A 57,671-nucleotide genomic window follows, 5' to 3' on the forward strand; every position below is an offset into this window, starting at 1 on the left:
CTCGGGAGCGACGGTGTAGTTGCTGAAGGTTGATGTGCCCATGTAGTGGAAGATGGGCTGGCCATCCAGGCTGAAGCGGCTGGTGGCATCGGGCATCAGGCCCTTGCCTTGCGTGCCGCGGATCAGCTGGCACAAATTGGTTTTGCGGCTCAGGCAGAACTTGCACTGGCGGCATTCGGGGGTGTAGAGGGGGATGACGTGGTCGCCCTTTTGCAAGGTGGTCACGCCCGGGCCGACATCCACCACGATGCCCGCGCCTTCGTGGCCGAGGATGGCGGGGAAGATGCCTTCGGGGTCGGCACCGGATAGCGTGTAGTAGTCGGTGTGGCAGATGCCGGTGGCCTTGATTTCGACCAGCACTTCACCGAATTTGGGGCCTTGCAGGTCCACGGTTTCGATGGTCAGAGGCTGGCCTGCTTTCCAGGCGACGGCGGCTTTGGTTTTCATGGGCATCCTTGCAGCGGGCAAAACCAGCACTATAAGCGGCCCACGAATACCCATTCACCCCACCCACATATTTTTAAACAAAAAGTGCCTCCAGCGCATATATAACCTGCGCAAGTAGCTATCAACAAAGTAGCAGCCGCCCATAAAAAAAGCCCCAAGGTGCAAACACCAAGGGACTCTCAAACTAGCAAAGGCAAGCGCAGCGACGCCCCTTCCAGAACAGCGCAGGACTGGCTCTGCCAGACTGCTGCTGTTGCCCCCTGCAAGGGGGTAGGAGCAGCCACACGCAGTGGGCAAGCCTGGGGGTGTGCTAGGTCAGGCGAAGAATTTTTTCAGCTTGTCCGTCCAGCTGTCGCCCGTGGGCGAATGCTTGCCGCCGCCCTTTTTGAACGAATCGTCGAGCTCGCGCATCAACTTGCGCTGGTGCTCGGTGAGCTTGACGGGCGTTTCCACCGTGATGTGGCAGTACAAATCGCCGGGGGCGCTGTCGCGTACACCCTTGATACCCTTGCCACGCAGGCGGAACTGTTTGCCCGCTTGCGTACCTTCGGGGATGTCGATGGCGGCTTTGCCCGCCAGGGTGGGCACTTCGATCTCGCCACCCAGGGCGGCGGTGATGAAGCTCACCGGCACCGAGCAGTGCAGGTCGCCGCCGTCGCGCTCGAAGATGTCGTGCTTTTTGGTGCGGATCTCGATGTACAGGTCGCCCGAGGGGCCGCCGTTGGAGCCCGGTTCGCCATTGCCCACGCTGCGGATGCGCATGCCGTCGTCGATACCGGCCGGGATTTTGACTTCCAGGGTTTTTTGCTTCTTGACCTTGCCCTGGCCGCTGCACACGGTGCAGGGGTCGGGAATGACCTTGCCCGTGCCACGGCAGGTGGGGCAGGTTTGCTGCACGCTGAAGAAGCCTTGGCGCATTTGCACCGTGCCCTGGCCTGCGCAGGTGCCGCAGGTTTTGGCCTGGGTGCCGGGTTTGGCACCGCTGCCGTGGCAGGTGTCGCAGGCTTCCCAGGTGGGGATGCGGATCTGTGCTTCCTTGCCGCGTGCGGCTTCTTCGAGTGTGACTTCCATCGCGTAGCTGAGGTCGGCCCCCCGAAACACCTGGCGGCCACCACCGGCGCGTCCGCCCCGGCTTTGGCCGAACATGTCGCCAAAAATATCGCCAAAGGCTTCGGCAAAGCCGCCGCCCGCAAAGCCTTCGGCTCCGGGGCCACCGCGCATATTGGGGTCAACCCCGGCAAAGCCATGCTGGTCGTAGGCGGCGCGTTTTTGCGCGTCGCTCAGCATTTCGTAGGCTTCCTTGATTTCTTTGAACTTTTCTTCGGCACCCTTGGCCGAATCGCCCTGGTTGCGGTCCGGGTGGTGCTTCATCGCCAGTTTGCGATAGGCTTTTTTAATTTCTTCCTCGGAGGCGTTTTTGGGAACGCCGAGGGCTTCGTAATAATCTCGTTTGCTCATGCTGCAATCACTTTCTCACTACGGAGATCGGGGGGGAGCCGGATAGCTCGGTACGCAAAAAGCCGCGCCGGAAGTCCCAAACGGGACTATCCAGGCGCGGCGCGGGTCTGATTCAGCCAGCGGCTTCTCAGTTAGCCCTTTTTGACTTCTTTCACTTCGGCATCAACGACGTTGTCGTCGGAAGCTTTGGCGGCTTCGGCTTCCGGGGCGGCCGCACCAGCTTCGTCGGCGGCTTGCTTGGCTTGCATGTCGGCGTACATCTTTTCGCCCAGCTTCTGGCTGACGGTCATCAAGGCGGTGTTCTTCTCGTCAATAGCGACTTTGTCTTCGCCCTTCAACACTTCTTCCAGCGACTTGATGGCAGCTTCGATGCTTTCTTTTTCGGCCGCTTCGATCTTGTCGCCGTACTCGGTCAGGCTCTTCTTGACGCTGTGCACGCTGGCTTCGCCCTGGTTACGGGCTTGCACCAGTTCCAGCTTCTTCTTGTCGTCGGCAGCGTTGAGCTCGGCGTCTTTCACCATTTGCTGGATTTCGGCTTCCGACAGGCCCGAGTTGGCCTTGATGGTGACCTTGTTTTCCTTGCCGGTGCCCTTGTCTTTGGCGCCGACGTGCAAGATGCCGTTGGAGTCAATGTCGAACGACACTTCGATTTGCGGCGTACCACGCGCTGCCGGTGGGATGCCCTCCAAGTTGAACTCACCCAGCAGCTTGTTGACGTTGGCGATTTCGCGCTCGCCCTGGAACACCTTGATGGTCACGGCGGGCTGGTTGTCGTCCGCGGTGGAGAAGGTTTGTGCAAACTTGGTCGGGATGGTGGTGTTCTTGACGATCATCTTGGTCATCACGCCGCCCAGGGTTTCGATGCCCAGCGACAGAGGGGTCACGTCCAGCAGCAGCACGTCCTTGCGGTCGCCGCTCAACACCTGGCCCTGGATGGCTGCGCCAACCGCCACGGCTTCGTCGGGGTTCACGTCCTTGCGGGGTTCCTGGCCGAAGAATTCCTTCACCTTTTCTTGCACCTTGGGCATGCGGGTCATGCCGCCGACCAAAATCACGTCATGGATGTCGCTGACTTTTACGCCCGCATCCTTGATGGCGGTGCGGCAAGGGGCGATGGTGCGCTCGATCAGCTCTTCGACCAGGGCTTCCAGCTTGGCACGGCTGAGCTTGATGTTCAGGTGCTTGGGGCCGGATGCATCGGCGGTCACGTAGGGCAGGTTGATGTCGGTCGATGCGCTGTTGGACAGCTCGATCTTGGCCTTTTCAGCGGCTTCTTTCAGGCGTTGCAGGGCCAGCACGTCTTTGGACAGATCAACGCCGGATTCTTTCTTGAACTCGGTAATGATGAAGTCGATGATGCGCTGGTCGAAGTCTTCGCCGCCCAGGAAGGTGTCTCCGTTGGTGGACAGCACTTCGAATTGCTTTTCGCCATCGACATCGGCGATTTCAATAATGGACACGTCGAACGTGCCGCCGCCCAAGTCGTACACGGCAATCTTGCGGTCGCCCTTTTCGTGCTTGTCCAGGCCAAAGGCCAGGGCGGCTGCGGTGGGCTCGTTGATGATGCGCTTCACGTCCAAACCGGCAATGCGGCCTGCGTCTTTGGTGGCTTGGCGCTGTGCGTCGTTGAAGTACGCGGGCACGGTGATCACGGCTTCGGTGACGGCTTCGCCCAGGTAGTCTTCAGCGGTTTTCTTCATCTTGCGCAGAATGTCGGCGCTGACCTGCTGGGCCGAGATCTTGTTGCCGCGCACTTCCACCCAGGCATCACCGTTGTCGGCGGCCACGATGGAGTAAGGCATCAGGTCGATGTCTTTTTGGACTTCTTTTTCAGCGAACTTGCGGCCAATCAGACGCTTTACGGCGTACAGCGTGTTGCGCGGGTTGGTCACGGCCTGGCGCTTGGCGGATGCACCGACCAGCACTTCCCCGTCTTCCTGGTAGGCCACGATGGAGGGGGTGGTGCGCGCGCCTTCGGCGTTTTCAATCACGCGGGGCACATTGCCTTCCATGATGGATACGCAGCTGTTGGTGGTGCCCAAGTCAATACCAATGATTCTTCCCATGATTTTTTCCTTAGATTTGTGTAAGTGGTGTGGGCTTTAAGCAAAGCCCGGATGTGTCTAACGTGTGGATAACGGGTCGCCACTTCAAGAGTAGGGCGATTAAATTTCCAGAGGTTTATTTGGGGGCGGTGACCGTGACCAGGGCCGGGCGCAGCACGCGCTCCGATATCAAATAGCCTTTTTGCAGCACGCTGACCACGGTGTTGGCTTCTTGCTCGGCGGGCACAACGCTGATGGCCTGGTGCTGGTGCGGGTCAAACTTGGTGCCGGCAGCGGGGGCGATCTCGATAATTTTGTTGCGTTCCAGCGCGCTTTTGAGCTGGCGCAGGGTGGCCTCGGCACCTTCGCGGATCTGCGCAACGGTGCCGTCTTTGATCGCCAAACCGGCTTCCAGGCTGTCGGCTACGGGCAGCAGGCTTTCGGCAAAGCTTTCCAGGCTGAACTTGCGGGCCTTGGCGATGTCGTCTTCGGCGCGGCGGCGGGCGTTTTCGGCATCGGCCTTGGCGCGCAGAAATTGGTCGGCCAAGTCAGCGCTTTTGGCTTTCAGTGCGGCCAGTTCGGCCTGCGCGATGGCCAGCGCTTCCACGTCGCTGGTGGCGTGGTCTTCAGCCGGGGACATGCCGTCCAGGGGCTGGTGGTCGGGGTTGGGGGTGTGTTCAGACATATTCTGGGGGATGGGTGGAGTGAACCAGTTCTGCAAACTGGGGCCCACCCACCTTTTTGCAAGGGGGTGGTTGGCAAAAAACTGCCTGGCACGGCGGGACACAGCGCCCCGCCCCAAGAAGTTTCAGCCCTTGATGGCCAGCAGTTCCACGTCAAATTTCAGGGTGGCGTTGGGCGGAATCGCGCCGCCTGCACCGCGTGCGCCATAGCCCAGGGCGGCGGGAATGATCAGCGTGCGAGCGCCACCAATTTGCATGCCGGCCACGCCTTCGTCCCAGCCTTTGATGACCATGCCTGCGCCCAGCGAGAACACGAAGGGGTCTTTGCGGTCCTTGCTGGAGTCGAACTTGGTGCCTTGCACGCCGTCGTTGTACAGCCAGCCGGTGTAGTGCACGGTGACGCTTTTGCCTTTGGTGGCCACGTCGCCCGAGCCCTGGATGGTGTCTTCAAATTGCAAGCCGGAGGCGGTGGTGGTGAAAGCCATGTGTGTTCCTTGGAGTGTCCACTATTAAAAATATAGCTACTGGTGCAATAAGAATGTGCGCCAGAGGCCTAAATGAGGCTGAATTATGCCAGCGCGCCGGGGTGGTCCAGGTCGGGCCGGTCCGCCGGGTCGATGTGGGTCATCAGCTCCAGCACCGCATGCTGTTGCAGCACCCGGCGGCGGGCTTCCACTGCAATGCCGTGGCCCGCTTCCACGGTGATGTCGGCGGCCACCACGATGTGCGCGTCGGCCACCAGCATGTCGCCCATGCGGCGGGTTTTGAGCCCGTGCACCCCCAGCACCCCGGGGGTGTCGGCGATGGTGCGGTGGATGGCTGCCACCTCTTCGGTACCGGCACCCCGGTCCATCAAATCATTCAGTGCATCCCAGCCAAACGATATGCCCATCTTGCCCACCATCAAGCCGACGATCAGCGCCGCAATCGGGTCCAGCAGCGGGTAGCCCAGCAGGTTGCCGACAATCCCGCAGGCCACCACCAGGGACGATGCCGCGTCGGAGCGGGCATGCCATGCGTTGGCCACCAGCATGCCCGATTTGACCGTCGTTGCCACCCGCAACATATAACGAAACAGGCATTCCTTGGCCACCAGCGCGGCCAGTGCCACCCACAGGGCCGACAGGTGCACGCTCGGGATCAGCGTGGGCTGTTCCAGTTTGATGACCGCCGACCAGACCATGCCCACGCCCACCGCCAGCAGCAGCAAGCCCAGCACCAGCGAGGCCCCGGTTTCAAAGCGCTGGTGGCCGTAAGGGTGTTCGGTATCGGCATCTTTGCGGCTGTGCTGGTTCGCCAGCAAAACGGCAAAGTCGGCCACCAGGTCGGACAGCGAATGCACCCCGTCTGCTATCAGGGCCTGGGACTTGGCCAGCACGCCCACCACGATCTGGACGCTGCTCAGGGCGATGTTGACGGCCACGCTGACCCAGGTGCTTTGGGATGCCGCAGCGGCTTTGATCGCCCTATGGGCAGCGCTGTCGTGTGCGTCTTCTGGGGGAAATGGATGCCGCATGTTTGCTCCTGATTGTGTAGCTATGTTACAAGCCTACGCCAGCGCCAACGCCCATTAAGGTCAATATTCCCATCGCCAGAAAGATAGCTGCGGCAATGCGGTGCACGACTTGGGTGGGCAGGCGTTCGGCTATTCTGTTGCCCAGCAGCACGGCGGGCACATTGGCCAGCATCATGCCCAGGGTGGTGCCCGCCACCACGGCCACAAAGTGGTCGTACTTGGCCGCCAGGGCGATGGTGGCAAACTGGGTTTTGTCGCCCATTTCGGCCAGAAAGAAGGCGATCAGCGTGGTGCCGAATACGCCGTAACGGGCCAGCTTGGCATCTTCTTCGTCAAATTTGTCGGGCACCAGGGTCCAGGCGGCCATGGCTATGAACGATACGCCCAGCACCCAGCGCAAGGTCTGCGGCCCCACCTGGGACGTGAGCCAGCTCCCCACGGCCCCGGCAAAGGCGTGGTTGGCAATGGTGGCCACCAAAATAGCGGCAATGATGGGCCAGGGTTTTTTGAATTTGGCCGCCAAAATGAAGGCCAGCAGCTGGGTTTTATCGCCAATTTCGGCGAGGGCGACGATGCCTGTGGAAAGGAGAAATGCTTCCATGGGTTTCTTTCTAGGCCAGTGCTGAGACGAATGACCACATCCCCTCCTGGCCAATCCGAGGGTATATGGTCAAAGGTCTTGCCAAGAAAAAACCGCTTGCACCATAGCCTGAATGGCTAAGTATGTTGACGCAAGCCCCACCGTTATTGCAACGGTGGGAGGCTACTCCCCAATGAACCCGCCGATGTTACCCGATGAACAAGGGTAAACACTCATACTTCTACCCAGTCGCAGCCCAACGCCGCATGGGCCACGCCCAGTGTGACATCGGCACAACCTTGCGACCCGGCCAGCGCGGCCAGCGCCAAGGCGGGTCGGTTGTTCTGTTCACTCAAGTGGGCCGCCATGATGCGGCGCAGACCACCCGGTGCCAAAGCTTGGGCAATTTCGGCTGCGGCGTGGTTGGCCAGGTGGCCGTACAGGCCGCCCACGCGCTGCTTCAAAAACGCCGGGTAGCGCGAAGCGGCCAGCAGGTCCGGGTCGTGGTTGCACTCCAGCAGCAGGGCCTGGCAGCCCATCAACTGCGCCAGCACGTGCGGCGTGGCGTGGCCCAGGTCGGTCAGGATGCCCAGGTGTGCGTCGCCCTGGCTACAGCGCAGTTGCAGCGGCTCGCGGGCATCGTGCGGCACGGTGAAGGGCGTGAGTTGCAATTTGCCCAGGTCTATGGTTTCGGTGTCGCGGGCGATGCGTAGCAGGCCGTCTAAATCTGGCAAATCGGGGGAGGCGATGGCGGCGTGTGTGCCGTGGCTCATCCACACCGGAATACGGTGGCGCACGGCCCACTGCGGCGCGCAGCCTACATGGTCGCCGTGCTCGTGGGTGATGAAGATGGCATCGATCTGCGCGGGCACCAGCCCTGCCTGCGCCAGCCGCTGGTCGAGTTGCTTGTGGCCAAAGCCGCAATCGACCAGCAGGCGGGTGGTGTGGGCCCCGCTGCGGGCTTCAACGACCGTGCCGTTACCGGCACTGCCGCTGCCCAGGCTCTTGAACCGAAGGGTGCTTATTTCAGGTCGTCCGCAATGATCTGGACGATCTTCTTGGCGTTCTCGGAGGCTTCTGGCACGCCGGCGGCGTTCAGCACCGAGACGGTGGTGGTCGAGCCTTCTGTGACCACGGCAATGCGGTATTGCAGCGGTGCCGACACGCTGTCTTTGCTGAACAGCTTGGTGAAGAATCCGGGCTGGATTTTGGTGGCGTTCGGGGCCACATAGCGCACAAAGTAGGTACCTTTGCTGCGGTCGCGGTCTTCTACGGTGAAGCCGGTGCGGTCTAGTGTCAGGCCCACGCGGCGCCAGGCGCGGTCAAAACCGTCGTCCATTTGCACCACGGGCTGGTTGTTGATCGTGGCAATGCGGGCGTTGGCCTTGGCGAGTTCGGGTTGCAGAGCGGTTTTGATTTGCTCGTTGCTGGCACCCAGCTGGAGCATCAGGCGGCGCAGAAACTCGACTTCCAGCTCGGGGTCGATCGGGCGGGGCTGCCAGGTGGTCTGGTCTTTGGCCTGGCTGGTGTAGACCTCGATCATGCCCCGGTGGCTGATGTAGATTTCGGTGCCGCCGGTGGCGGTGCGTTCCAGGCGGGTGCGGTATTTGTCGCGTTCGCCGGTGGAGTACAGCGACTCGAATACCTTGCCGATGGTGCTGCGGATGATGTCCTGCGGCAGCTTGGCGCGGTTTTCGGCCCAGTCGGTTTCCATGATGCCCAGGCCGGCGTTGTCTTCGGTCAGCAAGAAGCCGTTTTGTAGCCAGAAGTCGCGCACCGGGCCCCACAGCCTGTCCGCAGGGCGGTTGACCACCAGCCAACGCTGCGAGCCAGCACGTTCGACGCGGATGTCGCCCAGCGAGGTGGCGGCGGTGGGCGCAGCGGATGCAACCTGGCCGACTTTGTAGTTGCTGGCGGTGATGGCCGCGCCGGGCACGACGTACTTGGAGTCGCGGGTGAGCTGCGACAGGTCGGGCGGCACGTCGAGCGCAGGGCCTACGGTGCCCGCGCTTTTGTAGTCGATTTTTTCGGTTTGCAGTACCGAGCAGGCACCCAGCGCCAAGGTCAGTCCCAGCACTCCAACTTTCAATCCAGCTTTTGCAATATGGTTCACGTAGCGTTCCTAAAGAGTTAGATCAGACCACTGCTGCGCAGCGCATCTTTGACCGTGGTGTGGAAAGAGGCGGATAACTGCGTCATGGGCAGGCGCAGCGTGGGGCCGCACAGGCCGAGCTCAGTCATTGCCCATTTCACCGGGATCGGGTTGGCTTCGACAAACAGGTACTTGTGTACCGGCATGAGCTGGCGCTGGATCTGCATGGCGCGCTGCACGTTGCCCGCGATGGCGGCCATACACAGTTCGTGCATCAGGCGCGGCGCGATATTGGCGGTGACGCTGATGTTGCCTTGGCCACCGCAGAGCATGAGCGCCACGGCGGTGGGGTCGTCGCCCGAGTACACGGCAAAGCCCTGGGGCACGTCGCGGATCAGCCACTGGGCGCGCTCGATGTTGCCAGTGGCTTCCTTGATGCCGACGATGCCAGGCACCTGGGCCAGACGCAGCACGGTCTCCAGCTGCATATCGGCCACGGTGCGGCCGGGCACGTTGTACAGCACCATCGGCAAGTCCACCGCTTCGGCGATGGCCTTGAAGTGCTGGTATTGGCCTTCTTGGGTGGGCTTGTTGTAGTAGGGCACGACCTGCAAATGGCAGTCGGCACCTACCTTTTTGGCGAAGCGGGTGAGCTCGATGGCCTCGGAGGTGGAGTTGGCGCCGCACCCCGCCATGATAGGCACCCGGCCCTTGGCCTGCTCGACCGCCACGCGGATGATCTCGCAGTGCTCTTCGATGCTGACGGTGGGCGATTCGCCGGTGGTGCCGACCACGCCGATGCAGTCTGTTCCCTCCGCAATATGCCAATCGATCAAGGTGCGCAGGGTGGGGTAGTCCACGCTGCCGTCTTCAAGCATCGGTGTCACCAGTGCCACGATGCTGCCAGTAATGGGTGTCATGTCCGCAGTCTCAAACGGGAAAATCGCCATTCTAACGAGGGCGCGTCAAGGAAATTTTTGGCATCTACACGCTATTTGCTATTGAAAATATAGCTTGTTGCGCAGGTGCAATATGCGCTAGAGGCTTATTTTGTTTAGAAACAGGCCCAGAGCTGGTCGGCCAAGGAGACTAGGAACTCGGGCCGGGTGTACAGCGCAAACACCCCCGCCAGCGCCGCCAAGGCGACACACCACCAGACAAGGGGTTTGGCCATGCCTTCAGACCCCCTGGGGCAGGGGTGCTGCCCGGCGGATCGGTGCCTCTTTGACCGGCAGATTCACCAGCCCGGCAAATACGCCTAAGCCGATGGCGATGTACCAGACCAGGTTGTAGTTGCCGTTGCGGTCGTACAAGAAACCGCCCAGCCACACCCCCATGAACGAGCCCACTTGGTGGCTTAAAAACACAAATCCACTCAGCATCGACATGTGCTGGATGCCAAAAATCTGCGCCAGCGCGGCGTTGGTGGGCGGTACGGTAGACAGCCACAGCAGGCCCATCACGGCGGCAAAAATATACACGCTGGTGGGTGACAGCGGGGCCAGCAAAAAGATGCTGATGACCACCGCCCGCGCAAAGTAGATGAACGACAAAATGGTTTTCTTCTGCATCCGCTGCCCCAGCGTGCCTGCCGCATAGGTGCCAAACACATTAAACAGGCCGATCAGTGCCAGTGCATAGCTGGCCACCTGGGGCGACAAGCCCTTGTCGCGCAAATAACTGGGCATGTGCACGCCGATAAACACCACCTGGAAGCCGCACACAAAGTAGCCCGCCATGAGCAGCTGGAAGCTGGGGTACTTGAAGGCTTCTTTGAGCGCCTCGCCAATCGTCTGGTCCCGTTTGACGGCCTGGGCACCGCCAAAGCCGGGTTCGCGCAGGCCCCAGGCCAGCGGCATGATCAGCAAGGCCGCTGCGCCCAGCACCACCAGCGCCTGCTGCCAGCCCAGCCCGCTGATCAGCAGCCCTTCGGTCGGCACCATCAAAAACTGCCCAAACGAGCCCGCCGCTGCGGCAATACCCATCGCCCACGAGCGCTTTTCGGCCGCCACATTGCGCCCAATTACCCCGTACACCACGGCGTAGGTGGTGCCCGCTTGCGCCATGCCCAGTTGTACGCCCGCGCTCAGGGTAAACAGCAGCGGCGTGGGCGCGTGCGCCATGCCGACCAGGCCCAGCGCGTACAGTAGCGCACCGGCCAGCATCACCTTGAAAGCGCCCAGTTTGTCGGCCAGCATGCCCGCAAACACGCCGCTGATGCCCCAAGTCAGGTTCTGGATGGCGATGGCAAAAGCAAAGGTTTCGCGGGTCCAGCCCTGCGCCTGGGTGATGGGCTGCAACCACAGGCCAAAGCCGTGGCGGATACCCATAGACAAGGTAACGATGGCACCGCCACAGATGAGCAACTGGGTCAGTGAAAGAGGAGTTTTGGAACTTTGCATGGCTTTACTGTACATAGTTTGGCACGCTGGCTTTGGAGTGCTGTGGTTGCATCCAGTGCTCTACAATCCCGAAAATATGGCCACCCAAAACCCCGCAATTCTCGCTACGCCCGCCTATTCTGAAAGCTCGATCCGCGTCCTCAAGGGGCTGGAGCCCGTCAAGCAGCGCCCGGGCATGTACACCCGCACCGACAATCCCCTGCATGTGATCCAGGAAGTGCTGGACAACGCGGCCGACGAAGCGCTGGCGGGCCACGGCAAGAAAATCCGCGTGACGCTGTTTGCCGATGGCTCGGTCGGCATTGAAGACGATGGGCGCGGCATTCCGTTTGGCATGCACCCGGAAGAAAACGCCCCGGTGATCGAGCTGGTGTTCACCCGCCTGCACGCGGGCGGCAAGTTCGACAAGGGCAAAGGCGGGGCCTACAGCTTCTCGGGCGGCCTGCACGGCGTGGGGGTCAGCGTAACCAATGCGTTGGCGCTGCGGCTAGAGGCCACTTCGTACCGCGAAGGCTCGGTGGCCCGGCTGGTGTTTGCCGATGGCGAAGTGGTTGAGCCCTTGCAGGTGCGCAAGGCCGAAGGCGGTGACCGCAAATCCGGCACCAGCGTGCGCGTCTGGCCTGATCCCAAATACTTTGAATCCTCGGCCCTGCCGATGGCCGAGCTAACCCATTTGCTGCGCAGCAAAGCCGTGTTGATGCCCGGCGTGACGGTGACGTTGGCGGTCGAGAAAACCAAGGACGTGCAAACCTGGCTCTACAAAGGCGGCCTGCGCGACTACCTCTCGCAAAACCTGCACGGTGAGCCGGTGATCCCTTTGTTTGAAGGCGAAGGCTTTGCCGACAGCGGCCACGACACCTTTGCCGAAGGCGAGGGCGCGCAGTGGTGCGTGGCCTTTACCGAAGACGGCGCGGCCCTGCGCGAGAGCTATGTCAACCTGATCCCCACCACCGTGGGCGGCACGCACGAATCCGGTCTGCGCGACGGCCTGTTCACGGCGGTCAAAAGCTTTATTGAGCTGCATTCGCTGTTGCCCAAGGGCGTAAAGCTACTGCCCGAAGACGTGTTTGCCCGCGCCAGCTTTGTGCTCAGCGCCAAGGTGTTGGACCCGCAGTTCCAGGGCCAGATCAAAGAGCGGCTGAATTCCCGCGATGCGGTGCGCCTGGTGTCCAGCTTTGTGCGGCCCACCCTGGAGCTGTGGCTGAACCAGCACGTGGACTACGGCAAAAAACTGGCCGAACTGGCGATTAAGGCCGCCCAGTCGCGCCAAAAAGCCGGGCAAAAGGTCGAAAAGCGCAAGGGTTCCGGCGTGGCCGTGCTGCCCGGCAAGCTGACCGATTGCGAAAGCAAAGATTTGGCGCAGAACGAAGTGTTTCTGGTCGAGGGCGACTCTGCCGGCGGCAGCGCCAAAATGGGCCGCGACAAAGCCAGCCAGGCCATCCTGCCCCTGCGCGGCAAGGTGCTGAACACCTGGGAGGTGGAGCGCGACCGGCTGTTTGCCAACACCGAAATCCACGACATCTCGGTGGCCATTGGTGTAGACCCGCACGGCCCCAACGACACGCCCGACCTGAGCGGCCTGCGCTACGGCAAGATTTGCATCCTCAGCGACGCGGACGTGGACGGCTCACACATCCAGGTGCTGCTACTGACCCTGTTCTTCCGCCACTTCCCCAAGCTGATCGAAACCGGCCACGTGTTTGTGGCCCGCCCGCCGCTGTACCGGGTGGACGCGCCTGCGCGGGGCAAAAAACCGGCCAGCAAAGCCTATGCGCTAGACGAAGGTGAACGCAGTGCCATTCTGGACAAACTGCGCAAGGAAGGCGTGCGCGAAGGCGCCTGGAGCATCAGCCGCTTCAAGGGCCTGGGCGAGATGAATGCCGAGCAGCTGTGGGACACCACCCTGAATCCCGACACCCGCCGCCTCTTGCCGGTGCAACTGGGCAGTGTTAACTTCGCCCAGACCGAAAACCTGATCACCAAGCTTATGGGCAAAGGCGAAGCTGCTTCCCGCCGGGAGCTGATGGAATTGCATGGCGACACTGTCGAGCTAGACGTGTAATTAATTTATGAACAAAAAAGGCCTCTGGCGCATATTCTGTATAGGTATTGCGCTATTCATAACGCAGCGTGTCGCCCTGGCCGATGTGTGGGGCTACATCGACCCGCAGGGCGTGGCGCACTTTGCCACCGAGCGCACGGACGAGCGCTATGAGCTGTTCTACCAAGGCTTTGAGAGCTTTGACACCACCCAAGGGCTGAAGGCAGCCAGCACCGACCGATCCGTGGCTGTGCCTACCGCGCCGCCCAAGCTGCTGGCTTTTTTTGATGTTTCGCCCAGTTACAAGCTGGTGAAACACCATCTGCGCGATGCCTCCACCAAGCTCAGCGTGGACTACGAGCTGCTGCAAGCGCTGATCGTGGCCGAGTCGGGCTTTAACAGCACGGCGGTGTCGCCCAAGGGCGCTGTCGGCCTGATGCAGGTCATGCCGGCCACGGCCGAGCGCTATGGGCTGGTGGGCGATGCCAAACTCAGCATCGAGCAAAAGCTGTTTGACCCCAAGACCAATATCCGCATCGGCGCACGCTACCTTAGCGACCTGATCCGCATGTTTCCCGGCCAACTGGACCTGGCCGTGGCCTCGTACAACGCTGGCGAGGGCGCGGTGCAACGGGCGGGCAACCGCATCCCTAATTACAAGGAAACCCAGGCCTACGTGAAAACCGTGCTCCAGCTCTACAACGGCCTCAAGCCACCCGCAGCCGTGGCCGAGCCGCGCCGCCAGCCTTCGCGCATCCGCATGGAGCTGTCGGGTGGTGCGGTGGGCCGGGGCAATATGCCGCCGGTGGCCGTACTACCCTGATACCTGTCGTCTCTGCGGCGCATCTTGTGTGCCACTAGCCGCTGTCTTTTCTTTCTTTTTTCACTCCCATGACCGACCAACCCGAACTGGACCTGCCCGAAGATCCGCCCGTGCCTGAACAGGCTATCGACGATGACGGCCTGAGCTTGGCCAGCTACGCCCAGCGTGCCTACCTGGAATACGCCCTGAGCGTGGTCAAGGGCCGGGCCATTCCCGACGTGACCGACGGCCAGAAGCCGGTGCAGCGGCGCATTTTGTATTCCATGTCGCGCATGGGCCTGGGCTTTGGCGGGGCCAATGGGGCCACCGGAGCCAAGCCGGTCAAATGTGCCCGCGTGGTCGGCGACGTGCTGGGCCGATTCCACCCGCACGGTGACCAGGCCGCCTACGACGCACTGGTGCGCATGGCGCAAGACTTCAGCCAGCGCTACCCGCTGATCGACGGCCAGGGTAACTTTGGCAGCCGCGACGGCGACGGTGCAGCGGCGATGCGCTACACCGAAGCCCGGCTGGCGCGCATTACCAGCCTGTTGCTGGACGAAATCGACGAAGGCACGGTGGACTTTGTGCCCAACTACGATGGCTCCACCCAAGAGCCGCAGCAGTTGCCCGCCCGCTTGCCGTTCAATTTGCTCAACGGGGCCAGCGGCATCGCTGTGGGCCTGGCCACCGAAATCCCCAGCCACAACCTGCGCGAGATTGCCGATGCCTGCGTGGCGCTGATCAAAACCCCGCAGCTCACGGAAGAAGAGCTGTTTGCCATCGTGCCCGGCCCCGATTATCCCGGCGGCGCACAGATCATCAGCAGCAGCACCGACATCGCCGATGCCTACCGCACGGGGCGCGGCTCGCTCAAGGTGCGGGCGCGCTGGAAGATCGAAGAACTGGCACGTGGCCAGTGGCAACTGGTGGTGAACGAGTTGCCCCCGGGTGTCAGCACCCAGCGCGTGCTGGAAGAAATTGAAGAACTCACCAACCCGCGCATCAAGGCCGGTAAAAAAGCCCTGAGCCTGGACCAAACCCAGCTGAAAGCCTCGGTGCTGTCGGTGCTGGACGTGGTGCGCGATGAATCGAACAAAGACGCTGCCGTGCGCCTGGTGTTCGAGCCCAAAACCAGCCGCATTGAGCAGCAGGAGCTGATCACCGCGCTGCTGGCGCACACCAGCCTGGAAACATCTTCGCCCATCAACCTGACCATGATCGGGCTGGACGGTCGGCCGATGCAGAAGTCGCTGCGCCAGATGCTGCAAGAGTGGATTGCTTTCCGCCAAACCACTTTGCAACGCCGCAGCCAGCACCGGCTGGACAAGGTGCTGGAGCGTATCCACATCCTGGAGGGGCGGCAGATTGTGCTGCTCAACATCGACGAGGTGATCGCCATCATCCGCCAGGCCGATGAGCCCAAGGCGGCGCTGATTGCGCGCTTCAACTTGAGCGACCGGCAGGCCGAAGACATCCTGGAAATCCGCCTGCGCCAACTGGCCCGGCTGGAAGCCATCAAGATCGAGCAGGAGCTGAAAACCCTGCGCGAAGAGCAGGCCCGGCTGGAAGAGCTGCTGGCCAACCCCAGCGTGCTGCGCCGTTTGATGGTGAAAGAGATCGAGGCCGACGCAAAGATTTTTGCCGACCCGCGCCGCACCCTGATCCAGGCCGAGAAGCGTGCCGTGGTCGAAGTCAAGGTGGTGGATGAGCCTGTGACCGTGGTGGTGTCGCAAAAAGGCTGGGTTCGGGCTCAAAAAGGCTGGGCCAAAGAGGGCGGGGCCGAATACAGCTTCAAATCTGGCGACGCGCTGTACGGCACATTTGAATGCCGCAGCGTCGATACCCTGCTGGTGTTTGGCACCGCCAAAGACAAAACGGGCCGGATCTACACCGTGCCGGTGGCCGCCTTGCCCGGTGCGCGTGGCGACGGCCAGCCGGTGACCACGCTGATCGAACTGGAAAGTGGCACCCAGGTGGCGCATTACTTTGCCGGGCCGGGCAGCGCCACGCTGCTGTTGTCCAGCTCGGGCGGCTATGGCTTTTTGGCCACGGTGGACGACATGCAAGCCCGCAACAAGAGCGGACGGGCCTTCATCACTGTGGGCGAGGGCGAGACGGTGAACCCACCGTCGCACGCCAGCGGCTCCAGTGGCAGCCAGCCGGTGGTGCCGGCCACCCACGTGGCCTGCGCCTCAGCGGGCGGGCGGATTCTGACCTTCGAGATCAGCGAGTTGAAGCTCCAGCCCAAGGGTGGACGCGGCCTGATGCTGATTGCGCTGGAAGACAAAGACACGTTGGCAGGGGCCGTGGCCTATACCCGCAGCATCCGCATCGACGGCATGGGGCGCGGTGCCAAGCCCCGCTCAGAAACGCTGGAAATCCGCAGTTTGAACAACGCGCGGGCGGTGCGCGGGCGTAAGGGTAAGCTGGCCGATCTGGGCTTTAAACCAGGTGTTATTTTTCGGATTGAGTAGTATTTTTTTTTGGTGTATACGTGTATTTCCAGAGTGATTTTTGTTGTTGATGTGTCACAATTTATTTGTGACGTGCATCACAAATTACAGGGGAAATCATGAACTTTAGTAATCTGCGCGTAGCCGCAAAATTATGGTTGGCCGTTGGAATCATTGTGGTTGCGCTGCTGGTTTTGGCGGGTGTTACGGGTTACCGCTCCTTGACACTACAGTCTCAAACCCAGTCCGCCCAGATGGCGATGGACCAGCGTGTGATCCAGTCCACTCGGTGGGCGGGCCTGACCAGCCTGAACGCGGTGCGGGCCGAGGCTTCGTTGCTCAGCTCCGATCCGGGCGTAGCGGCGGCTTTTAAAGAGCCGAGTACGGCGACCAGTGCGCAAATCACCGAGATCCAAAAGACCATTTCCGAAATGGACTTGAGCCCGGCGGACAAAGCACAGCTCGATACCATCGCCAGCGCCCGTACCAAGGTGCTCGACACCCGTAAGCAGGCGCAGCAGCTCAAAAAAGACGGCAAAGCCGAAGAAGCTATAGCGATGCTGCAAGGCGAGGTCAAGACCGCTGTAACTGCCTACTTGGGGGAGCAGCGCAAGTTTGTTGAAATGCAAGAGCAGGCTTTGCACCAGTCTGAGGCCGATGCCAAATCGGCGAGCGCGGTGTTGTTCAACATCGTCTGCACTGCTCTGGCTTTGTTGGTGCTGGGCTTGCTGGCCGGGGCTTTTTTGCTGATCCGCAGCATCCAGCAACCCTTGGGGGTGGCCAATGAAGCCGCTGCCCGTATTGCCGAAGGCGACCTCAGCATGGGGCTGGACTCCGACCGCAAAGATGAATTTGGTGACCTGTTGCGCTCGCTCAACACCATGAGCCTGTCGCTGGGCCGCATGGTCCACCAGGTGCGCCAGAGCACCGACAGCATTGCCACCGCCAGCTCCGAGATTGCCAGTGGCAACAACGACCTGGCCGCCCGCACCGAGCAAACCGCCAGCAATTTGCAGCAAACCGCTGCGTCGATGGAGCACCTGACCCAGACCGTGCGCCAGAGCACAGACAACGCCAACCAGGCCAGCACGCTGGCGGCCAACGCGTCCAGCGTGGCGCAAAAGGGGGGCGAAGTGGTCAAGCAGGTGGTGGTAACGATGGAGGAGATCAACGCCAGCAGCAAGAAGATTTCCGACATCATTGGCGTGATCGACGGTATTGCCTTTCAAACCAATATTTTGGCGCTGAATGCCGCCGTGGAAGCCGCCCGTGCCGGTGAGCAGGGCCGGGGCTTTGCGGTGGTGGCCAGCGAAGTGCGCAGCCTGGCGCAGCGCAGCGCCCAGGCAGCCAAGGAAATTAAGGGCCTGATCGGGACCTCGGTGGAAAAGGTCGAATCCGGCGCGCGGCTGGTGGCCGAGGCGGGCAGCACCATGAGCGATATCGTGCAGTCGGTAAAACGCGTGACCGATATCGTGGGCGAGATCACTGCTGCGGCCACCGAGCAAAGCACCGGTATCAACGAAATCAACCGTGCTGTGGTCATTCTGGACCAGATGACGCAGCAGAACTCGGCTTTAGTCGAGGAGAGTGCTGCCGCTGCGACCAGCATGCGCGAACAGGCGGGGCAACTGGCTACTGCGGTGGCGGTGTTCAAGGTAAACCAGTCGCTGCATGGCGGCATGTCTGCAAGCTTTGCACCGGCCCCTTCTTACAAGGCGGCTGCGGCACCTGCGCGGCAGACCCCTGCGCCCAAGCTGGCACCCCGGCCAGCTGCAACCAAACTCTCGACCTCGGTCGCCAAACCCCGTGCCGTGCCTGCACCTGCCCGTCCTGCTGCCAGTGCCGCAACGCCTGCGCCCCGAACGCTGGCGGCACCCAAGGCCAAGCCCGCTGCCGCTGGTGGCGAGGGCGATTGGGAAAGCTTCTAAAGCCCGTTGGTGTTCCGGCCAAACACCGCCGGGTGTCTACCTGAATACCACCACGTGGTCCACCTCGGCGCGGATGCCGATCCATTCGCCCAGTGCATGGTCGTGGTGGCTGGGCACGTGGGCCAGCACGGTTTCGCCGCTGGCCAATTGCAGGGTGTACAAAAACGTGCTGCCCCTGAATGCTTTGCGCACCACCTGCGCTTGTACGCTGGCCGCGTCGTCGTGCACGATGTCATCGGCCCGTAGCAGCACCTCCACCGGGCCCAGCGGTAAATCCGCCAGCAGGGCGGGGCGGATGTCGTGCAGCGGCCCCAGCGGGGTGTTGACCTGCTTGTGGCTGCCTGTGGCATCGGTGTGCAGGCTGACCTGCCCTTGGGCGAACACCCCGTGGCCAATGAAGTCGGCCACAAAGCGCGTGGCGGGCCGGTGGTACAGGGTGTAGGCATCGGCCCACTGGTGTAGCCGCCCGTCTTGCACCACACCGATGTGGTCGCCGATGGCAAAGGCCTCTAGCTGGTCGTGGGTGACCAGCAAGGCCGTGGCCCCCGCCGCCTTGAGGATGCCGCGCACCTCGTGCGCCAGGCGCTCGCGCAGGTCTACGTCCAGGTTGGAAAACGGCTCGTCCAGCAGCAGCAACTGGGGCCGGGGGGCCAGCGCCCGCGCCAGAGCCACGCGCTGCTGCTGGCCGCCCGACAGCGCATGCGGCATGTGGCGGCGCAGGCCTTCCAACCCCACCAGCGCCAGCACTTCGGCCACCCGCGCGCGCCGCTTCGGCGTGGGCCAGTGGGCAATGCCAAAGGCTACGTTGCGCCCCACGTCCAGGTGTGGAAATAGCGCGTAGTCCTGGAACACCATGCCCATGCGCCGCTGCTCGGGGGGCACGGCCTGGCAGGGCGCACTGATGGTCTGCCCGTCCAGCGCAATGTGGCCCGCGCTAACCGGCTCCAGCCCTGCCACGGCCCGCAGTAGCGTGGTTTTGCCGCAGCCCGACGGGCCAATCAAGACCCCAATATCGCCCGCCGGCAGACCCAATGTGACGTTGTCCACAGCGGGCTGGGGGCGGCCGGGGTAGCTGACGCTGAGGCTTTGTAGTTTGAGAAACATCGTCCGATTTTAGATATTTACAATTCTCATTTGCACTGGCGTGGCCCATCTCCCCAGGCTCCACTACAACGGTTACCCATGCCACTTTTTCAACGCCTTGTGCAACTCCCTTTATTCCTGCTGGCCGCTCTGGTGCTGCTGCCTGTGATTGCCGTGTGGGCAGCGCTGTTGCAGTGGAATGCCACCAGCGCCGAGATCTTGCAACAAATGGTGGCCACGGTACTGCCCGAATATGCCTTGACATCGCTGCTGCTGTGCGTCTGCGTGGCGCTGGGGGTGGCGCTCGTGGGCACGGCCACGGCGTGTGCGGTGGCAGTGTTTGATTTTCCGGGCCGCCGCACCCTGGAATGGGCGCTGCTGCTGCCCCTGGCCATGCCCGCCTATGTGGTGGCCTATGCCTATACCGATTTTTTGCAGTACAGCGGCCCGGCCCAGGGGGCACTGCGGACGTTGACCGGGTTGCAGGGCCGCATGCTGCCCGAGGTGCGCAGCCTGGGCGGGGCGGTGCTGGTGTTTGTGGTCACCCTCTACCCCTATGTATACCTGCTGGTGCGGGCAGCGCTGGCCGAGCGGGCGGCGCACCTGATGGAGGCGGCCCGCATGCTGGGCGCGCCGCTGGGCCGCCGTGTGCGCAGCGTGGCCCTGCCGCTGGCACGCCCGGCAGTGGCGGCCGGGGTGGCGTTGGCGCTGATGGAGACCCTGGCCGATTTTGGTGTGTCCAGCTACTTTGGCATCCAGACCTTTACCGCCGGTATCTACAAGGCCTGGCTGTCTATGGACAACCCGGTGGCGGCGGCCCAACTGGCCTGCTTGCTGCTGACTGTGGTGGCGGTGCTGCTGGCGCTGGAGCGCCAAGCCCAACAGCGCATGCGGTTCTCGGCGGCCAAAGGCAGCCGGACGGGCAGTGCCGAGGCGCGGCGCGTGCCGCTAATGGGTTGGCAGCGGGTGCAGGCATGGGCGGTGTGCAGCCTGCCGGTGTTGTTGGGCTTTGTGTTGCCGGTGCTGTTCATGCTGCGCCCGCTGGTGCAGGGCTGGCAGTCGGAGGATGCGCCGCTGCCTTGGGCACGGTTTGGCCACTGGGCGTGGAACAGCGTGCAATTGGGCGGCCTGGCTTCTGTGCTGGCCGTGGGGATGGCGCTGCTGCTGGCGTTTGCGGCACGCCCGGCCTCGGCCCGGCTGGCGCGCGGCGTGTTGCAGGTGGCCAGCCTGGGTTATGCGATTCCGGGGGCCGTGGTGGTGGTGGGGCTGCTGCTGCCGGTGGGTTGGTTGCAGGCGGCCCAGCCGACCTGGGGTGTGGGCTATGTGCTGACGTCCACCGTGCTGGGGGTGGTGTGGGCGTATTTGGTGCGGTTTTGCGCGGTGGCTTTGCAGAGCGTGCAAAGCGGCTACAGCCGGATTCCGCAGAGCTATGACGAATCTGCGCGCATGCTGAATGTGACCGGCTGGGGTTTGCTGTGGCGGGTGCACTGGCCGTTGCTGCGCCGCTCCACCGGGGTAGCCGGTTTACTAGTGTTTGTGGATGTGATGAAGGAGTTGCCGGCCACCCTGGTGCTGCGGCCCTTCAACCATGACACGCTGGCGGTGATGGCCTACCAGCTGGCCCGCGACGAGCGCCTGGGCGAGGCCGCCTTACCGTGCCTGGCCCTGGTGGCGGTGGGGCTGCTGCCGGTGCTACTGCTGAGCCGCTCGCTGAACAAGTGAAGCCGTGCGCAATGAAAAAAACCGCCGAAAACCATGATTTTTTGCGGCGGTTTTGAAAGGCGGAACCCGGTTATTTGTAACCTACGCGGTCCAGCATTTGCTGTACCTTGACCTGGTTCATGCCGACCACGCTGATCGGGATGGTTTCGCTCTTGAAGCTGCCGCCGGTCATGCTTTGCAGGGCCGGGTTGTTGACCTGCACGCCTTTGGCGGTGGGCCATTCGTTGTTGCCGTTGGCAAAATAGTTTTGCGCTTCAGCGCTGGCCAGGTACTCTAAAAACTTCACGGCGTTGGCCGGGTTTTTGCTGTTTTTGGCCATGCCGCCACCGGCGATGTTGACGTGCGTGCCCCAGCTGCTTTGGTTGGGGAAGAGTATGCCGACTTTGTCCATCACCGCTTTGTCTTCGGCCTTGTCGGAGCGCATCAGGCGGGCCACGTAGTAGCTGTTGGTGATGGCCACGCCGCATTCGCCCGAGGCCACGGCCTTGATCTGGTCGGTGTCGCCGCCTTTGGCGGGGCGCGCCATGTTGGCCACCATGCCTTTGAGCCAGACTTCGGCTGCTGCGGGGCCTACATGCTCGGTAACGGCACCAAACAGCGACAGGTTGTACGGGTGCGAGCCCGAACGGGTGCAGAGCAGGCCCTTGTTCTTGGGCTCGCCCAGTTCCTCGTAGGTATCGACATCGCCCGGTTTGATGCGGGCCTTGTCATACACCACCACGCGGGCGCGGGTGCTGTAGCCAAACCAGAGTGTGCCTTCGGGGCTGGCTTTGCCCCGGTATTGGGCGGGAATGGCCGCCTCCAGCAGCTTGGACTGCACCGGGGCAAACAGGCCCTCGACCTCGGCCTTCCACAGGCGGGCGGCATCTACCAGCAACACCACATCGGCCGGGGAGGCCGCGCCTTCGGCCTTCAGGCGTTGCAGGATGCCTGCGTCATCCGCGTCCACGCGGTTGATCTTGATGCCGGTGGCCTTGGTGAAGCCGCTGTAGAGCTGGTCGTCGCCCGGGTAGTGGCGGGCCGAGTAAATATTGACTGTCTGCTCCTGCGCCAGGCTGCTGTGCACAGGTGCCAATGCGGCGCAGGCCAGGGCCAGGGTGGATACGGCTAAACGGGGCAAGGTCATGGAAGGTGGTCCAAAAATAAGAGCCCCTCAGGGGGCGGTCAGGGTCAAAAAACTGACGAATGATAGCTATTCTTATTCCACCGCTACCCAATAACCTTGGCTTTGTGAGGCTCTTAGAGCCCTTACTTAGGCAATTTCAGCGATCAGCTCGATCTCGACGCAGGCGCCCATGGGAATCTGCGCCACGCCAAATGCGCTGCGGGCGTGCGCGCCGATGACCGGGCCAAACACTGCGCCCAGTAGCTCGCTGGCTCCGTTGGTGACCAGGTGCTGTTCGGTGAAGTCGGCCGTGGAGTTGACCAGCGACATTAGCTTGACGATGCGGGTGACTTTGTTAAGGTCGCCCACGGCCGCGTGCAGCGTGCCCAGCAGGTCGATGGCGACGGCCCGGGCGGCATCTTTGCCTTCGGCCGTGGTGGTGTTTTTACCCAGTTGACCGACCCACACTTTGCCGTCTTGCTTGGCAATGTGGCCGCTCAGGAACACCAGATTCCCGGTTTGCACAAACGGCACGTAGGCGGCCGCCGGAATGGCCACGGGGGGCAGGGTGATGTTGAGTTCTTGCAACTTGGCGTAGATATCCACGGGTTTTCCTTTTATTAATGAAATAAGCCTCTAGCGCATATTCTGTATGCGAATTTAGCTATGAATTGTATAGCGTGTGCGGTCTATTGCCACTGCTGGGTGGGCGGTAGCCAGATGCTGCTTTGGCTCTGCGATTGGGATTGGGATTGGGACGATCCACCGCCAGCCGGGCGTGCGGGCGGTGGCGGCGCTGGTTCGGGGTCCAGCGGCATCACGGTGACGGCCACGCTCAATATGTGGCGGGCGCCGCCGTGGATCACGCCGCGCATGGGCGATACGTCAGAGTAGTCGCGGCCGGTGGCCAGGGTGATGTAGTCGTCGCCGGGGGGCCGGTTGTTGGTGGGGTCGAAGTCGCACCAGCCCAGGTCGCCGGACTGGTCGGGCAGGTAGACCGAGGCCCAGGCGTGCGAGGCATCGCTGCCAATCAGCCGGGGCTGGCCGGGCGCGGGGTGGGTTAGCAGGTAGCCGCTGACGTAGCGTGCGGGCACGCCGATGGCGCGGCAGCAGGCCACCATGATGTGGGCAAAGTCCTGGCACACGCCCTTGCGTTGGGCCAGTGCCTCTACGGCGGGGGTGTTGATTTCGGTGCTTTCTGACGCATAGGTGAAATCGTCATAGATGCGCTCCATCAGGTTCTGCGCGGCGGCCAGCAGCGGCACGCCGGGGCCGAAGCTGGGTTTGGCGTAGGCCAAAAAGTCGGCATGGCGCGGCACGTAGGGCGATGGAAACAAAAATTCGGCCGCCAGGCTGAACTGCACGCCGGCCCGGTAGCGAAAGCGCTCGCGCACCTGCTCCCAGGTCAGGTCGCTCTGCGGCCATGCGGGTGTGCGGGTGCTGACCACGCTGCGCGCCACCACGCTCAGCTCGTCGTGCGCGGCTTGCAGGGCAAAAAACGAGCACAGGTTGCCATACACATCGAGCGACTGGGTCAGCTGACTGGGCGTGGGGGTGATGGTCAGGGTGTGGCTCAACAGCTGCTGGTGGGCGGTGCTGGGCGGGCGCAAATGGGCTACGTGCTGCGCGGTTTCTACCGCCGGTTGGTAGGCGTAATGGGTTTCGTGGGTGATCTCAAGCTGCATGGATCAGGCTCCCAAACTGGTTTTTGCGTCCCGCGAATGGGTGAAGTAGGTGGCGCTGATTTCGTCCGACACGTCAAACGCGCACTGGCTGCACTGGGCCAGCAGGTCGGTCAACACACGGTACTGGCCCTGCGCATCCACGCTGCACAGCTCGGCCAGGTCCCAGGTATCGGGCGACAGCACTTTGTTCGACATGGGGCTGAGCACGCCCGCCGGGCTGCCCGCCAGCTTGGCCAGGCGGCCCCGCAGGGTGTGCGCCACCCAGGCCAGCGAACGCGGGTTGTCACGGTCCAGCACCAGCAGATCGACCAGCGCGGCCACGTCGCGGCTTTGCTGGTACTGCGAATGGAAGGTGATGGTGCTGTCGAACAGTGCCACCATCGCCTCGAAGCCTCCGGTGTTGGCGAGTGAACCGGCCTTGAAGCCGCGTGCCAGGGCGTTGGACAAAAAGCCCAGGCGCTCGATGTGGCGGCCAATGCTGAGCAGCCGCCAGCCGTCATCGCGGGTCATGCGGTCGGTCTGGGCGCCGGTCATGGCGGCCAGGTGGGTGCTGGTGGCTTCCAGCACGCGCAGGGCTTCCAGAGGGGAGAAATCGCCATCCTTGGCGTTGTTGGCACAACGGCTGAAGAACTTGTCTTCGGCCCGTACGATCACGTTCCAGTGCTCTTGCGACAGGCGCTCGCGCAGCTTGGCGGCCGCCTGCTTGATGGCGCGCAGGTTGTAGCCCACGCTGGGCACGGCGCTGGGGTCGGCCAGCCCGGCAATCAGCGAGCGTTCAAACACCCGGCGGGCTTGCAGCGGCGAGGGCACGGCGGCCAGCACCAGGCCGTGGCGGGTGGCCATGTCGTGCAGCCACACTAGCAAGGGCGTGGAGGTTTGGTCTTCGCCGCCCAGGCCTTCCAGTGTGACGCGGGCCAGCCGCAGGCTGTTTTCGGTGCGCTCGGCATAGCGGCCCAGCCAGAACAGGTTTTCGGCGGCACGGCTGGTCACGCGGTGGCTGCGCCGGGTAACGATCTCGGGCGACAGGCTGGCCTGTAGCAGGGTGGTGCGGTCTACCTCGCCGGTAGTTTTGACCCACACGTCGGCACTGCTGCCGCCGCGCTGCATCGAGGCCACGCTATCACCTGAATTGACCATGCGCGCCAGTCCGCCAGGCAGTACCCGCCAAGACTGCGGCCCGTCGGACACGGCAAACACGCGCAGCATCATGGAGCGCGGGGCGATGCGCGCCGGGTGGTTGGCGTGGGCGCTCCAGGTGGGCATTTGCGACAGGGGCAGGTAGGCCTGCACCGTGTATTCGTCGCCCTGGCGGGCGATGCGGCCGGCCCATTCGTCGAGTTCACGGCGCGACAGGCTGCGGCCCAGCACGGCATCGAAAGCCCGGCGGCTCACCGCCCCGTGGTAGGTGGGTTTGATGACGCTATTGGCCAGCTCGGGCAGGGCTGCATCCAAGGCTGCGCGTTCGCCGCACCACCAGGTGGGCAGGGCGGGCAGCAATAGTTCCTGGTTCAGCAGGTGGCGCGACAAGGCCGGTAAAAAACCCAGCAGGGCGGGCGACTCCAGAAACGCTGAACCCGGCGGGTTGGCCATCACCAGATTGCCCGCGCGGATGACCTGCATCAGGCCGGGCACGCCCAGGCGGGAATCGGGGCGCAGCTCCAGCGGGTCCAGATACTGGTCGTCCAGGCGTTTGAGCAGGCCGTGTACCGGCTCCAGGCCCTTGAGGGTTTTGAGGTACAGCCGCTGGTCGCGCACCGTCAAGTCGCTGCCTTCCACCAGGGTCAGGCCCAGGTAGCGGGCTAGGTAGGCGTGCTCGAAATAGGTTTCGTTGTACGGGCCGGGGGTCAGCAGAGCGATGTGTGCGTCCTTGCCCGCAGGGCTTACGCGTTGGATGCCATCGACCAGGCCACGGTAGGTGGCGGCCAGCCGCTGGATGTGCATGGACTCGAAGGCTTGCGGAAACAGGCGCGAAATGGCCAGCCGGTTCTCCAGTAAATAGCCCAAACCGCTGGGTGCCTGGGTGCTCTGCGATACCACCCACCAGTTGCCGTCGGGGCCCCGTGCCAAGTCAAATGCGGTGATGTGCAAATGCGTGCCGCCCAGCGGTTGCACGCCGTGCATGGGGCGCAAATAGCCCGGGTGGCCTTGCACCAACGCGGGGGGCAACAAGCCGCGCGCCAGCAGCTGCTGCGGTCCGTAAATATCGGCCAGCACCCGGTCGAGCACGCGCACGCGTTGCAGCACGCCCACTTCGATCTGTTTCCAGCTCTCGGGGGAGACGATCATCGGAAACAGGTCTAGCGACCAAGGTCGCTGCGGGTTGTCGGCATCGGCATAGACGTTGTAGGTCACGCCGTTGTCGTGGATCTGGCGCTGGAGTTGTTCGCTGCGGTGGTTCAGGTCGGCAAAGCCGCTGGAGCCTAGCTGCTCAAAAAACGCGCTCCACTCGGAGGTAAGGGGGGCTGGCTCGGCCGTGCTTTTGGCGGGATCGGTCGGGCGCGACTTGCCGCGCAGTTCGTCGAAATGCCCGGCCATTGCGGGGCGGGCCAATGCCAATGCCAACGCACGGGGGTCATCTGACATGGGCATTTGAAAAAGGGGGGTGTTCTTGGTTTCCACAGGTCACCCGATTGTCACACTAGAAATGGGGGGCGATGCCCGCACGGTGGCCGCTGAGTGCAGCGCAGCCACCGTGTGAACTGTGGTTACCGGCGCAGGTCCAGCGTGAACGGGAACTCTTTGCTGGCTGGCACGTTGATGGTCGCGGGCGGGACATGCAGCACGCCCGGCGTGTGGCCCATGCGGCTAAAACGCGATAGGCGGCGACTCTCTGCTGTGTAGGCGTTCACCGGGAAGGTGTCGTAGCTCAGGCCACCCGGGTGGTTCACAAAGTACTGGCAGCCGCCGATGGAATGCTTCATCCAGGTGTCCACGATGTCGAAGGTTAACGGGGCGTGGATGCCGATGGTGGGGTGCAGGGCCGACGGCGGGTTCCATGCGCGGTAGCGCACACCGGCCACAAATTCACCGTTGGTACCGGTGGACTGCATGGGCATGGCGCGGCCATTGCAGGTAATGACGTAGCGGCTCTGGTTCAGGCCGGTGACCTTCACCTCGATGCGCTCCAGCGACGAATCGACATACCGGGCCGTGCCGGTGGAGCCGTTTTCTTCGCCCAGCACATGCCAGGGTTCCAGTGCGTTGCGCAGCGTCATCTCGATGCCACAGCTCTTCACGTCGCCGACCAGGGGGAAGCGGAACTCCAGGTGCGGCGCGAACCAGCTGCGGTCAAAGGCAAAGCCTGCGGCCACCATTTCGTCGATCACATCGTGGAAGTCCATCTGGATGAAGGTCGGCAGCATGAAGCGGTCGTGCAGCTCGGTGCCCCAGCGGGTGGCGGGCGCTTTGTACGGGTTGTCCCAAAAGCGGGCCACCAGGGCGCGCAGCAGCAGCTGTTGCGAGATGCTCATGCGGGCGTGCGGCGGCATTTCAAAGGCGCGCAGTTCCAGCAGGCCCAGGCGGCCGGTGGCGCTGTCGGGCGAGTACATCTTGTCGATGGAGAACTCGCTGCGGTGGGTGTTGCCGGTGGCATCGATCAGGATGTTGCGCAGCGTGCGGTCCACGATCCACGGCGGCATCTCCTGGCCGTATTTTTCGCGGTTCATGGCCACCTGTTCGATGGCGATTTCCAGCTCGTAGAGCTGGTCGTTGCGGGCTTCGTCCACGCGTGGCGACTGGCTGGTGGGGCCGACAAACATGCCGCTGAACAAATAGCTCAACGAGGGGTGGTTGTGCCAGTACAGCAGCATGCTGGTCAACAGCTCGGGCCTGCGCAGGAACGGGCTGTCCGCCGGCGTGGCGCCGCCCATCACAAAGTGGTTGCCGCCGCCGGTGCCGATGTGGCGGCCGTCGGTCATGAACTTCTCGGCGCTCAGGCGCGATTCGAATGCGGCCTCGTACAAAAATTCGGTGTTGGCCACCAGCTCGCCCCAGGTGGAGACGGGGTGCACGTTGACCTCGATGACGCCCGGGTCGGGGGTTACGGCCAGTAGCTTTAGGCGCGGGTCGCGTGGCGGTGGGTAACCTTCCAGGACCAGTTTCACGCCCAGTTGCTCGGCCGTGTTTTCAATCGCGGCCAGCAGCTCCAGGTAGTCTTCCAGCATCTCCAGCGGGGGCATGAAGATGTACAGCACGCCGGATTTTTCGCCCACGGCTTCGGCCTTGGGGCCGCTGGCGCGGCGCGGGTCGCGCACTTCCACGCACAGCGCGGTGCGGGTCAACCAGTGGGCCGATTCGTTCTTGCTGGGCACGCGGGTGGAGAAGCTGCTCGGTTCGGTTTGCAGCGGGCTGTGGGCGCTGGCCAGGGGCGGCACGGCGGTGTAGGCGCTGGCGACCTGGTCTTGCCGTTGGCGGGTGGCCTCGGGTGCGGGGTTGACACCGGCCTGGAAGGGCAGGGTGGCGCGTTCGGTCAGCGTGGGGATGCCGGTCGGACGAACCGGGCCGCCGACGGCCGTGGTGCTGGTGGTGAAACTGGCAGTGCGGGTCGATGGACGCTGCGCATAGCGGGCGTACATGCTGCTGGATTCGGGCAGCGGCTCGCGCGGGATGGATGGGTCTTGCTCCACCATGTAGGGAAAGTCGGCCTCGCTGACCCAGGGCAGTGAGTCGAGCGGCAGGCGCAGGCCCATCGGCGAGTCGCCGGGCATCAGGTACATGCGTTCGTCGCGCAAAAACCAGGGACCGGTGGTCCAAACGGGGCCGGCGACGCGGCTGGTATCAGCGGGTTTGACGGGCAGCACGTAGCCGATGACCGCATCCAGCTTTTGCTCGAACACCCGGCGCAGGCGGGCGCGCTCCATTTCGTCGCCAAGCTTGGAGTTGAACGGGTCCACATTCACCGGCAGGCGGCGTTCGCGCCACAGGTAGTACCAGGTGTCTTCATGGGCCGCCACTATGTATTTAGGCGTGACACCCAGGTTGGTGGCCAGCTTTTCGGTGAAGCGGCGGGCATCTTCGCTGGTGTAGCTAGAGGGCACGCGCTCATCGGCAAACAGGTCGGGGTTGCGCCACACGGGCTGGCCGTCGGTGCGCCAGAAGATGTTGAGTGCCCAGCGGGGCAGTTGTTCGCCGGGGTACCACTTGCCCTGGCCGTAATGCAGGAAGCCGCCTTTGCCGTATTGGTCGCGCAGCTTGTGCGTCAGGCCGGTGGCAAAACCGCGCTTGGTGGGGCCTAGGGCATCGGTATTCCATTCGGCAGCATCGCGGTCGCTCACGGCCACAAAGGTGGGCTCACCGCCCATCGTCAGGCGCACGTCGCCAGCCGCCAGTTTTTCATCCACCTTTTCGCCCAAGGCCAGGATGTCGGCCCATTGGTCGTCGGTGTAGGGTTTGGTGACGCGGGGGGATTCGTATAGGCGGGTGACCACCATGTGGTGGGCGAATTCGACTTCGGCTTCGTCCACGCCGCCTTCGATGGGCGCGGCGCTGGATGGCTGGGGGGTGCAGGCCAGCGGGATGTGGCCTTCGCCTGCGAACAGGCCCGAGGTGGCATCCAGGCCGACCCAGCCTGCGCCGGGCAGGAACACTTCGCACCAGGCGTGCAGGTCGGTGAAATCGACCGTGGTGCCGCTGGGCCCGTCCAGGGCTTTCACGTCGGGGGTCAACTGGATCAGGTAGCCGGATACAAAGCGCGCTGCCAAGCCGCAGTGGCGCAGCAGTTGCACCAGCAGCCAGCCGGAGTCGCGACAGGAGCCGCTGGCTTTCTCAAGCGTTTCTTCGGGCGTTTGCACGCCGGGTTCCATGCGGATCAGGTACTTGATATCGCCCTGGATTTGCTGGTTGATGGCGACCAGGAAGTCATTGGTGGGCTGGGTTTTCAGGTCTAGCTTGTCCAGGTAGGCCTGCACCAGCGGGGTGGCGGGCTCGGTGACCAGGTAGGGCGAGAGTTCTTCTTGCAGCGTGGGGCTGTACTTGAAGGGGAAGTTCTGCGCCTCGGGCTCTAAGAAGTAGTCGAAGGGGTTGTAGACCGCCATTTGGACGACCAGATCGACCGTGACCTTGAATTCGGTGGTTTTAGCGGGGAACACCAGGCGGGCCTGGTAGTTGGCAAACGGGTCTTGCTGCCAGTTCACAAAGTGGTCAGCGGGCTCGATCTTGAGCGAATAAGAGATGACGTTGCTGCGGCAGTGGGGGGCGGGACGTAAACGGATGACCTGTGGGCCGAGGTTGACCGGGCGGTCGTACTTGTAGTGCGTAACGTGGTTCAGTGCGGCATGGATGGACATGTGCGTGTCTCTTGGATGGCTTCAAAAGTAGATGGCTCCAGCAACGCCGGAACCTACACGCATACTAGCAAGTCCTGAGCCATTGACCGGCTTTGACCTGTTGCGATGGAGGTATGACCTTATGCAGAATCTGTGGCCTTCCGAGGACAAACGCGTGGCGCTGGTCGCTCCGGGTTTGCTGGGTTGGGCGATCGGTACGGCGCTGCAATTAGGGCAGGCGGGGTTGTGGATGGCTGCCACCTATGTGGGTTTTGTGCTGCTGGCGCTTATTCTGATTGCATACACTGCTATCAATAAAATTGCATTGCAACTGGCCGGCCGGTGGGGCGTGGGGCGCTGGCTGGTGGCCTTGCTGGGCGGCTTGCTGTTGGCCTTTGGGCTCTGCGGTCTGCGGGCGGTGGTTTTTGCGCACAGCGCTTTGGATGCCCATTTAGAGGGGCGCGACCTCACGCTGGTCGGAATTGTGGCGGCAATGCCACAACGTAATGAGGCCGGGTTGCGGTTTCGGTTCCAGGTGGAGTCGGCCCGGTTGGACGGCATGCCCACCACGGTGCCGCCGCTGGTCGATCTGGCCTGGTATGGCGGCCCCCAGGCTTACGGCTGGGGAGGCAGTGCCACGGCGGTGGAGCTGCAAGGCCTGCCCGCCGACCTGCGGGCCGGCGAGCGCTGGCAGATGACGGTGCGCCTCAAGGCCCCGCACGGTGCGCGCAATCCGCATGGTTTTGACTACGAGCTGTGGCTCTGGGAGCAGGGCGTGCAAGCCACCGGCAGCGTGCGCGCCGGGCCCAAGGATGTGCCGCCGCAGCGCTTGGCCGCTACTTGGCGGCACCCGGTAGAGCGCGCCCGGCATGCGGTGCGCGACCGCATCTACCAGCATGTGGCCGACCGGCAGCAGGCCGGGGTGATTGCCGCGCTGGTGGTGGGCGACCAGGCCGCTATTGAGCGCAGCGACTGGGAGCTGTATCGGGTGGCAGGTGTGGGGCATCTTGTCAGTATCTCGGGGCTGCACGTCACCATGTTTGCCTGGCTTGCGTCTGCCGCCGTGGGCTGGTTGTGGCGGCGCAGCGATGTGTTGGGCGGGCGTGCGGGCGAGGCTTGGCCGGTGCCCCAGGTGGCGTTGCTGGGCGGCGTGCTGCTGGCCACGCTGTATGCGGTGTTCAGCGGCTGGGGCGTGCCCTCACAGCGGACCATTTGGATGCTGGCCACCGTGGGCGTTCTGCGGGTGGGCGGGCGACAGTGGCCCTGGCCTTCGGTGTGGCTGCTGGCCTGCGCCGTGGTGCTTGTGGTGGACCCGTATGCCTTGATGCAGGCGGGGTTTTGGTTGAGCTTTGTGGCGGTGGGGGTGTTGTTTGCTATGGATTCAGGAGCTACTGGCGCAATTAAAATAAGCGCTAGAGCACGATTTGGCTCTATGTTTCGTACGCAATGGAGCATCACCCTGGCGCTGGCCCCATTGACGCTGCTGCTGTTCCAGCAGGTGTCGGTGGTGGGGCTGTTGGCCAATCTGCTGGCGATTCCGTGGGTGACGCTGGTGGTGACACCGCTGTGCATGCTGGGCATCTTGCTGCCGCCGCTGTGGTCGGCGGCGGCGCTGGCGATTGGCGCACTGGGTGGGCTGTTGCAGGTGCTGGTGCAGTGGCCGTTTGCTACTTTTTCTGTAGCTGCTCCCGCCCTTTGGATGGGCGTGGTTGGCATATTGGGTGGTGGTTTGCTGGTGCTGCGCCTGCCCTGGGGCTGGCGGGCAATGGGGGTGCCGCTGCTGCTGCCGGTGCTGCTGTGGCAAACGCCGCGCCCGTCTAGCGGGCATTTCGAACTGCTGGCCGCCGATATCGGCCAGGGCAACGCCGTGCTGGTGCGCACCGCTGGGCACACCCTGCTGTACGACAGCGGCCCGCGTTGGGGGCTAGACAGCGATGCCGGCCAGCGGGTGCTGGTGCCGCTGCTGCGGGCGATGGGCGAGACGCTGGATACCCTGCTGGTCAGCCACCGCGATAGCGACCATAGCGGCGGTGCGGCCGCGCTGCTGGCCACCCAGCCGCAGGCTACGCTGCTGAGTTCTATGGAAGCCGGGCATCCGCTGCAACAGCTGCGCCCGGTGCAGCGCTGTGTGGCGGGCCAAAGCTGGACCTGGGACGGCGTGCAGTTCCAGGTGCTGCATCCACAGACCGCCGACTACGATATTCCACAAAAACCCAATGCCCTGAGCTGTGTGTTGCGCGTCTCTAACGGCTTTTACACGGCGTTACTTGTAGCCGATATTGAGCAGCCGCAAGAGGCCCGCCTGCTCGCCCGCCAGGTGCCGCTGCGGGCCGACGTGTTGCTGGTGCCGCACCACGGCAGCAAGACCTCCAGCAGCCCGGCGTTTCTCGATGCGGTGCAGCCGCGCTTTGCGCTGGTCCAGGCGGGCTACCGCAACCGTTTTGGCCACCCTGCGCCACCGGTGCTGGCGCGCTACCAGGCGCGCGGCATCCAGGTGGTGGACAGCAGCCATTGCGGTGCGGCCACCTGGCAATCTCACCGGCCCACCCAGGTACGCTGCGACCGCCAGACCGATCCCCGCTACTGGCAGCACCAGCCGCCATGAGAGGGCCCTGTAAACACGGCTACGATGGATGCCGTGGGATGCAGATGTGGCAATTGAATAGCTGGCACGCTCCACCGAACGCTTGTTTTTGCACCAACCTGGCGCGCTACTTGCTATTGCTTTGTTATCAGGAGATGGACCCAACTATGCAAAAATTTGACGAGATGTACACAGGGCTGCCGTATGAGTTTTTCTCAGATGGCAAGCAGATCCGGGACCATTACAAAATCTACGATGCCTGGCTCGCCAAGCAACCCGGCGACATGATGGCCAAGCGGCGCGAAGAGGCTGAAATGATCTTCCGCCGCGTCGGCATCACCTTTGCCGTGTACGGCGCCAAAGACGAAGACGGCTCGGGCACCGAGCGCCTGATTCCCTTCGACCTGATCCCCCGCATCATCCCCGCGCAAGAGTGGGGCAGCATGGAAAAAGGCCTGGTGCAACGCGTCACCGCCCTGAACCGCTTTTTGCACGATGTCTACCACGACCAAGAGATTCTGAAGGCGGGCATCATCCCTAGCGAGCAGATCATGCACAACGCCCAGTTCCGCCCCGAGATGGTCGGCGTGGACCTGCCGAACCAGATTTACTCGCACATCTCCGGCGTGGACATCGTGCGTGCCCCCGATGCCCAGGGCAAGGGCGAGTACTACGTGCTGGAAGACAACCTGCGCGTGCCCAGCGGCGTGAGCTACATGCTGGAAGACCGCAAGATGATGATGCGGCTGTTCCCCGACCTGTTCAACCGCCACCGCGTGGCCCCGGTGGCGCACTACCCCGACCTGCTGCTGGAAACCCTGCGCGACTCCGCCCCCGGCGGCACCTCCGACCCCACGGTGGTGGTGCTGACCCCCGGTATGTACAACAGCGCCTACTTCGAGCACGCGTTTTTAGCCCAGCAAATGGGGGTCGAACTGGTCGAAGGCCAAGACCTGTTTGTCAAAGACAAGTTTTGCTACATGCGTACCACACGCGGTCCCAAGCGCGTAGACGTGATCTACCGCCGTGTGGACGACGACTACCTCGACCCGCAGGTTTTCCGCCCCACCTCCACCCTGGGCTGCGACGGCCTGATGGCGGCGTACCGCGCAGGCAACGTATCTATCTGCAACGGTGTGGGCACTGGCGTGGCCGACGACAAGTCGATCTACCCCTACGTGCCCAAGATGATTGAGTTCTACCTGGGCGAAAAACCGATTCTGAACAACGTGCCCACCTTCATGTGCCGCAACCCGGAAGACCTGAAGTACACCCTGGCCAACCTCAAAGACCTGGTAGTGAAAGAGGTGCACGGCGCAGGCGGCTACGGCATGCTGGTCGGCCCGGCCTCCACCAAGGCCGAGATCGAGGAATTCCGCGCGGCGCTGCTGGCCAACCCCAGCGGCTACATCGCCCAGCCCACGCTGAGTTTGTCGAGCTGCCCGACGTTTGTGGAGAGCGGCATTGCGCCGCGCCACATTGACCTGCGGCCCTACGTGCTGTCGGCAAAAACCGTGCAAATGGTGCCCGGCGGCCTGACCCGCGTGGCCCTGAAAGAAGGCTCGCTGGTGGTGAATTCATCACAAGGCGGCGGCACCAAGGACACCTGGATTCTGGAGGACGATGCCGTCCCCGCCAGTGTGCCCACCGCCACGCAAACCCAGACCCAGGCATAAGGACCCACACCATGCTGTCACGCACCGCCGACCATCTTTTCTGGATGTCCCGCTATACAGAACGTGCCGAGAATACGGCCCGCATGTTGGACATCAACTACCAAACCGCACTCTTGCCGCAGTCGGCTGCCGTCGCCCAGGTGGGCCTGCAAGGCCTGTTGTCGATCAGCGAACTGCTCCAGCCCTACCTGGCCAAGCACGGTGAAATCACCTCCAAAGCGGTGATGGAGTTCATGGTCAAGGACGAAGAAAATCCCTCAAGCATCATCTCTTGCCTGCGCGCCGCCCGTGAAAACGCCCGTGCCGTGCGCGGCACGCTGACCACCGAAGTCTGGGAAACCCTCAACACCACCTGGCTGGATGTGAACCGCATGCTCAAGGCGGGCGAGTTCGAGGCCGATCCGGCGCAGTTCTTTGAGTGGGTCAAGTTCCGCTCGCACCTGTCGCGCGGTGTCACGCTGGGCACCATGCTGCAAGACGAGGCCTTCCACTTCACCCGCCTGGGTACCTTTTTGGAGCGCGCCGACAACACTGCGCGCTTGGTGGATGTGAAGTTTCACGCCGTGCAAAGCGACTTTTTTGGTGCCGCCAGCGAGAAGGACCAAGAGTACGACTTCTACCACTGGAGCGCGATTTTGCGCAGCGTCTCGGGCTTTGAGGTGTACCGCAAGGTCTACCGCGACGTGATCAAACCCGAGCGCGTGGCCGAGTTGCTGATTCTGCGTGCCGACATGCCGCGCTCGTTGCATGGCAGTCTGAACGAGGTGTTGAGCAACCTGTCCTTGGTGTCTAGCGATCCGCACAGCGAAACCCTGCGCCGCGCGGGCAAGCTGCGCGCCGACCTGCAGTTCGCCCGCATCGACGAAATCTTGGCCACCGGTCTGCACGCTTTTTTGACGCAGTTTCTAGACCGTGTGAACGAGCTGGGCGCACACATCAGCCGCGAATTTTTGGTGCCAACGCCCCATTGACGTGCGGTAGTCCGGTTTTGGGTTCTGTCGGTACTACCACCGCCGCGCCTGCCAGTGAGAACTTGGTTCTGACTGGCAGGCGCGGTTTTTTTGCTAGGACTTACGCAAGCCCCTCTGTGTGCCCGACGGGCGACACAGGGACGCTGCGTATGTCCTGTTCGTTCTCCAAGAGGCGTTGCATGCGTTGTTTCCTTGAGTTTTAAGCCGATCCAGTTTTTTACCCGCTGGCTGGGGCGGCTGAGTGTGGGGCGCAAGCTCACGCTGATTTATTTGCTCGACCTGACCGCCGTCATCTACGTGTCGAGCATCCTGATCCACGAGAAATTCCAGTCGATTGATTTCACCCGCAAAGAAATCATCGGTACGGCCTACAGCGCGGCCGTACGCGACGTGCTCATGCCGTCCTTTTTGCCACTGCACCAAACTGGGGCATTGCAGCCCTCGCTGGCCCCGCTGCAACTGGATGTTGTGCGCGCCCGCTATGACGATGTTTTGCAAACCACCACAGCCAGCCAGGCGTTTGTAGAGCGCTGGCAGCGCGTCCATGCCGCAACCGGACCGGTCGAACGCCACAATGCCTTGAAACCCATGCTGCGCAGCGCCCGCGAGCTGCTGACCACCGTGGGCAACCAGTCCAACCTGATCCTGGACCCCGATCTGGACAGTTACTACGCCATGTCGCTGGTGGTGTTGCGTTTTCCCGAATTGCTAGAGGTGCTCAATGACACCGTGCGGATCCTGCCCAAAGCGCCATCACCGGTGGCGATTCCGCCGGGTGTGCAAGATCGGCGTACCGAACTCTTGATTTTGGCTGGGCGGCTGGATGCCGTCATTCTGGGCATCCGCTCCGACTACAGCCAGGCTTTTGCGGCGGGCAGCCCGGCACAGCACGCAGCACTGGCACCCAGCCGCTTGGCGTTGGAGCTTCGGCTGGGCGATTTCCTGGCTGCGGTGCAACGGCTGGCCGATGGCGATACCTATCCGCAAAATTTGGAGCCGCTCCAGCGGCATTACGACAACTCCTTGGTGGCGCTGACCGAGGCCTGGAGCCGCACCGCAACCGATTTGGACCGGCTGCTGCATGCACGGGTAGAGGCCCTTTTCAACCGCATGTGGCTGCATCTGGGCACGGCTTTGCTGCTGCTGACATGCATTCTGAGTCTGGTGTACGCCGTTGCCCGGCAGATTGCGCGACCTTTGACCAATCTGGCTGCGGTAGCCGACGCGGTGCGCCAGACCGGCGACTACCGCTTGCGTGCAGATTGGCATAGCCGGGATGAAATCGGCCAGCTGGTGACCGCATTTAACGGCATGCTGGCCCAGCTGGGCCAGCAGCGCTTGGCCGAGCAGGAAACTGCTGCACGCAGCCGTGCAGCCCAGGCGCAGCAGGCCCTGGTGGAGGCGATTCCGATTGCTTTGGTCGTCACCTCGGTGCCCGAGCATGACGTGCTGCACGCCAATGCCCCGGCACTGCCGTGGCTAGCCGGGCAAACCCGCGATCCCTGGCGCACCGGGCTGGAGCCCAGCGTGCGGGCGCGGTTTTTTCAACAGCTGGCGGACCAGGGCCAGGTGGATGAGTTTGAGGTGCGCTGGCTGGGCGGCCTGGAGCCTTCATGGGCGGTGCTGTCGGGTCGCAGGCTGCAATTCCAGGGACGCGATGCGGTGCTGACAGCATTTACGCCGATCAATGTGCTCAAAGGCATGGAGCGCCGTCTGGAGTTGTGGGCCAAAGTGTTCGAGGCATCCAGCGAAAGCATCATCATCATGGACGGCCAGCAGAAGATTCTGAGCGTCAACCGGGCGTTTTGCCGCAGCTCCTCCTACGACTTCTACGAGGTGATTGGTGAGCCGCTGAGCGTGTTGCTTGATGGCGCGCAGGCGGCCAGCGTAGGGCATAGCCTGGAGGCCTTATCCCAAGAGCGCGATGCCTGGCAGGGTGAGGTCAATTTTCGCAAGCGTTCGGGCGAAACCTATCCTGCATGGTTGATGATTTCGGCCGTGCGCGATGGCTCGCGCTTTGGTGCCGTATCGCAGTACATCGGCATCTCGGTCGATATCACCGACCGCAAGCGCACCGAGGCCCGGGTGCAGTTTTTAGCCCAGCACGATGTGCTGACCGAGTTGCCCAACCGGGCGCTGTGCGTGGTCCGGCTAGAAGCCGCGATGGAGGCCGCGCAGCGCAGCGGTGAGCAGGTGGCGGTGCTGTTCATCGACCTGGACCGCTTCAAAAACATCAACGACACCCTGGGCCACCATATTGGCGACGGTGTACTGCGCTCGGTGGCTAATCGGTTGACGGAGGCTGTGCGCAGCATGGACACCGTGAGCCGCCTGGGGGGCGATGAATACGTGGTGATTCTGAGCGGCGTGGCTGGGCGCGAAGAGGTGCAGCACACGGTGGAGCGCCGCCTGATTCCGCTGATCCGCCAGACCCACCATGTCGATGGCCACAACCTGCAAGTGTCGTGCAGCGTCGGCATTGCGCTGTACCCGGACGACGGCCAAGACATCCCCCAGCTCATGCGCCGCGCCGATGCGGCCATGTATGCGGCCAAGAACGCCGGGCGCGATATGGCGCGGTTTTATGAACCCGAAATTGAGCAGCTGGCGCAGCAACGCCAGGTGCTGGAGCAGCAACTCCGCCAGGCCCTGGAGCAGGGGGAGTTCAGCCTGCATTACCAGCCCAAGGTACAGGCGCAGACGCTGGAGGTGGTGGGGGTCGAAGCCTTGCTGCGCTGGACCAATCCGGTGCTGGGCGCGGTGCCCCCATCGCAGTTCATTCCGGTGGCAGAAGAAACCGGCTTGATCCGCCCTATTGGGGCCTGGGTGTTGCAGCAAGCCTGCCAGCAACTGGCGCAGTGGCACGGGCAGGGCTTGGCATTTCTGACGGTATCGGTCAATTTATCGGCTTTGCAGCTGGCCGATACGGGCTTGGTGGCGCAGATTCAGCAATGTTTGCACGCGTGCAAAGTGCCGCCTGCCGCGCTGGAGTTGGAGATCACCGAATCGGTGCTGATGGACAACACCAGCCTGGCGGAAGAGCAGCTGGCGGCATTGAAAGCCCTGGGTGTGCAACTGTCGATCGACGATTTTGGCACCGGCTATTCCAGCCTGGCCTACCTCAAGCGCTTTGCCATCGACAAGTTGAAAATTGACCAGTCGTTTGTGCGCGACATGCTTACCGACCCCACCGACCTGGCCATCATCCGCGCCATCATCGCCTTGGGCCATACCCTGGGTCTACAGGTGGTGGCCGAAGGGGTTGAGCTGGCACAGGTGGCGAGCCAGCTCAATGCCTTGTCCTGCGACGAGTTGCAAGGCTATTATTTCGCCCGCCCTATGCCCCCCGCAGCCTTTGCGCCGTGGCTGCAAGACCGCAAACAGCGGCCCGAGCGGCGGCGCGTTCCACCGGTGACCGGCGTGTGATTAGTGTTGCCGCGCCGAGTTGTAGGTGGCGGTAAGCAGCTTGTCGGTATAGGCAATCGCTAGCGCGCTGAGCAAAAACACCACGTGGATGCCGGTTTGCGCCAGCAGCACCTTGGCATCGTAGTTGGCCGCATTGATGAAGGTTTTCAGCAGGTGGATGGACGAAATGCCGATGATGGCCATCGCCAGCTTTACCTTGAGCACCGACGCGTTCACGTGGCTCAGCCATTCGGGCTGGTCGGGGTGGCCTTCCAGGTCCATGCGGCTCACAAAGGTTTCATACCCGCCCACGATCACCATGATCAGCAGGTTGGAGATCATCACCACGTCAATCAGCGCCAGCACCACCAGCATGATGATGGTTTCATTCAGGGCGCTGGGAGCGGCCGCATCCTTGTAGCCAATGCTGCTGACCAGGGCTTGCAGCGCGGTCTGGTTGCCAAAGGCGGCCTCGACCAGATGCGTCAGCTCCACCAAGAAGTGCATCACATACACCGCCTGGGCTGCAATCAGGCCCAGGTACAGCGGCAATTGCAGCCAGCGGCTGGCAAAAATGAAGCGGGGCAGGGGGCGCAGCGGCTTGCGGGTAGGGGGTGTGGATTCGGACATTTTTGGGGTTTTGGGGTGTTAACTGCAAAGGAGGATTGTAGGATTAGGGGTTTGTACTGTTTTAACAAGTCAGCAACACGTAAGAGCCAGCCCCGACATTACCGCCAGCGCTTACCCAACTATCCATCGAGGAGACAAACCCATGAGTTCTGCCATTGAGTCCGTGTTGATCGAAAACCGCGTGTTTCCCCCCAGCGAGGCGATGCAAAAATCTGCCCGCATCTCCGGCATGGACGGCTACAACGCCTTGTGCGCCGAGGCGGCGGCAGACTTTGAAGGCTTTTGGGCCCGCCTGGCGCGGGAAAACGTGCTCTGGAACAAGCCCTTCACCCAGACCCTGGACGAGTCCAACGCACCCTTCTACCAGTGGTTTGCCGACGGCGAACTCAATGCTTCCGCCAACTGCCTCGACAAGCACATGGGCACGCCCACCGAGAACAAAACGGCGGTGATCTTCGAGGCCGACGACGGTGCGGTCACCAAGACCACTTACAAAGAATTACTCATCCAGGTCAGCCAGTTTGCCAATGCCCTCAAGGCCGCAGGCATCCAAAAGGGCGACCGCGTGCTGGTCTACATGCCCATGACGCTGGAAGGCGTGGTGGCCATGCAAGCCTGCGCCCGTATTGGCGCTACCCACAGCGTGGTGTTTGGCGGCTTCTCGTCCAAGGCCCTGAACGAACGCATCATCGATGCCGGTGCCGTGGCCGTCATCACCGCCAACTACCAGATGCGCGGCGGCAAAGAGCTGCCTTTGAAGTCCATCGTGGACGAAGGCATCGCCATGGGCGGCTGCGAGTCGATCAAAAACGTGTTTGTGTACGAACGCACCGCCACTGCCTGCGCGATGGTGGCCGGGCGCGACCAGACCTTTGCCCAGGCTGTGGCCGGCCAAAGCAGCGACTGCCCGCCCGTGGCCGTGGGGGCCGAGCATCCGCTGTTCATCCTCTACACCTCTGGCTCCACCGGCAAACCCAAGGGCGTGCAGCACAGCACCGGCGGCTACCTGCTGTGGGCCAAGCTGACGATGGACTGGACCTTTGACTTGAAGCCCGACGATGTGTTCTGGTGCACGGCCGACATCGGCTGGATCACCGGTCACACCTATGTCGCCTACGGCCCGCTGGCCGCCGGGGCCACGCAAATCATCTTTGAAGGCATCCCCACCTACCCGAATGCCGGGCGCTTCTGGCAGATGATCGAGCGGCACAAGTGCACGATTTTCTACACCGCACCCACCGCCATCCGCTCGTTGATCAAGGCCGCCGAGGCGGACCCTGTGGTGCATCCCGACCGCTCCGATCTGAGCAGCCTGCGCATCCTGGGTTCGGTGGGCGAACCCATCAACCCAGAAGCCTGGATGTGGTACTACAAAAACATCGGCCACGAGCGCTGCCCGATTGTGGATACCTTCTGGCAGACCGAAACCGGCGGCCACATGATGTCGCCCATGCCCGGTGCCACGCCCCTGGTGCCCGGTAGCTGCACCCTGCCATTGCCCGGCATCATGGCCGCCATCGTGGACGAAGTAGGCAACGACCTGCCCAACGGTACCGGCGGTTTGTTGGTCATCAAGCGCCCCTGGCCCAGCATGATCCGCACCATCTGGAACGACCCAGACCGCTTCAAGAAGAGCTACTTCCCCGAAGAAATGGGCGGCAGCACCTACTTGGCCGGTGACGGCGCAGTGCGCAGTGAAGACCGGGGCTACTTCCGCATCACCGGCCGTATCGACGACGTGTTGAACGTGTCGGGCCACCGCATGGGCACGATGGAGATTGAATCCGCCCTGGTGTCGCACACCGCCCTGGTGGCCGAAGCCGCCGTGGTAGGCCGCCCAGATGATTTGACCGGCGAGGCCATCTGCGCCTTTGTGGTGTTGAAGCGTGGCTGCCCCACCGGCGACGAGGCCAAAAAAATCGCCAACGAACTGCGCGCCTGGGTGGCCAAAGAAATCGGCCCTATCGCCAAGCCCCGGGACATCCGCTTCGGTGAAAACCTGCCCAAAACCCGCAGCGGCAAGATCATGCGCCGCCTGCTGCGCAACCTGGCCAAGGGCGAGGCGGTGACACAAGACACCTCCACCTTGGAGAACCCGGCCATCCTGGGTCAACTGGGCCAGGCTTATTGATGATTTGCTATATTTAATATAGCTGCTTGTGCATACAAAATATGCGTTAGAGGCCTAAAAGACCATTAAAAAGCCCGCTGGGATACAGCGGGCTTTTTTGTGTGCGGGTTAAGGCTGCACCCGACCTACCACCTGCAAAGTTTGCCCCACCCGGCGTAGTACCACGCCCTCAGCGGAGGTAGGCACGATGCGGGTGATGGCGATGATGTTGACCTGGTGGGTAAACACCACCAGCGCCCCCGGCCCTTGCCATGCCAACAACTGCGCATGGGCGGCGGCGGTTTGGGCGGCGGCGCTGGCGGCGCTATCGAAGAACGAGTTGAACACCGGTTGGTCCTGCGCCCGCCCGGGGAAAGCCAGCGTGGCGGTGTCGCGTGCCCGGCACCATTCGGAATTCAGCACGCTGCCCACGGTAATCTGGCGCCTCTGGAACTGCTGGCCGATCTGCCGGGCCTGGGCTTGGCCGGTGGCATCCAGGTTGCGCTGGCTGCTGCAATCGTCCAGCGTAAAGCCGGGCGGGTCGCCCACGCCGGGTGCGTTGGCGTGGCGAAACAGCACGATGCCACCGTTGCGCAGGGCCTGCCACGCCGCTGATTCGGCTTCGACATCTTGCGCGGCAGCGCCACGGGCATGGAGCAGGCCCGTCCAGACCAAGGCGAAGGTGAGTGCGCGGCGTTGCATGGGGCTTACTTCAGCGACAGCACCCACGCGGCCAGCTTTTTGGCATCGGCCTCGTTCACCTGGGCGTTGGCGGGCATGGCCATCGGCCCCCACACGCCAGCACCACCTTGGCGAATTTTCAGGGCCAGGCTGTTGGTGGCATCTTTGCTGCTGCGGTATTTATCGGCCACATCTTTGAACGCGGGCCCCACCACTTTGTGGGCGATGGTGTGGCAGCCCATGCAGTTTTTGGCTTTGGCGAGTTCTGGGCTGGCCAGGGCCGGGAAGGTGCAGGTGGCGGCCAGGGCCATCGTAAACAGGGCGCGTCTCATCATTTCCTTGTGGTGTGCAGTACAGTTGATAATTTTATCGGGCGGTGGTTTCCCAGCAGGCTTGCAGGCCATCCGCTCTCAGGAGACAAACATGGTGTTTTTAGGAATCGGGCTGCTGCTCTTGGTGTTGAAATACATGGAGATTGCCCCGGTGGTGGGCTGGAGCTGGACGGTCGTGCTGTCGCCCTTCATGCTAGCCGTGCTGTGGTGGTGGTGGGCCGACACCACGGGCTACACCAAGCGCAAAGTGATGCAACGCGACGACGCACGCAAGCAGGCGCGGATTGATAAGAACAAGGATGCCTTGGGCATCCAGCGCAAACCCCCGCGCTGAAGTTGCACAGCTACAAAAAAAGCCCAAGACCATGACGGTCTTGGGCTTTTTTAATGGGCCGCGCGTTTAGAACGCGTCGAGCACTGCGCCCTTGCTGGCGGTAGAGGCGTTGAACGCAAACTTGGCCTGTACGCCCCGGGTGTAGCGGGGCTTGGGCGCGGTCCAGGCGGCGCGGCGCTGCTCAATCACGGCATCGTCCACGTTGAGTTGCAGCAGCAACTGGTGCGCGTCGATGGTGATGGAGTCGCCCTCTTCGATGAAGGCAATCACACCGCCCACCGCCGCCTCTGGGGCCACGTGGCCGACCACCATGCCCCAGGTGCCGCCGGAGAAGCGGCCATCGGTAATCAGGCCCACCGACTCGCCCAAGCCCTGTCCGACCAGCGCACCCGTGGGGGCCAGCATTTCGGGCATGCCGGGGCCGCCCTTGGGGCCCAGGTAGCGCAGCACCATCACGTCGCCCGCCACAATTTGGTTGGCCAAAATGGCTTTCAGGGCCGACTGCTCGTCGTCAAACACGCGGGCCGGGCCGGTCATCACGGGCTTCTTCAGACCGGTGATTTTGGCCACCGCGCCTTCGGGGGCCAGGTTGCCTTTCAAAATCGCCAAGTGGCCTTGGGCGTACATGGGGCGGTCGATCGGGCGGATCACGTCTTGGTCGGCACGCGGTACGTCGGGGATGTCGGCCAGCACTTCGGCCACAGTCTGGCCGGTGATGGTGATGCAGTCGCCGTGCAGCAAGCCAGCGGTCAGCAGCGTCTTCATCACCTGGGGGATGCCGCCCGCGCGGTGCAGGTCTACGGCCAGGTATTGGCCGCTGGGCTTCAGGTCGCACAGCACCGGGGTTTTGACGCGCACGCGCTCGAAGTCGTCAATCGTCCATTCCACCTCTGCCGCGTGGGCGATGGCCAAAAAGTGCAGCACGGCGTTGGTCGAGCCGCCAATGGCCATGATCACGGCCACAGCGTTTTCAATCGACTTGCGGGTCACGATGTCGCGCGGTTTCAGGTCTTTTTTGATGGCTTCGATTAGCACCCGGGCCGACTCTTGGGCCGAGTTCAGCTTCTCGTCGTGCGGGTTGGCCATGGTGCTGGAATAAATCAGGCTGATGCCCAAAGCTTCGAACGCGCTGGACATGGTGTTGGCCGTGTACATGCCGCCGCAAGAGCCCGTGCCGGGGATGGCGCGGCGCTCGATTTGCAGCAGGTCTTCGTCGCTCATGCGGCCGGCAGCGTTTTCGCCCACGGCTTCAAACACGCTGACGATGTTCAGGTCTTTGCCCTTGTAAGTACCCGGCAGGATGGTGCCGCCGTACACATAGATCGCCGGCACATTGGCGCGCAGCATGCCCATCAGGCCGCCGGGCATGTTCTTGTCGCAACCGCCCACCACCAGCACGCCGTCCATCCACTGGCCTTGCACGCAGGTCTCAATACAGTCGCTGATGACTTCGCGGCTGACCAGGCTGTACTTCATGCCTTCGGTGCCCATGGCCATGCCGTCCGAAATGGTGGGCGTGCCAAACACCTGGGCGTTACCGCCCGCCGCTTCAATTGCTTCAATCGCCGCGTCGGTGAGCTTTTGCAGACCGCTGTTGCAGGGCGTGATGGTGCTGTGGCCGTTGGCGACACCGACCATGGGCTTTTTGAAGTCCGCCTCTTCGTAGCCCATGGCGTAGTACATCGAGCGGTTGGGCGCACGCGACTTGCCTTCGGTGATGTTTTTGGAGCGGGGGTTCAAAACGATGGGTTTGGTTTCCATGGGGTGTCTCTTTGGTGTGTGGGGTAGATATTTTGCAGGCTGAAGTATCCGCCACCCGAAAATACGAGTCCAATCTATTTTTAAGTGCGTATTAATATGCCGTACATATGAACGACATTGAACTGAGGCTGTGGAACCAGTTTGCCGTGCTGGCCGACGCGCTGCACTTTGGCCGCGCCGCCCAGCGCCTGCACATGACCCAGCCGCCGCTGACGCAGGCCATCGCTCTATTGGAAAAGCGCCTGTCCGTAAGCCTGTTCGACCGCACCAAACGCAGCGTGCAGCTCACCGCCACCGGCCGGGCGTTGCTACCCGAGGTGCTCGACCTGCTGGCCCGGGCGCAGGCGCTGCCCGAGCATGCCCGTGCCGCAGCGGCGGGCGAGCTGGGCCGCTTGCGGCTGGCATTTGTATCGACGGTAGGTTTTGCGCTGCTGCCGCAGTGGGTGCGCGGCTTTCGCGCCCTGGTCCCCAAGGTGCAGATGGAGCTGGTCGAGGCCACCGGCGACGTGCAGCTGGAGGCGCTGGCGCGGGGCGAAATCGACGCAGGCTTCATGCTGCACGCCCCCGGTTTTGCCCCCGTGGGGCTGGAGCGCTTGGTGGTGAGCCAAGAGCCGCTGGTGCTGGCGCTGCCCGAAACCCACGCGCTGGCCGCGCTGCCCCGCCTTACGTTGGCCGCCGTGCTGGACGCGCCGCTGGTGGTCTTCCCGCGCCGCATCGTGCCCTCGCTGTATGACGCGATCTTTGCCGCCTACCACGCCGCCGGGCACCTGCCCACCGTGGCGCAAGAGGCCATCCAGATGCAAACCATCGTCAACCTGGTCTCCGCCGGGCTGGGCTGCGCCTGGGTGCCGCACAGCGTGACGCAATTTCAAAGGCCGGGCGTGGTCTACCGGAGTGTGGAGTCGGGCAAGCGCGGCGCGGTATTGCCGGGCTGCGAGACGAGTTTGGTCTGGTCGGCAACCAATGCCAGCCCGGCGCTGGCGCGCTTCATTGCCTTTGTGGCGTAGTAGCTCTGTTTTTAATAGCTGCTTGCGCTTATTTAATAAGCGCTAGAGACCTATTTGGTGCTGAACCTAGAGACTACGGCGAGGGCAGTTTGCCAAAACCCGGCAGCCGCAGTTGCAGGTCGTTCACATCGATGCCGAAGCCGAGCCCGAGCAGATTCAGCTCCAGGCCCTCTTCCCGCGCCACCGTCACCCCCGCCAGGCCCAGCAGCGACAATTGCCAACCCGTGCCGCTGGGGGCGTAGCCGACGAAAGTGTTGGGGCCCAGGTAGTCTTTGCCGATGGCGGTGGGTGGCAGGTCCAGGTGCAGCGCGGGCACGCGGCGGGCGACCCAGGCGACGAAGGTGTTGCTGTTCGGGCCGGGCCAGAGCCGGTATTCATGCCCCCAGGGATAGGCCGCCACCGCCGCCTCGATGGCGTCGATCATGCCGTCCGCGTCCGCACCACGGTGGTCCGCCAGTAGCTGCGGATAGGCGCCGTACCAGCGGGCATCGGGATGGCTGCTGCTGCCGGTGACCAGCGCCTCCTCGCCGTTTTGGGCGCGCCAACCCACGATCTGGTAGGTGGTGTAGCGGCTTGCGCCTGCACGCTTGACTGCGATCCACGGGTGGATGCCAAAAGCGCCACGCCAGCGCACGGTGCGCGCCCCAAACACCTGCACCACCGCGCGCCGCTCCACCGCCGGGTCAGGTGTCTGGCCGGTACTGTCGCTGCGGGCCTGGTGCCAGGGGGTTTGCAAATCCAGCGTGCCCGAGGCCAGCACGCCCATAGGGCCGAGGAGTAACAGGAAGACCAGGCCTAGCAGGCGTAGCGGCCAGCGCAGCCAGCGGCCACTGCGACGACCGGTGGGGAGAGGGGAAGACGGGTTGCGAGGTGATCCAGAAGCCATGGCGGGAGTATGCCTTTGCGGGGATTCCCCGGGGGCATGGCGGGGCTCGCCTGCCTCGGTGCCTGTCGGCGCGGACCGAGGGGCTGGTGGGTTTGTGCAGAGCTATATTGGAGCCTCCGTGAGACACCCCAACCCATTTGCTCGCCACTCGCACCCTCGAGAACCACCATGTCCAAACTCCGCGTAGAAAGTTTCACCATCTCTCTAGACGGTTTTGGCGCGGGCCCGGACCAGGATATCGACAACCCGCTCGGCGTGGGTGGCGCTTCGCTGCATGGCTGGGCTATGTCCACACGCACGTTCCAGAAGCACGTGTTCGGTGGCGATGGCGGATCGACGGAGGGGCTAGACGAGGAGTTTGCCGCGCGGGGCTTTCAGAACATTGGGGCCTGGATTCTGGGCCGCAATATGTTCGGGCCGGTGCGCGGACCTTGGCCCGACGAGAGCTGGCGGGGTTGGTGGGGCGAGAACCCGGTCTACCACGTGCCGGTGTTCGTGCTGACCCACCACGCCCGCGCACCGCTGGTCATGGAGGGCGGCACCACTTTCTACTTCGTGACCGAAGGCATTGCCGCCGCTCTGGAGCGCGCCCGAGAGGCGGCGGGAGGCAAGGATGTGCGTCTGGGTGGCGGTGTCAACGTGATCCAACAATACCTTCGTCAGCGTCTGATCGACGAGATGCACTTCGCCATATCCCCCGTCCTGCTCGGCTCCGGCGAGCGGCTCTTCGAAGGCGTGGACCTTCCCGCCTTGGGCTACGCCTGCACCCGGTGTGAGAGCTCGCCACGGGCTACACACGTGGTTTTGACGCGGCAGTAATGACGCCTAACCCAAGCGAAAACTGATTTGCTATCTTAAAAGTAGCTGCTCACGCATATTCCATAAGCGCAAGAGCCGGTTTCCTGCATGAGTCTTTGGTCCCACGCCACCGCTGGTGCCGCACTACAAAGCCTTCACCCGCTGCGGGCACAATACCGCCCATGCTGATCCACCCCCAAATCGACCCCATCGCCCTGCAAATCGGCCCCCTGGCCGTCCACTGGTACGGCCTGACCTACCTGGCCGCGTTTGCGCTGTTCATGTTTTTGGGGATGCGCCGTTTGCGGCATCCGCCGTTTGCGTCCATGACCGGCAGCCAAGCCTGGACGGCTAAAGACGTGGAGGACATGCTGTTTCTCGGTGTGATGGGCGTGGTGCTGGGCGGGCGCATCGGCTACTGCCTGTTTTACAAGCCCGACTACTACCTCAGCCACCCGTTGCAGATTTTGTACGTGTGGCAGGGCGGCATGGCCTTCCACGGCGGGCTGCTGGGGGTGATTGGGTCGATGTTCTGGTTTGCCTATTCGCGTAAAAAACCGTTCTGGCAGGTAGCCGACTTTGTGGCGCCCTGCGTGCCCACCGGGCTGGCGGCGGGGCGCGTGGGTAACTTCATCAACGGTGAACTTTGGGGCCGCCTGAGCGCGCCCGATCTGCCTTGGGGCATGGTGTTCCGCGATGGCGGCCCGTTGCCGCGCCACCCGTCGCAGGTCTACCAGTTTCTGCTGGAAGGCTTGTTGCTGTTTGTGCTGCTGTGGCTGTATGCGCGCAAACAGCGCGCACCGGGCCAGGTGGCGGCGGCGTTCATGTTTGGCTACGGCGTGTTCCGCTTTATTGCCGAGTTCTTCCGCGAGCCGGATGCCTTTTTGGGCCTGCTGTCGATGGGCATGAGCATGGGCCAGTGGCTGTGCGTGCCCATGATTTTGGTCGGGGCGGGGCTGTGGGTGTGGCTGGGGCAGCGGCAAAAATAAGGGTCAAATTGGTCTCTGGCGCTTATTCCATAAGCGTGAGATGCTAGTTAATTAGTAGCATTGCGCCGCACCCAGGCCGTAACGGCTTCGGGGCTGCGGAAGTCTTCCAGTGAGCGAACGGGGATGCCGGGGTGGTTTTGCGCCCAATGCTTGGCCAGCGCACGGCCACTACCCAGCTCCAGCACGCAGCGCACGCCGCGCTCGGCCACGGCCTCCATGCAGGCCCCCCATTCCACTGTGTTCGAGATTTGCTGGGCCAGGCTGTGGCGCAGCACGTCTACCCGGCGGGTGGCGCTGCCGCCGAAGTTGGTGGCCACCGGGCACAGCGGCGCGGCCAGGGGCAGGGCGTGCAGCAGGGCGGCCATGTCCACCGTGGCAGAGGCCATCCACGCCGAATGGGAGGCCACGCGCACATCCAGCAGAGTGCACTGCGCACCAAAGGCGGTCAGCAGCGGCTGGGCGGCTTCCAGATCGGCACGCAGGGCGGCAAAAATGTGGTGCGTAGGCCCCAGGCGGATGGCGCAGGCCAGGGGTGCGGCCACTTGCTCAGCGGTCAGGCCGGATACCGATAGCAAACCCGTTACCGCGCCTGCCCCGGCACGGTCCATCGCTGCGGCCCGCTGGGTCGCCAGGTGCAGGGCGGTGGCGGTGTCGAACACCCCGGCGCAGGCCCACGCGGCCAGTTCGCCCACGCTGTAGCCCGCCACGGCAGCGGGTGGGGGCAACAGCGCTTGCAGTACGGCCCAGGCTGCCAGCGCGGTGCCGGTGACCAGGGGCTGGGCCACGGCGTTGGCGTGCAGAAAGTCGGAGTCGTGCAGGCGCGCGCGCCAGTCCGCACCGATGGCTTGGGTCATGGCGGTCAGAGTGGTTTGGGCGGCGGGGTGGGCATCCAGCCAGGGCAGCATGTTGGGGTGCTGGCTGCCCTGGCCGGGCACGAGCAGGGCGTAGCTCATGCCGGGCAGGCTTGTGTTTGTGGCGTGACGACACAGACGCTGTGCACCCAGCAGGCGCAGGCCAGCAGGTCGGCCGAGCCGCCGGGCGACAGCCGCCGCGCCACAAATTGCGCGTGCAGGGCGCGGGCGTGGATAAGCCAATCGGGTCGCGCCGCGCCGCCTGCGGCCAGAAACTGGCGTGCCGCCTGCTGGCCAAACCGCAGGCCCTCCATGCCGCCCCGGTGCACCATGTTCGTGTCGTCCAGGCAGGCCAGGGTGGCAAAAAACGCCTGGATGCGCGCCGCCCTGTCCCCCAGACCCAGGTGGTAGGCGGCTTGCAGGGCGGGCAGGGTGACCTCGAACAGGGTGGGAAATGCATCGGCAGCCTCGTCGCCCGCGCTACGCAACTGGAAACGCTGGGCGGCGCGCTGGCCGTGGGTGCTGGGCGGGCGCTGGCGTGCGTGCTCGGCGCGGCTGCGCAAGGCGGGGCCCCAGTGGGTGGCGAGGGCGCTGCGTAGCGCCTGCGGGGTTGCGGTGGCGGGCAGACTTCCGGCACTGGCGCACAGCAGGCCCAGCGCAAAAATGGCGCCCCGGTGGGTGTTGATGCCGCCGGTGGCGCGCAGCATGCGGGCCTCGGCTTGCAGGCCCAGGGCTTCCAAATTAGTAAACGGTAACTGGGCCGCCCCGGCTTGGGCCATCTGCCCAAAGTAGTGGCGCAGGGCGAACAGGCTACGCACAAAGGTCTGCGCCGTCATGTCGTGGTGGCTGCCGTTATCGCGCAGACTGACGAGGCCGGGTTTGGGCTCCAGCGCCAGCTCCAGGTACAGGGCGCGCACGGCGTGGGGGGCCAAAGGTTTTAGATGCTGCATGCGGCCTCCGTCAGCGCCCGCAGGGTGGGCAGATCGGCCAGTTGCAGGCTGTGGCGGGTTTTGACCAGCACGCTGCGGGTCTGGCCTTGCAGCAGGCGGGCGAACTCGCGCCAGGCTACGGCGTGGCCACCGGGAAACACCAGCTCGCCGTCGATGCGCATGGGTAAGCGTGCGGCTTCCAGCTGCGCCACCAGGGCCTGGGCGGCTTCCATGTGGGGCACGGACAGGTGCAGGTCGATGTCGGATGCGGCATGCACGTAGTCCAGGCCGGTCAGGTGCTGCCAGCCGTAGGAGCCGTAGACCAGGGCTGGGGTTCCGAGCGCCTCAGTCAAGGCCTGTGCTGCGGGCTGCCACGGGGTGCCGTGGGCCACCTGCTGCAGGCTGGGGAAGTCGCCATGGGTGCGGATGTCCTCGGGGGCCAGGTCCAGCGCCAGTTTGCTGGCCGCCCAACTGCGGGGCGCGGCCAAACCCACCGAGATGCGCTGGGTGGGTAGGCACGCGGCCTGGCGGCACACCACCAGCGGCAGCCGGTGCTGCTGCCAATAGGTGAGGGTGGCCTGTGCTGCCGCGTCACAGTGCCGCGCGGCAAGCCCTTCCCAGGCGTGGTCGTGCAGCCAGACCAGCTGGTTACGCTGCAATGCCTGCATGGCGTACCTGGGCACTCACCTGTGCGGACAGTTTGCGGCCCCCACGGGCTGCGCCGTCGGCCGCACGGCGGTCGTGCTGCGCGTCGGGGGTGCGTGCGTCCAGTAGCGCCTGGCGCAGGTGGGCTTGCAGGTTGCCGGTCCACAGGCTGCGCACGGCACCCATGGCTACATAGTTGGCCACGCCGGGGGCAAACACCGGGTTGGACTGCGACAGTTCGGTGAGCCGGGCTTCGTCGATCTTGGTGATGCGGGCCATAGCGGGCAGGCGCATGACGCGGATTTCGGCTTCGGGCAGGGCATAGCAGGCATCGGCCATCAGCCCGGAGGTGATGAAGCCACCCGACAGCGCCTGGTCATAGATCAGCCCGATCACCGCGTGGCCTTGGCGGCGCGCCAGTTCAATACAGCAGCCCAAGTGCGCCATGTAGCGGTTGATGGCCAGCAGCTCATCGCGGTGGCGCAGGCGCTGGCCCTGGGTGTCGATCAGCAGCAGGATGGGACGGCCCGGGTGGTGGCGCACCACATCCAGCACTTCGCGGGCCTGGGCCAGGGCCAGTTCCACGCCGATGGGGGCATGCTCGGTGGTGCCAATGGCGCGCAGGGTCTGGCCGTCCAGCGTGGCATCGCCGGCCAGAAAGTCGCCGTGGCGCTGCACCTGGTGCTGGCTGCCGAACAGGGCGGTGAGCAGGGTGTCGATGTTCATACGGCTTCTTTCCAGGCGCGGAGCTCAGCGGCTTCCATGTCGGCTACTGTGGCGGGCTGGGGCACGCTCAGGCGCGCCCAGATGGGCAGGGCATCGGCACTGTGGCCGTCCAGCCGTAAGCGTTCAGATAAGAACCGGTGCTCTTCTTCCAGGCTGTCCAGCGTGAGCGGGCGGGCGTTGTCCAGGCTATCGATAGCGGCCTGGCGGAAGGCGGCCATGCTGTCGTCGGCCAGGGCGTCGCAGTCACCGGTGATGTAGCGGTGCTTGCCGCCGGTGGTGCGCCACACCAGGGCGCGGTCGCGGGAGTCGAATTCTTCGGCCCCTTGCGATGCCTCGATCACCTCGGGGCCGGACATGGCCAGCCGGGCCACGTCGCTCATCACGATGTGGTCGGCACAGCGGGCCACCAGCCCCATGCCGCCAAAGCAGCCGTTGGCCCCGCCAATCAGCACCACGACCGGAATGCCCGCAGCCCGCACGTCCAGCAGGGCGCGCATCACTTCCGACACGGCGATCAGCCCGGCGTTGGCCTCGTGCAGGCGCACGCCGCCGGATTCGGCCAGCAGCAGCACGGCGGCGGGGCGCAGGTTTGACTTGGACTGGTCTACGGCGCGCTGGAACAGGCCTACCAGCTTGGCCCCATGCACCTCGCCCACGCCGCCGCCCATGAAGGCACCTTCTTGCGCCGCAATCAGCACCGCCTGCCCGGCGAGCTGGCCGCTGCCCACCACCACGCCGTCGTCAAATGCGGCGGGCACGTCCAGCAAGGCCAGGTGCGGGCTGGTGACGCGCTGGGCCGGACCCAGAATTTCGCTAAACGTGCCTGCGTCCAGCAGGCCCAGCACGCGCTTGCGGGCGGTGGATTCGGAAAAACTTTGGGAAATGTTGGGGCTCATGGCGCGGCCCCTGGCAGTTCGGCCACGGCCTGGTCCAGGCGCAGGCTGACCACCGCCGGGGTGGCCCCCATGTCGTTGACCGAGATGCGCACGTCGGCCAGGTGGTGGCGCTGGTGGAAGTCTTCGGCCACGGCCTGCCAGATGGGGCCAAAGCCGCGTGCCGAGGTGTTGATGTGCAGGGCGCACTGGCCGCTGCCGGGGGCGGCCTCGACCAGCACTTCCAGGTTGCCCGAGCCGACCACGCCGACCAGCACCGGAGGAAAGAGGGCGGGGCGGTGCTGGCCCGTAAAGCTGTAGTGGAGTTGTTCCATATCGTGGTCTGTGTGGGCTACCAGTTTCTGAAGCGTTCGGGTGGGTTGTACAGGCCGCCGGATGCGCGCACCAGGTCGCGCATGGTGCGGGCGGCCAGCAGGTCGCGGGTAGCGAGGCGCTTGTCGATGCCGAGGTCTTCGGGGCGCTGGATGATGCCCCGGTCGCGCAGGTTTTCCACCATGCGGCGGTCTCGGCCCAAGCCTACGGGGGTGTAGCCCGCCACGCCCCGGATGGCCTGGGCGCGCTCTTCGTCGGTGCGGCACAGCAGCAGGTTGGCAATACCTTCTTCGGTGAGGATGTGGGTCAGGTCGTCGCCGTAGATCATCACCGGCGGAATCTCCATCTTGGCCTGCTCGGCCAATTGCCAGGCATCCAGGGTTTCCACAAAGGCCGGTTGCATGTGCTCGCGGAAGGTCTCCACAATCTGTACCACCAGCTTTTGCCCGCGCGGCATGGCTGCCACCCCGCCGCGCCCGGCCCGGGCCTGGGCCCCGGCTTTCAGCCAGGCCGGGGTGGCATGGCGGCGGCCCCGGGCATCGGCCCCCATGTTGGGCGCGCCGCCAAACCCGGCAATGCGGCCCTGGGTGGCGGTGGAGCTGTGGCCGTTCAGGTCGATTTGCAGGGTGGAGCCGATGAACATGTCGCAGGCGTAGTGGCCAGCGGCCTGGCTGAAGGCGCGGTTGCTGCGCAACGCGCCATCGGCCCCGGTAAAGAACACGTCGGGCCGGGCGGCCACGTAGTTTTCCATGCCCAGCTCGGAGCCAAAGGAGTGGATGGACTGGACCCAGCCCGCCTCGATGGCCGGGATCAGCGCCGGGTGCGGGTTCAGCGCCCAGTGCTGGCAAATTTTGCCCTTCAGCCCCAATGATTCGGCGTAGGTGGGCAGTAGCAACTCAATAGCAGCAGTGTCAAAGCCGATGCCGTGGTTCAGCCGCTGCACGCCGTATTCGGCATAGATGCCTTTAATGGCCACCATCGCCATCAGCACCTGGATTTCGCTGATCTGCGCCGGGTCGCGGGTGAACAGCGGCTCAATCACATTCGGCGTGGGCGCCAGCACCACAAAGTCCACCCAATCGCCGGGAATATCGACGCGCGGCACGCGGTCTACCAACTCGTTCACCTGGGCAATCACGATGCCGCTCTTGAAGGCGGTGGCCTCGACGATGGCGGGGGTGTCTTCGGTGTTGGGGCCGGTGTACAGGTTGCCCTGGGCATCGGCCGAGTGCGCGGCCACCAGGGCGATGCGCGGTGTCAGGTCCACAAAGTAGCGGCTGAACAGCTCCAGGTAGGTGTGGATGGCGCCGATCTGGATCTGCCCCGCAGCTACCAGCCGGGCCAGCCGCGCGGCCTGCGGGCCGGAGAACGAGAAATCCAGCTTGCTGGCAATGCCCAGCTCAAACAGGTCCAGGTGCTCGGGCAAGGCCAGCACCGACTGCACCATGTGCAGGTCGTGGATTTGCGCGGGGTTCAGCTGGGTCAGGGTTTTGGCCAGAAAGTCGGCCTGCTTCTGGTTGTTGCCCTCCAGGCAGACGCGGTCGCCGCTGGCGATGGTGGCGCTGAGCAGGCGCACGGCATCCGCCGCCTGCACCACTTTGCCCGCCAGGTTGCCGCCTAGGGTCTGCCGGGCCTGCTGCAAGCGCTGGGCGCGGTTTGTGGCTTGGGTGTTCCAGTGCGTGGTGGCCATACTCAGTCCAGTTTGGCCCCCGAGGCTTTGACCACGCTGGCCCAGCGCTTGATCTCGGCGCTGACGAAGGCCTGGAACTTGTCGGGTGGCAGGGTGCCGAATTCGGCCCCGTTGCCGGCCCAGATGGTTTTGATTTCTTCCGACGCACCGACCTGGCGGATCTGTTCCAGCATTTGTTTTTGTACCTCGGGCGGCGTGGCCTTGGGGGCCCACAGGCCATACCAGGTGTGCATGGTGTAGTCGGGCAGGCCAAGCTCCGTGGCACAAGGTACGTCGGGGAAAGCCGCATTGCGCTTGCTGCCCGCCACCATCAGCGCCTTGATGCGGCCGCCTTTGATGTGCGCGGCGCTGGAGCCCAGGCCGTCAAACACCATGTCCACATCACCGGCAATCAGGCCTTGCAGCGCCGGGCCCGCACCCCGGTAAGGGATGTGGGTGATGAAAGTTTTGGTCTGCATTTTGAACAGCTCGCCCGCCAGGTGGTGGGCCGAACCCGATCCGGCCGAACCATAGTTGAGCTTGCCGGGGTTTTTGCGCAACTGCTCCATGAAGGCCTTGAAGTCGCCGGGGATCTTTTGCGGGTTGACCACCAGCACCTGTGGCACGTTGGCCAGCAGGGCCAGGGCCACGAAGTCTTTTTCCAGGTCGTAGTCCAGCTTGGGGTACATGGACGGGGCGATCACGTGGTGCGTGCCGCCCATGAAGTAGGTGTAGCCATCGGGCGTGGCCTTGGCGGCAATGCTGGCGCCCAGCGTGCCCCCGGCACCGCCCCGGTTATCGATGATGAGTGGCTTGCCCGACAGCTTGGCAAACTGTGCCGACAGCGGGCGGGCAAAGGTGTCGGTGCCGCCCCCGGCGGGGAAGGGCACGACCAGCGTGACGGGTTTGGCGGGCCAGGCGGCCTGGGCGTGGCCGCTCAGGGGCCAGGGCAGCAGCCCTGCTGCAACGGCAGCGAGGGCGGTTCGGCGGGTGGGCATGGGTGTCATGGGGCGGTCTCCTGGTGTGGGGTTGTGCGCAAGATACTCAAACAATAAATTTCTAGAGAAATTTAATGTATTTATTAAACCACCTAACGGGTATGTACGGAAGTCGTGGCATACCCTTGGTGGGAGGTTCGGTGGGAAAATTCGGCCATGAAAATTTCTGAGCAGTTGCGCGAAAAGATCGAAGAACAAATCGCCACCGGTGAGCTGCCGCCCGGCAGCGCACTAGACGAAGCCATGCTGGTGGCGCGCTACGGTGTTTCGCGCACGCCGATCCGCGAGGCCCTGCTGCTACTGTCCGCCGAGGGGCTGATCGACATCCGCCCCCGGCGCGGCGCGGTGGTGAAAAGCGCCAGCCCCACCCGCCTGGTCGAGATGTTCGAGGTCATGGGCGAGGTGGAGGCCATGTGTGGCCGTCTGGCGGCACGGCGCATGGACGAGCCCGAGCGGGAGGCGCTGGTGCAGGCCCATGCCGCCTGCGAAGAGGCCCGCGCGGCGGGCGACAGCGATGCATATTTTTACGGCAACGAGCGCTTCCACCGCGCCATCTACAGCGGCAGCCACAACGGGTTTTTGCAGGAGGAGGCGATGTCGCTGCACCGGCGCCTGCGCCCTTACCGGCGGCTGCAATTGCGCGTGCGGGGCCGTCTGGATACCTCGTTTTCAGAGCATGCCGCCGTGGTGCAGGCGATTTTGGCGGGCGATGGCGATGCCGCCGCCGCCGCCCTGCGCGAGCATGTGGTGGTGCAGGGCGAGCGCTTTGCCGATTTGGTGGCTTCCTTGGAAGCCTTGAAGTAAGGTAACTACTCACACCCCAAGGCTACAGCGCAAGCGCTTTTCGCCAACCCCCTCGTATCGGTTTGAAAAACCGATACGACACGCAGGGGGCGCATCCTGTGGCCTGGCAAAGCCAGTTCCACGGATGCCTTGAGGATCGGCGCTCTTGCTGCTGGGGTGATGGGTAATTACGAAGTAATTTCCTTTTATTAATATGACCCAACACCATCTTTTTGCCGCCCTGCGCGCGGCTTTTCCCGCTGATTTGGACACTATTGCAGTCGAGACCGACAACGGCCTGCTCTACTCCTGGCGCGACCTGGACCGCAGTACCGCCATGTTGGCAAACCTGCTGGCCTCGCTGGACTTGCCTGCCGGGGCGCGTATAGCGGTGCAGGTAGACAAGTCGGTAGAGGCCATGGTGCTGTACCTGGCCACCTTGCGTGCGGGGTATGTGTTTTTGCCGCTCAACACCGCCTACCAAGCCGATGAAATCCGCTACTTTCTTGGCAATGCCGAACCCGCCGTGGTGGTGTGCAGTAGTGCCAACTTTGGCTGGGTCAGCAAGATCGCCTTTATGGCGGGCACCGGGCATGTCTTTACCTTGAATGGCGACCGCACTGGCTCGCTGCTGGACCGCGCCGCCCACCATAGCGACCAGCACACCGTGGCGCCCCAAAGCGCCGACGACCTGGCCGCCATTTTGTACACCAGCGGCACCACCGGGCGCAGCAAGGGCGCGATGCTGACGCACGGTAATCTGTTGAGTAACGCGCGCACGCTCAAAGACTATTGGGGCTGGCAACCCGGCGATGTGCTGGTCCATGCGCTGCCCATCTTCCATGTACACGGTCTGTTTGTGGCCATCCACGGCGCGCTGCTCAATGGCAGCAAGATGCTGTGGTGCAGCAAATTCGACGCCCGCGCGGTAGTGCAGATGTTGCCCCGGGCCACCATGTTCATGGGCGTGCCCACGCTGTATGTGCGCCTGCTGCAAGAGCCGGGGCTCACGCCCGAGGCGGTGCGCCACATGCGTTTGTTCATCGCCGGGTCGGCCCCGCTGCTGATCGACACCTTCAAGGAGTGGCAAACCCGCACCGGCCATACGATTTTGGAGCGCTACGGCATGAGCGAAACCACCATGCTCACCTCCAACCCCTACCGGGCGCAAGACGGTGTGCGGCGCGGCGGCACGGTGGGCTTCCCGCTGCCCGGCGTGCAACTGCGCGTGGTGGATGATGCCCACCAGCCGCTGGCTGTGGACGAGATTGGCGGAATCCAGGTGCGCGGGCCGAATGTGTTCCAGGGTTACTGGCGCATGCCGGAAAAAACGGCCGAAGAATTCACGCCCGATGGCTTCTTCAAAACGGGCGATCTGGGCCTGATTGACGCG

46 protein-coding genes and 1 riboswitch (1 of these 47 running past the window's edge) are annotated in these 57,671 nt (G+C 63.6%); of the genes, 16 read left to right on the plus strand and 30 right to left on the minus strand.

The genetic code is table 11. The features are described from left to right. From AC0969_RS16085 to AC0969_RS16135, 11 genes are all read right to left on the minus strand, one after another. Positions 1 to 447 (minus strand): alcohol dehydrogenase catalytic domain-containing protein (locus AC0969_RS16085; RefSeq protein ID WP_479625164.1); only part of this gene is annotated, 447 nt, incomplete at its 3' end. Between the two features lie 315 nt (positions 448 to 762). Continuing rightward, complete coding sequence (dnaJ, locus tag AC0969_RS16090) at positions 763 to 1,905, minus strand: molecular chaperone DnaJ (protein ID WP_479625165.1); 1,143 nt, start codon at positions 1,903 to 1,905, stop codon at positions 763 to 765. 131 nt (positions 1,906 to 2,036) lie between these two features. Continuing rightward, positions 2,037 to 3,971 (minus strand): molecular chaperone DnaK, encoded by a 1,935-nt coding sequence (gene dnaK / locus AC0969_RS16095; protein WP_479625166.1) that lies wholly within the window; start codon positions 3,969 to 3,971, stop codon positions 2,037 to 2,039. Positions 3,972 to 4,086: 115 nt separating this feature from the next. Then, the gene (grpE, locus tag AC0969_RS16100; protein ID WP_479625226.1) at positions 4,087 to 4,590 is read right to left on the minus strand and encodes a nucleotide exchange factor GrpE; all 504 of its coding nucleotides are present in this window, start codon (positions 4,588 to 4,590) and stop codon (positions 4,087 to 4,089) included. Between the two features lie 168 nt (positions 4,591 to 4,758). Next, positions 4,759 to 5,118, minus strand: coding sequence for an FKBP-type peptidyl-prolyl cis-trans isomerase (locus AC0969_RS16105; RefSeq protein ID WP_479625167.1), 360 nt, complete (start codon positions 5,116 to 5,118; stop codon positions 4,759 to 4,761). A gap of 83 nt (positions 5,119 to 5,201) precedes the next feature. Then, complete coding sequence (locus AC0969_RS16110) at positions 5,202 to 6,149, minus strand: cation diffusion facilitator family transporter (RefSeq protein WP_479625168.1); 948 nt, start codon at positions 6,147 to 6,149, stop codon at positions 5,202 to 5,204. Between the two features lie 25 nt (positions 6,150 to 6,174). Next, a complete protein-coding gene (locus AC0969_RS16115) occupies positions 6,175 to 6,750 on the minus strand; it encodes a TMEM165/GDT1 family protein (RefSeq protein ID WP_479625169.1) in 576 nt (191 codons plus the stop codon). Then, positions 6,751 to 6,938, minus strand: a riboswitch (yybP-ykoY riboswitch). Between the two features lie 24 nt (positions 6,939 to 6,962). Beyond that, positions 6,963 to 7,754 carry an MBL fold metallo-hydrolase gene (locus tag AC0969_RS16120; protein WP_479625227.1) on the minus strand — a complete coding sequence of 264 codons (792 nt, stop codon included), beginning with the start codon at positions 7,752 to 7,754 and terminating at the stop codon, positions 6,963 to 6,965. Then, the gene (gene bamC / locus AC0969_RS16125; protein WP_479625228.1) at positions 7,751 to 8,833 is read right to left on the minus strand and encodes an outer membrane protein assembly factor BamC; all 1,083 of its coding nucleotides are present in this window, start codon (positions 8,831 to 8,833) and stop codon (positions 7,751 to 7,753) included. The genes AC0969_RS16120 and bamC overlap by 4 nt, the downstream gene beginning before the upstream one ends. A gap of 26 nt (positions 8,834 to 8,859) precedes the next feature. Beyond that, entirely contained in the window at positions 8,860 to 9,741 is an 882-nt protein-coding gene (gene dapA / locus AC0969_RS16130) for a 4-hydroxy-tetrahydrodipicolinate synthase (RefSeq protein WP_479625170.1), read from the minus strand. 258 nt (positions 9,742 to 9,999) lie between these two features. Continuing rightward, positions 10,000 to 11,223 (minus strand): MFS transporter, encoded by a 1,224-nt coding sequence (locus AC0969_RS16135; protein ID WP_479625171.1) that lies wholly within the window; start codon positions 11,221 to 11,223, stop codon positions 10,000 to 10,002. A gap of 76 nt (positions 11,224 to 11,299) precedes the next feature. Here AC0969_RS16135 and AC0969_RS16140 point away from each other — a divergent pair, with 76 nt between their 5' ends. The 4 genes from AC0969_RS16140 to AC0969_RS16155 all read left to right on the plus strand — a co-directional run bounded on the left by AC0969_RS16140 (position 11,300) and on the right by AC0969_RS16155 (position 18,450). Next, entirely contained in the window at positions 11,300 to 13,285 is a 1,986-nt protein-coding gene (locus AC0969_RS16140) for a DNA topoisomerase IV subunit B (protein ID WP_479625172.1), read from the plus strand. A 7-nt stretch (positions 13,286 to 13,292) separates the two neighbouring features. Next, entirely contained in the window at positions 13,293 to 14,087 is a 795-nt protein-coding gene (locus AC0969_RS16145; RefSeq protein ID WP_479625173.1) for a lytic transglycosylase domain-containing protein, read from the plus strand. 68 nt (positions 14,088 to 14,155) lie between these two features. After that, positions 14,156 to 16,543, plus strand: coding sequence for a DNA topoisomerase IV subunit A (parC, locus tag AC0969_RS16150; protein ID WP_479625174.1), 2,388 nt, complete (start codon positions 14,156 to 14,158; stop codon positions 16,541 to 16,543). A gap of 98 nt (positions 16,544 to 16,641) precedes the next feature. Then, positions 16,642 to 18,450, plus strand: coding sequence for a methyl-accepting chemotaxis protein (locus AC0969_RS16155; RefSeq protein WP_479625175.1), 1,809 nt, complete (start codon positions 16,642 to 16,644; stop codon positions 18,448 to 18,450). Positions 18,451 to 18,486: 36 nt separating this feature from the next. Here AC0969_RS16155 and AC0969_RS16160 read toward each other — a convergent pair whose 3' ends face one another. Then, positions 18,487 to 19,554, minus strand: a complete 1,068-nt coding sequence (locus AC0969_RS16160) for an ABC transporter ATP-binding protein (protein ID WP_479625176.1) — start codon at positions 19,552 to 19,554, stop codon at positions 18,487 to 18,489. Between the two features lie 78 nt (positions 19,555 to 19,632). Here AC0969_RS16160 and AC0969_RS16165 point away from each other — a divergent pair, with 78 nt between their 5' ends. Then, a complete protein-coding gene (locus AC0969_RS16165; protein ID WP_479625177.1) occupies positions 19,633 to 21,255 on the plus strand; it encodes an ABC transporter permease in 1,623 nt (540 codons plus the stop codon). A gap of 70 nt (positions 21,256 to 21,325) precedes the next feature. On the opposite strand, the gene AC0969_RS16170 is transcribed toward AC0969_RS16165, so the two are convergent. The 5 genes from AC0969_RS16170 to AC0969_RS16190 all read right to left on the minus strand — a co-directional run bounded on the left by AC0969_RS16170 (position 21,326) and on the right by AC0969_RS16190 (position 30,329). Further along, complete coding sequence (locus tag AC0969_RS16170; protein ID WP_479625178.1) at positions 21,326 to 22,381, minus strand: extracellular solute-binding protein; 1,056 nt, start codon at positions 22,379 to 22,381, stop codon at positions 21,326 to 21,328. A 126-nt stretch (positions 22,382 to 22,507) separates the two neighbouring features. Beyond that, a complete protein-coding gene (locus AC0969_RS16175) occupies positions 22,508 to 22,966 on the minus strand; it encodes a RidA family protein (protein ID WP_479625179.1) in 459 nt (152 codons plus the stop codon). 83 nt (positions 22,967 to 23,049) lie between these two features. Then, positions 23,050 to 24,045 (minus strand): transglutaminase family protein, encoded by a 996-nt coding sequence (locus AC0969_RS16180; RefSeq protein ID WP_479625180.1) that lies wholly within the window; start codon positions 24,043 to 24,045, stop codon positions 23,050 to 23,052. Positions 24,046 to 24,048: 3 nt separating this feature from the next. Then, on the minus strand, positions 24,049 to 26,628 hold the full coding sequence (locus AC0969_RS16185; RefSeq protein WP_479625181.1) for a circularly permuted type 2 ATP-grasp protein: 2,580 nt from the start codon (positions 26,626 to 26,628) through the stop codon (positions 24,049 to 24,051). A gap of 122 nt (positions 26,629 to 26,750) precedes the next feature. After that, positions 26,751 to 30,329 carry a transglutaminase family protein gene (locus AC0969_RS16190; protein WP_479625182.1) on the minus strand — a complete coding sequence of 1,193 codons (3,579 nt, stop codon included), beginning with the start codon at positions 30,327 to 30,329 and terminating at the stop codon, positions 26,751 to 26,753. A 121-nt stretch (positions 30,330 to 30,450) separates the two neighbouring features. On the opposite strand from AC0969_RS16190, the gene AC0969_RS16195 reads away from it, so the two are divergent. From AC0969_RS16195 to AC0969_RS16210, 4 genes are all read left to right on the plus strand, one after another. Continuing rightward, the gene (locus AC0969_RS16195; protein WP_479625183.1) at positions 30,451 to 32,913 is read left to right on the plus strand and encodes a DNA internalization-related competence protein ComEC/Rec2; all 2,463 of its coding nucleotides are present in this window, start codon (positions 30,451 to 30,453) and stop codon (positions 32,911 to 32,913) included. Between the two features lie 146 nt (positions 32,914 to 33,059). Beyond that, complete coding sequence (locus AC0969_RS16200; RefSeq protein WP_479625184.1) at positions 33,060 to 34,568, plus strand: circularly permuted type 2 ATP-grasp protein; 1,509 nt, start codon at positions 33,060 to 33,062, stop codon at positions 34,566 to 34,568. Positions 34,569 to 34,579: 11 nt separating this feature from the next. Then, complete coding sequence (locus AC0969_RS16205; RefSeq protein WP_479625185.1) at positions 34,580 to 35,539, plus strand: alpha-E domain-containing protein; 960 nt, start codon at positions 34,580 to 34,582, stop codon at positions 35,537 to 35,539. A gap of 192 nt (positions 35,540 to 35,731) precedes the next feature. Continuing rightward, complete coding sequence (locus AC0969_RS16210) at positions 35,732 to 38,965, plus strand: bifunctional diguanylate cyclase/phosphodiesterase (RefSeq protein ID WP_479625186.1); 3,234 nt, start codon at positions 35,732 to 35,734, stop codon at positions 38,963 to 38,965. Here AC0969_RS16210 and AC0969_RS16215 read toward each other — a convergent pair whose 3' ends face one another. After that, entirely contained in the window at positions 38,966 to 39,574 is a 609-nt protein-coding gene (locus AC0969_RS16215; RefSeq protein ID WP_479625187.1) for a YqhA family protein, read from the minus strand. A 142-nt stretch (positions 39,575 to 39,716) separates the two neighbouring features. Here AC0969_RS16215 and acs point away from each other — a divergent pair, with 142 nt between their 5' ends. Continuing rightward, positions 39,717 to 41,705, plus strand: coding sequence for an acetate--CoA ligase (acs, locus tag AC0969_RS16220; RefSeq protein WP_479625188.1), 1,989 nt, complete (start codon positions 39,717 to 39,719; stop codon positions 41,703 to 41,705). Positions 41,706 to 41,813: 108 nt separating this feature from the next. Here the strand turns inward: acs and AC0969_RS16225 are convergent, their stop codons facing one another. After that, on the minus strand, positions 41,814 to 42,386 hold the full coding sequence (locus AC0969_RS16225) for a histidine phosphatase family protein (protein ID WP_479625189.1): 573 nt from the start codon (positions 42,384 to 42,386) through the stop codon (positions 41,814 to 41,816). A 5-nt stretch (positions 42,387 to 42,391) separates the two neighbouring features. Further along, positions 42,392 to 42,697: a c-type cytochrome gene (locus AC0969_RS16230; protein ID WP_479625190.1), complete on the minus strand. Its 306-nt coding sequence runs from the start codon at positions 42,695 to 42,697 to the stop codon at positions 42,392 to 42,394. Positions 42,698 to 42,788: 91 nt separating this feature from the next. On the opposite strand from AC0969_RS16230, the gene AC0969_RS16235 reads away from it, so the two are divergent. Next, positions 42,789 to 43,031, plus strand: coding sequence for a TIGR04438 family Trp-rich protein (locus AC0969_RS16235; RefSeq protein ID WP_479625191.1), 243 nt, complete (start codon positions 42,789 to 42,791; stop codon positions 43,029 to 43,031). 66 nt (positions 43,032 to 43,097) lie between these two features. On the opposite strand, the gene ilvD is transcribed toward AC0969_RS16235, so the two are convergent. Further along, entirely contained in the window at positions 43,098 to 44,792 is a 1,695-nt protein-coding gene (gene ilvD, locus AC0969_RS16240) for a dihydroxy-acid dehydratase (protein ID WP_479625192.1), read from the minus strand. 107 nt (positions 44,793 to 44,899) lie between these two features. On the opposite strand from ilvD, the gene AC0969_RS16245 reads away from it, so the two are divergent. Beyond that, positions 44,900 to 45,799 (plus strand): LysR substrate-binding domain-containing protein, encoded by a 900-nt coding sequence (locus AC0969_RS16245; protein ID WP_479625193.1) that lies wholly within the window; start codon positions 44,900 to 44,902, stop codon positions 45,797 to 45,799. A gap of 73 nt (positions 45,800 to 45,872) precedes the next feature. Here AC0969_RS16245 and AC0969_RS16250 read toward each other — a convergent pair whose 3' ends face one another. Beyond that, on the minus strand, positions 45,873 to 46,685 hold the full coding sequence (locus AC0969_RS16250; RefSeq protein ID WP_479625194.1) for a DUF3750 domain-containing protein: 813 nt from the start codon (positions 46,683 to 46,685) through the stop codon (positions 45,873 to 45,875). A gap of 168 nt (positions 46,686 to 46,853) precedes the next feature. Between AC0969_RS16250 and AC0969_RS16255 the strand changes: the two genes are divergently transcribed. After that, positions 46,854 to 47,504, plus strand: coding sequence for a dihydrofolate reductase family protein (locus AC0969_RS16255; RefSeq protein WP_479625195.1), 651 nt, complete (start codon positions 46,854 to 46,856; stop codon positions 47,502 to 47,504). Between the two features lie 161 nt (positions 47,505 to 47,665). Beyond that, positions 47,666 to 48,472 (plus strand): prolipoprotein diacylglyceryl transferase, encoded by an 807-nt coding sequence (gene lgt, locus AC0969_RS16260; RefSeq protein WP_479625196.1) that lies wholly within the window; start codon positions 47,666 to 47,668, stop codon positions 48,470 to 48,472. A gap of 47 nt (positions 48,473 to 48,519) precedes the next feature. Here lgt and AC0969_RS16265 read toward each other — a convergent pair whose 3' ends face one another. From AC0969_RS16265 to AC0969_RS16300, 8 genes are read right to left on the minus strand one after another with little or no spacing between them, the layout of a single operon-like run. Then, positions 48,520 to 49,425 (minus strand): ACP S-malonyltransferase, encoded by a 906-nt coding sequence (locus tag AC0969_RS16265; RefSeq protein ID WP_479625197.1) that lies wholly within the window; start codon positions 49,423 to 49,425, stop codon positions 48,520 to 48,522. Next, complete coding sequence (gene mdcB / locus AC0969_RS16270; RefSeq protein WP_479625198.1) at positions 49,422 to 50,273, minus strand: triphosphoribosyl-dephospho-CoA synthase MdcB; 852 nt, start codon at positions 50,271 to 50,273, stop codon at positions 49,422 to 49,424. Before mdcB ends, AC0969_RS16265 begins: the two co-directional genes overlap by 4 nt. Further along, complete coding sequence (mdcG, locus tag AC0969_RS16275; RefSeq protein WP_479625199.1) at positions 50,261 to 50,920, minus strand: malonate decarboxylase holo-[acyl-carrier-protein] synthase; 660 nt, start codon at positions 50,918 to 50,920, stop codon at positions 50,261 to 50,263. The genes mdcB and mdcG overlap by 13 nt, the downstream gene beginning before the upstream one ends. Continuing rightward, positions 50,901 to 51,623, minus strand: coding sequence for a biotin-independent malonate decarboxylase subunit gamma (mdcE, locus tag AC0969_RS16280; RefSeq protein WP_479625200.1), 723 nt, complete (start codon positions 51,621 to 51,623; stop codon positions 50,901 to 50,903). The genes mdcG and mdcE overlap by 20 nt, the downstream gene beginning before the upstream one ends. Further along, entirely contained in the window at positions 51,620 to 52,519 is a 900-nt protein-coding gene (locus tag AC0969_RS16285) for a biotin-independent malonate decarboxylase subunit beta (protein WP_479625201.1), read from the minus strand. The genes mdcE and AC0969_RS16285 overlap by 4 nt, the downstream gene beginning before the upstream one ends. After that, positions 52,516 to 52,830 carry a malonate decarboxylase acyl carrier protein gene (gene mdcC / locus AC0969_RS16290; protein WP_479625202.1) on the minus strand — a complete coding sequence of 105 codons (315 nt, stop codon included), beginning with the start codon at positions 52,828 to 52,830 and terminating at the stop codon, positions 52,516 to 52,518. The genes AC0969_RS16285 and mdcC overlap by 4 nt, the downstream gene beginning before the upstream one ends. 17 nt (positions 52,831 to 52,847) lie before the next feature. Continuing rightward, positions 52,848 to 54,518: a malonate decarboxylase subunit alpha gene (gene mdcA / locus AC0969_RS16295; protein WP_479625203.1), complete on the minus strand. Its 1,671-nt coding sequence runs from the start codon at positions 54,516 to 54,518 to the stop codon at positions 52,848 to 52,850. Positions 54,519 to 54,520: 2 nt separating this feature from the next. Next, a complete protein-coding gene (locus AC0969_RS16300) occupies positions 54,521 to 55,504 on the minus strand; it encodes a Bug family tripartite tricarboxylate transporter substrate binding protein (RefSeq protein WP_479625204.1) in 984 nt (327 codons plus the stop codon). 147 nt (positions 55,505 to 55,651) lie between these two features. On the opposite strand from AC0969_RS16300, the gene AC0969_RS16305 reads away from it, so the two are divergent. Both AC0969_RS16305 and AC0969_RS16310 read left to right on the plus strand, forming a co-directional pair. Beyond that, positions 55,652 to 56,299 (plus strand): GntR family transcriptional regulator, encoded by a 648-nt coding sequence (locus AC0969_RS16305; RefSeq protein ID WP_479625205.1) that lies wholly within the window; start codon positions 55,652 to 55,654, stop codon positions 56,297 to 56,299. 193 nt (positions 56,300 to 56,492) lie between these two features. Then, a protein-coding gene (locus tag AC0969_RS16310) for a malonate--CoA ligase (protein ID WP_479625206.1) crosses the window boundary here: on the plus strand, positions 56,493 to 57,671 show its 5' portion. 348 nt of this gene lie beyond the right edge of the window; the window shows 1,179 of its 1,527 coding nt (coding positions 1–1,179); its start codon is at positions 56,493 to 56,495; its stop codon lies beyond the right edge, outside the window.

The sequence above is a fragment of the Rhodoferax sp. LB1P47 genome, assembly GCF_056521445.1.

Excerpts from the sequence above, each read along its gene's own strand:
- AC0969_RS16235 (WP_479625191.1), top strand. The coding sequence starts at position 42,789 with ATGGTGTTTTTAGGAATCGGGCTGCTGCTCTTGGTGTTGAAATACATG.
- ilvD (WP_479625192.1), bottom strand. The coding sequence starts at position 44,792 with ATGGAAACCAAACCCATCGTTTTGAACCCCCGCTCCAAAAACATCACC.
- dnaJ (WP_479625165.1), bottom strand. The coding sequence starts at position 1,905 with ATGAGCAAACGAGATTATTACGAAGCCCTCGGCGTTCCCAAAAACGCC.
- lgt (WP_479625196.1), top strand. The coding sequence starts at position 47,666 with ATGCTGATCCACCCCCAAATCGACCCCATCGCCCTGCAAATCGGCCCC.
- AC0969_RS16115 (WP_479625169.1), bottom strand. The coding sequence starts at position 6,750 with ATGGAAGCATTTCTCCTTTCCACAGGCATCGTCGCCCTCGCCGAAATT.
- AC0969_RS16160 (WP_479625176.1), bottom strand. The coding sequence starts at position 19,554 with ATGTTTCTCAAACTACAAAGCCTCAGCGTCAGCTACCCCGGCCGCCCC.
- mdcE (WP_479625200.1), bottom strand. The coding sequence starts at position 51,623 with ATGAACATCGACACCCTGCTCACCGCCCTGTTCGGCAGCCAGCACCAG.
- mdcA (WP_479625203.1), bottom strand. The coding sequence starts at position 54,518 with ATGGCCACCACGCACTGGAACACCCAAGCCACAAACCGCGCCCAGCGC.
- dapA (WP_479625170.1), bottom strand. The coding sequence starts at position 9,741 with ATGACACCCATTACTGGCAGCATCGTGGCACTGGTGACACCGATGCTT.
- AC0969_RS16305 (WP_479625205.1), top strand. The coding sequence starts at position 55,652 with ATGAAAATTTCTGAGCAGTTGCGCGAAAAGATCGAAGAACAAATCGCC.
- acs (WP_479625188.1), top strand. The coding sequence starts at position 39,717 with ATGAGTTCTGCCATTGAGTCCGTGTTGATCGAAAACCGCGTGTTTCCC.
- AC0969_RS16185 (WP_479625181.1), bottom strand. The coding sequence starts at position 26,628 with ATGTCAGATGACCCCCGTGCGTTGGCATTGGCATTGGCCCGCCCCGCA.
- AC0969_RS16180 (WP_479625180.1), bottom strand. The coding sequence starts at position 24,045 with ATGCAGCTTGAGATCACCCACGAAACCCATTACGCCTACCAACCGGCG.
- AC0969_RS16230 (WP_479625190.1), bottom strand. The coding sequence starts at position 42,697 with ATGAGACGCGCCCTGTTTACGATGGCCCTGGCCGCCACCTGCACCTTC.
- AC0969_RS16205 (WP_479625185.1), top strand. The coding sequence starts at position 34,580 with ATGCTGTCACGCACCGCCGACCATCTTTTCTGGATGTCCCGCTATACA.
- parC (WP_479625174.1), top strand. The coding sequence starts at position 14,156 with ATGACCGACCAACCCGAACTGGACCTGCCCGAAGATCCGCCCGTGCCT.
- AC0969_RS16250 (WP_479625194.1), bottom strand. The coding sequence starts at position 46,685 with ATGGCTTCTGGATCACCTCGCAACCCGTCTTCCCCTCTCCCCACCGGT.
- AC0969_RS16145 (WP_479625173.1), top strand. The coding sequence starts at position 13,293 with ATGAACAAAAAAGGCCTCTGGCGCATATTCTGTATAGGTATTGCGCTA.
- grpE (WP_479625226.1), bottom strand. The coding sequence starts at position 4,590 with ATGTCCCCGGCTGAAGACCACGCCACCAGCGACGTGGAAGCGCTGGCC.
- AC0969_RS16285 (WP_479625201.1), bottom strand. The coding sequence starts at position 52,519 with ATGAGCCCCAACATTTCCCAAAGTTTTTCCGAATCCACCGCCCGCAAG.
- mdcC (WP_479625202.1), bottom strand. The coding sequence starts at position 52,830 with ATGGAACAACTCCACTACAGCTTTACGGGCCAGCACCGCCCCGCCCTC.
- mdcB (WP_479625198.1), bottom strand. The coding sequence starts at position 50,273 with ATGCAGCATCTAAAACCTTTGGCCCCCCACGCCGTGCGCGCCCTGTAC.
- AC0969_RS16170 (WP_479625178.1), bottom strand. The coding sequence starts at position 22,381 with ATGACCTTGCCCCGTTTAGCCGTATCCACCCTGGCCCTGGCCTGCGCC.
- AC0969_RS16165 (WP_479625177.1), top strand. The coding sequence starts at position 19,633 with ATGCCACTTTTTCAACGCCTTGTGCAACTCCCTTTATTCCTGCTGGCC.
- AC0969_RS16195 (WP_479625183.1), top strand. The coding sequence starts at position 30,451 with ATGCAGAATCTGTGGCCTTCCGAGGACAAACGCGTGGCGCTGGTCGCT.
- AC0969_RS16300 (WP_479625204.1), bottom strand. The coding sequence starts at position 55,504 with ATGACACCCATGCCCACCCGCCGAACCGCCCTCGCTGCCGTTGCAGCA.
- AC0969_RS16265 (WP_479625197.1), bottom strand. The coding sequence starts at position 49,425 with ATGAGCTACGCCCTGCTCGTGCCCGGCCAGGGCAGCCAGCACCCCAAC.
- AC0969_RS16105 (WP_479625167.1), bottom strand. The coding sequence starts at position 5,118 with ATGGCTTTCACCACCACCGCCTCCGGCTTGCAATTTGAAGACACCATC.
- AC0969_RS16190 (WP_479625182.1), bottom strand. The coding sequence starts at position 30,329 with ATGTCCATCCATGCCGCACTGAACCACGTTACGCACTACAAGTACGAC.
- AC0969_RS16225 (WP_479625189.1), bottom strand. The coding sequence starts at position 42,386 with ATGCAACGCCGCGCACTCACCTTCGCCTTGGTCTGGACGGGCCTGCTC.
- mdcG (WP_479625199.1), bottom strand. The coding sequence starts at position 50,920 with ATGCAGGCATTGCAGCGTAACCAGCTGGTCTGGCTGCACGACCACGCC.
- AC0969_RS16255 (WP_479625195.1), top strand. The coding sequence starts at position 46,854 with ATGTCCAAACTCCGCGTAGAAAGTTTCACCATCTCTCTAGACGGTTTT.
- AC0969_RS16215 (WP_479625187.1), bottom strand. The coding sequence starts at position 39,574 with ATGTCCGAATCCACACCCCCTACCCGCAAGCCGCTGCGCCCCCTGCCC.
- AC0969_RS16140 (WP_479625172.1), top strand. The coding sequence starts at position 11,300 with ATGGCCACCCAAAACCCCGCAATTCTCGCTACGCCCGCCTATTCTGAA.
- AC0969_RS16110 (WP_479625168.1), bottom strand. The coding sequence starts at position 6,149 with ATGCGGCATCCATTTCCCCCAGAAGACGCACACGACAGCGCTGCCCAT.
- AC0969_RS16245 (WP_479625193.1), top strand. The coding sequence starts at position 44,900 with ATGAACGACATTGAACTGAGGCTGTGGAACCAGTTTGCCGTGCTGGCC.
- dnaK (WP_479625166.1), bottom strand. The coding sequence starts at position 3,971 with ATGGGAAGAATCATTGGTATTGACTTGGGCACCACCAACAGCTGCGTA.
- AC0969_RS16200 (WP_479625184.1), top strand. The coding sequence starts at position 33,060 with ATGCAAAAATTTGACGAGATGTACACAGGGCTGCCGTATGAGTTTTTC.
- AC0969_RS16155 (WP_479625175.1), top strand. The coding sequence starts at position 16,642 with ATGAACTTTAGTAATCTGCGCGTAGCCGCAAAATTATGGTTGGCCGTT.
- AC0969_RS16135 (WP_479625171.1), bottom strand. The coding sequence starts at position 11,223 with ATGCAAAGTTCCAAAACTCCTCTTTCACTGACCCAGTTGCTCATCTGT.